Source organism: Streptomyces sp. LHD-70, from assembly GCF_031157275.1.
Classification (GTDB): domain Bacteria; phylum Actinomycetota; class Actinomycetes; order Streptomycetales; family Streptomycetaceae; genus Streptomyces.
Map to the genome: position 1 here is coordinate 280,854 of NZ_JAVIFW010000008.1, position 57,671 is coordinate 338,524.

Consider the following 57,671-nt stretch of genomic DNA (forward strand, 5'->3'; position numbering starts at 1 on the left):
TTCATCGTCAGCGGCAGCTTGGCGCCCTTCTCCAAACCGTCCGACTTGTCCGCGAGTTGAGCGAGATCGAATGTGATCTTGCGCAACTTGCCGTCCTTCAGCACGAAGTGGACCTTCACCTGCTTCTTCGGGACCGACTTGAAGTCCTCGGCCGTCGGCAGCTCCGTACCCGGGGGCAGATCGCTCGCCATCGGCTCCAGCTTCTCGGCGAGGCGCGTGAGGAGGGAGCGGGCGTTGGCCTTCGCGGTGATCCGGGACGTGCCGTCGGAGTCGCCGTTCTCCTTGAACCTGACCTCGCGCGCAAGGACCTGGCGGATACCCTTGAGGAGCTTGGCCTGCGTCTTTTCGTCGAGGGCAGGCTCATTCCGGGCCGGCCCAGGCAGCATCTTCGGGTCGACCTTGACCCACTTGCCCTGGAGGACGCTGCGCAGGGCGCCCGCCTCCTCGGGGAGGTCGGCGGCCGAGGGAATCGGCGTGTCCGCCAGCTTGCCGAAGGCGGCCAAGTCGGCGCGGTAGTACCTGTCTTCGCCCAGGGCGCGGTACTCGACCAGGGTTCCGTCGGCGCCGGTGATGCGCATCGACGTACCGGAGAGGTCCTTCTCCTCCGCATCGGCCAGGGGCTTTTCGGCCCGCAGGGACATCTGGACGCGGGCCTTGCTGAGGAAGGCGCCGAAGCCGGGCGGCGGGCCGTCGCCGCCGCCGCTCTTCGCGTCCTCGCTGTCCTGGATGAGCTTCTCGAGCGTGGCCGCGTCCGCGTCCAGGCCGAACTCGAGGGTGAGCGAACGCTGTTCACCGAGCTGCTCGACGGCGTCGTCGACCTGATGTGCCGCGGAGGCGTTCTCGATGGGGTCGCAGGCGGTGGCGCCCGTGAGGACGACGGCGGCGCAGCCGGTAGCGATCAGGGTCTTGCGTATGGCGCTGATGACGGGCTCCTCTTGAAGATGAACATTCATGAGACGCCCGAGGTGGGGCTCGGGTTGCACGGCGGCTTCGGCCGACGCGGCGTACGGTCGGAATCATGCGGATTGTCATCGCTGGTGGACATGGTCAGATCGCGTTGCGGCTGGAGCGCCTGCTCGCCGCTCGCGGATACGAGGTCGCGGGCCTGATCCGCAACCCCGAGCAAGGCGACGACCTGCGAGATGCGGGCGCCGAGCCGGTGTTGTGCGATCTGGAGTCGGCGTCGGTGGAGGAGGTCGCCGCTCACCTGCAGGGCGCCGGCGCGGCGGTGTTCGCGGCGGGCGCGGGCCCGGGCAGCGGCGTGGGCCGCAAGGACACGGTGGACCGGGGCGCGGCGGTGCTGTTCGCCGAGGCCGCGGAACGGGCCGGGGTGCGGCGGTACGTGGTGGTGTCGTCGATGGGCGCGGACCCGGAGCACAAGGGCGACGAGGTCTTCGACACGTACCTGCGCGCCAAGGGCGAGGCCGACGCGTACGTGCGCGGCCGCTCCGCCCTGGACTGGACGATCCTCAAGCCCGGCATGCTCACCAACGACGCCGGTACGGGCCAGGTCCGCCTGGAGGCCTCGACGGGCCGCGGCCCGATCCCCCGCGACGATGTGGCGGCGGTGCTCGCCGAGCTGGTGGACACCCCCGGAACGGTGGGCCTGACCCTGGAGCTGGTGAGCGGTCCGACGCCGGTCACGGTGGCGGTCAAGGACATCGCCGGCAACTGACGCCGCCGGCCACGGGTCTGGCCGCGTCAGGGTTCGCAGGGTGCCGCTTCGGGCGGACACTGCCAGCCCGACCAGCCGCTTTCGTCGGAGTGCTCGAGGTCGTGGCCGAGGCGGACCACGCCGATGACGAGCATGCCGAGGACGGCCACGGAGGCGACCCCGACCAGCCAGAGCACGAACGTCAGGATGTGGCGCCCCTCGATCGGGATCACGGTCGGGGGGCGTTCCTGGTGCTGTGGTTCGGGGGCGGGCGGGTCGTTCGTGGCGGCGGCAGGAGTGCTCGTACTGCGAGAGGTTCTGCCGGTGTGGTCGCCTGGGTAGCGGGGTCGGGGTGCCATGCCGTCGCTTCTACCGGTGTGGGGCCTGCCCTGTCCCGTGCTGTGGCGAAGCTGGGACGTTCGGGGGTCGGGGGGTCGGGGTTCGGCGCTCGGCGCTCGGCGCTCGGCCGGTGGGGCGGTGGGGCGGTGGGGCGGTTTCGGGCGCGCTCCGTGGTCCCGCCGCCTACGGTGAAACGATGACTACGGTCAACGCCAACGGAGTCGCCCTGGGCATCGAGTCCTTCGGCGACGAGAACGCGCCCCTGGTCCTGCTCGCGGGCGGGACGACGATGCTCTCCTGGCCGGACGCCCTCTGCGCACGTCTGGCCGCCGGCGGCCGCCGCGTAGTGCGCTACGACCTGCGGGACAGCGGCGAGTCGACGACAGCGGACCCGGAGGCGCCCGCGTACACCCTGCGTGATCTGGCCGCCGACGCGGCCGCTCTGGTCGAGGCGCTCGGCGGCGGGCCCGCGCACCTCGCGGGGATCGGGGTCGGCGGAATGGTCGCCCAAGTGGCGGTCCTCGACCACCCCGAGGCGTTCTCGGCGCTCACCTTGGCCGGTACGCGCGCGGTGGCGCCCGGCCCGCCCGACGACGACCTCCCGGACCACGACGAGGCCACGATGGGGCGGCTGTTCGCCCAGCCGATGCCCGACTGGTCCGACCGCGAGGCGGTGGCGGAGTTCGCGGCCTCCGGCGCGGAGATCCTCGGCGACGACCCCGGCGCAGCACGTACGGCCGCGGCGCGCGTCTGGGACCGTACGCCCGGTGTCGCGCCCTCCGTCCAGATGGCCAACCAGTTGGGCATGGTGTTCTCGCGGCTCGACTGCACGCCCAGGTGGCGCGAGCGGCTGCCCGCGATCGCGGTCCCCACGCTGGTCGTGCACGGGCGGCGCGACCGCTTCTTCCCCGTCGGCAACGGCGAGGCGATCGCCCGGGAGATCCCCGGGGCCCGGCTGCTCGTACTGGAGGAGGGGGCCGGGGCGATCCCGGAGAAGGCGGTGGACGCGGTCGCGGGGGCAATGCTCGCGCTGGTTCGGCCGGGGGCTCGGGGTGACGGGGTGAACGGCTGACAGGGGCCTGCCGGTCATCCCAACGAACCCGCGCCGCGCGGTGCGGCATCCCGACGAACCCGCGCCGCGCGGTGCGTCCTCTCAACGAACCCGCGCCGCGGCGCGTCGTCCCAACGAACCCGCGCCGCACGCCGTCAGGCCGCCACCAGTTCCTTCGCGAGGAAGCCCTCTACGAACTCACGTGCGCGGCGGTCGAAATCGGCGTACTGCGCCTCCCGCTCAGCCCCGGCGACCGCTTCGCCGACCAGCAGATTGCCCTCGGCGTCGACGCGCTGCGGGCGGTCCTCCGCGTCGAGGAGCAGGCCGACGGAGGAGTGGGAGAAGCCGCAGTAATAGGCGATGCCTTCACTGAGGTTGGCCTCGAGAACCGACTGCATGGCCTCCGCGATGGGGTCGTCGGCGGTGGCGCCGGCCAGGCCGAGCCACAGCATGCGCTTGCCCGCGAGGCGGGGCTTGCTGCGTCCGTAAGCGAAGCCGTAGTTCCATACGCGGTCGATCCACCCCTTGAGGATCGCGGGCACGCTCTGCCAATACACCGGGAAGACGGCGACGACGACATCGGCGTCGAGAATGCGCTGCATATGGGAGTGCGTCTCGTCCGAGTACGCCTTCTCCCGGTTGCCCCAGTCCGGCTGGTCCGCCACGTTCATCCGCGGGTCGAACCCCTCGGCGTGCAGATCGAGCAGGTCGATGCGGTATCCGGCGGCTTCGAGCTGTGCGGCCGTACGACGGGCGGTGTGCGCGGTGAGGGAATCGCTGCGGTGGTGTGCGACGACGACGAGCGCTGTCCTGGCGTCACTGCTGTGCTGCGGCACTGTCTCTCCTGCTGGCTCGATGTGGTCCCGATCCATTCGGTGAGACCAGTACAGCCGCGGGTCTGTAGATGATCCATGGGAGAAACCCTCCAAGACATAGGAGATCGTCTACAGCGTCTACGATGTCCCTGTGGATCCCTTGAGTTCATTACTGGGCGGCATCCGGGCCGAGGGCTCGGTCGTCAGCCACGCCGTACTGACGGCGCCCTGGACCATCCGCTTCGCCGACGAGGCTCCGCTGACCATGGTCAGCGTGCTGCGCGGGGGTGGCACTCTGCTGCTGCCCGACGGCACCGAGCGGGCGGTCGGCGTGGGAGACACGGCCATCGTGCGGGGCCCCACACCGTTCCTTCTCGCGGACGAGCCCGGCACGGTCCGCCGCCCTCATGCCGAGTACGAGATCGCCTGCTTCACGACGCCTACCGAGTGCACGGCCGAGGAGCTCGGCGGTATCCACTGGGGCACCGACCCGGACGGGGCGACCGCACTGATCGTGGGCGCCTACCGCGCCTCGGGCCATCGCCATGAGCGGCTCCTGCGCGCGCTGCCGCCCGTCCTGGTGGTCAACGAGGACGTCGAGGTCTGTGCCTGGCTGGAGACCGCCGCCGTCGACGCCGCCCAGCGCTCCGCGGGTTCACAGGCGCTGATGGACCGGCTCCTCGACTGGGGTCTGGTGTGCACGCTGCGCACCTGGTTCGACCAGGCGGGCACCGACGCGCCCACCTGGTATCGCGGACTCGCCGATCCGGTCCTCGCCCCCGCCCTGCAAGCCTTCCACGGCCGGCCCGCCGAGGCGTGGACGGTGGCGTCGCTGGCCGCTCAATCCGGCGTCTCCCGGGCGCTGTTCGCCAGGCGCTTCACCGAACTGATGGGCCGCCCGCCCCTCGCCTACCTCACCGAATGCCGCATGGCCGACGCCGAATCCCTCCTGGCCGACACGGACCTCAGCATCGCCCAGATCGCCAAGTCCGTGGGCTACGCCGACGCTTTCGGCTTCAGCGCCGCCTTCAAACGGCACAAGGGGTGGAGCCCGAGTACGTTCCGGGTTGCTGCGGCTTGATCCGTGGCGGGGCGGGGCGAGGTGTGGCGTGGCGTGGCGTGGGCGGGGTGTGGCGACGGCGCGTGTGGGCGGGCGTGCGGCCGTGCGGCTTCGGGCGTACACGAAGAAACCCCCTCCGCTCTGCGTTTCCGCAGTTCGGAGGGGGTTTTTCCCAAGTGTGGCGGCGCCAGGATTCGAACCTGGGAAGGCTGAGCCGGCAGATTTACAGTCTGCTCCCTTTGGCCGCTCGGGCACACCGCCTGGGATGCTGCGTGAAGCGGCCTTGCGGCTGCTCCGTGGCAACGACGTAAACGATACCTGATGCCCGGGGGTGCTTCGCCACCCGATAGATCGCCGCTGGGCGCGGGGGTGGTGACTAGGCTTGCGGTGCGGTCCGGCACTACCGGCCGCACCCCTACGCACCCCGATACAAGGAGCCACAGGACATGGCCGACTCCAGTTTCGACATCGTCTCGAAGGTCGAGCGGCAGGAGGTCGACAACGCCCTCAACCAGGCCGCCAAGGAGATCTCCCAGCGCTACGACTTCAAGAACGTCGGTGCCTCGATCGCCTGGTCCGGCGAGAAGATCCTGATGCAGGCGAACTCCGAGGAGCGGGTCAAGGCGATCCTCGACGTCTTCCAGTCCAAGCTGGTGAAGCGGGGCATCTCGCTGAAGTCGCTGGACGCGGGCGAGCCGCAGGTCTCCGGCAAGGAGTACAAGATCTTCGCCTCCATCGAGGAGGGCATCTCCCAGGAGAACGCCAAGAAGGTCGCGAAGATCATCCGCGACGAGGGCCCGAAGGGCGTGAAGGCCCAGGTGCAGGGCGACGAGCTGCGGGTGACCTCGAAGAACCGTGACGACCTGCAGTCCGTGATCGCGCTCCTGAAGGGCCAGGACTTCGAGTTCGCGCTGCAGTTCGTGAACTACCGGTAAGCACGCGCGCGTTGAGCGCGTTATGAGCAGTCGCGAAAGGGCGGACACCGATGGGGTGACCGCCCTTTCGCGTACCGATGACGCCGGTGGTTGCCAGTGGCGGTCTCGTCGCCGGGCCGCGCTCAGCGGGAGCGGGAGTGGCCGAAGAGCAGGCGGTACGCGATGAGCAGCACGAGGGAGCCACCGATGGCCGCGACCCACGTCGGGGCGTCGTAGAAGTCCTTCGCGATGGGGCGGTCGAAGAACTCGGCGGAACCCCAGCCTCCGATGAAGGCGCCCGCGATGCCGATGAGGGTGGTGCCGATCAGGCCGCCCGGGTCGCGGCCGGGCAGCAGGACCTTGGCGACGGCTCCGGCGATGAGCCCCAGAACGATCCAGCTGATGATGCCCATACGGCCGTGACCTGCCTTTCCTTACGTGCGTCTGTGGTGCGGTTCGGCGACGTGGCGTCGGCGTTGCGTCGTCCCGTCGTCGCAGTTCGTCGTCATGGTTCGTCGTCGTTGTGTTGTCGGTGAAGACGTCGGCCGGGGCATGTGTGGTTGCGCGGGGCGCTGTGGTGCGGTGCATGACACAGGGGCGGTGCCTGGCATACGAGCAGTGCCTGGCGTGCGAGCAGTGCCTGGCGTGCGAGCAGTGCCGGGCATACGGGCGGTGCCTGCGCCTTCAGCGACCGCGCCCGCCGAAGGGCTCAGCCCAGGACGACTACGACGCTCTTCTCCGTGAGGAAGGCCAGCAGTTCCTCGAAGGTGTGCGGGCGGCTGTCCGTACGGGGCTGAACGCCCAGGCAGCGGCGGGCGATGTGCGCGTCGTGCCAGAGGAGCGTGAAGGGCGGGCGGGCGCCGAAGCGGCCGCAGAGGCAGTCGGCGAGGGCGTCGAGGCCCCAACCGAAGTAGCCGCCGGGCCCGTTGACCGCCTCGCCCAGGGCGCAGAAGAACGCGGGCACATCGACGATGTGCCGGCCGTCGAGGTGGAACGTGACGCCCGGTGCCGCGTCCTCGGCGGTGCGGGCGCGGTTGGCCAGGGCGGTGGTGAGCCAGAAGCGGCGGCCCGGCTCGTCGCAGCGCGCCCAGAGGTTGGGCAGGCCGGGGCGGCCGTCGGCCCACAGCTCCCACACGTCGTGGGCGGCCGACGGCGGTCGCTCCGCCAAGGGCTGCAGGGTGAGGTCGACCCGGCCGGGCCCGCGGGCGGACGGGATCCAGGCGGTGACCTCGCCCTCGACGGCGTCCTGGACGGGTTCGCCGAAGCGGTCGAGGCGCCTCAGCACGGCGCTGCCGAGGTCCTCCTCGCCCGCGTCCAGGGCGCGGCGCAGGGCGTTCCGCGGGGTGCAGCCGAGGAGGCGTACGGCCGTCTCCTGCTGCGTGGGCGGCTCTTCGTACACGCAGGCGAGGTCTCTGGTCGTGCCCCAGGGCAACTCCCTTGCGGTGTCCCAGGGTTCGTCCCCGCAGAGACGGAAACCCGGGGACAGCGGCGGGCGTTGTGGATAGTCGGGCTGGTCGGGGACGGGGGTCCCCTCCACGGTCACGTCGAGCAGCGTCAGGTCACGGGCACAGCGGCGCGCGCCGAGGATACGCACGTCCTGCAGACACCACTCCCCCACTGAACGACCGGCTTTGTCGAGGAGTTCCAGGGTCAGCAGGCCGATCGGCGCCGATCCCTCGGCCCTCGCCAGGTCGATGGCCGCGCTGAACTCCCGTTCCGGGGCGCACCCGAGGAGTTCGTAGCGCTCGCGCACGGGTGGCGGCGGGTCGGCGAAGAGGCCCTCCACGTCGCTGCAGTGGGCCCAGGTGTCGCCGTACTCGACCTCCCACGGGTCGTACGCCACCAGGGCGTACCGCGGCCGGTCCACGCGCGTCAGCGGGAGGCGAAGGGCTGGTCGGTGGGGACGATCTCGCGGCCCAGGGGCATCAGGGAGACCGGGATCAGCTTGAAGTTGGCGAGGCCCAGCGGGATGCCGATGATCGTGAGGCACTGGGCGATGCCCGTGACGATGTGGGCCAGGGCGAGCCACCAGCCGGCCAGGACCAGCCACAGGACGTTGCCGACGCAGGAGGGCGCGCCCGCGTCGCGGCGCTCTACCGCCATGTACCCGAAGGGCCACAGAGCGAAGAGACCGATGCGGAACGAGGCGATCCCGAAGGGGATACCGATGATCGTGATGCAGAGGATCAGGCCCGCGGCGAGATAGCCGAGGAACAGCCAGAAGCCGCTCAGCACGAGCCAGATGATGTTGAGGATGGTTTTCACTGGTGACGTCCTGCCATCTGCTCGAGTCGGGCGATGCGCTCCGCCATCGGCGGATGTGTGGAGAACAGTTTCGCCATGCCCTGACCTGGACGGAACGGGTTCGCGATCATCATGTGGCTGGCCGCCTCGATCTTGGGCTCGGGCGGGAGCGGCAACTGCTTCGTGCCGCGCTCCAGTTTGCGCAGGGCGCTGGCCAGGGCCAGTGGGTCGCCGGTGAGTTGGGCGCCGGAGGTGTCCGCCTCGTACTCCCTGGAGCGGCTGATGGCGAGGCGGATCACCGAGGCGGCGATCGGGCCCAGGAGCATGATCAGCAACATGCCGAAGATGCCCGGCCCTTCACGGTTGCTGTTGCCGCTGGGGATCAGCCAGGCGAAGTTGACCAGGAACATGATCACCGAGGCGAGGGCGCCCGCCACCGACGAGATCAGGATGTCTCGGTTGTAGACATGGCTCAGTTCGTGGCCGATGACGCCGCGCAGTTCGCGCTCGTCCAGGATGCGCAGGATGCCCTCCGTGCAGCAGACCGCCGCGTTGCGCGGGTTGCGGCCGGTCGCGAACGCGTTGGGGGCTTCGGTGGGTGAGATGTAGAGGCGGGGCATGGGCTGGCGGGCCTGGGTGGAGAGTTCGCGGACCATTCGGTACAGCTCGGGGGCCTCGAATTCGCTCACCGGTCGGGCGCGCATCGCTCTCAGGGCGAGCTTGTCGCTGTTCCAGTACGCGTACGCATTGGTGCCGAGCGCCACGAAGAGGGCGACGATCAAGCCCGTACGTCCGAAGAAACTGCCGATGACGAGGATGAGCGCGGACAGTCCCCCGAGGAGCACGGCGGTCTTCAGACCGTTGTAGCGGCGGTGCACGGTACGCCCTCCTGGTGGTGCGGCGGGGGAACCCTTGTCGTCCTGGCTTCCACATCCAGTGGACCCTCCCTACCTGGTCAACGCCAGGCGAAGGGTGCTGGTTCCCTGGCGCGCACGCGGCCGGGTTCGGCCGTACGGGTGCGGGGCGCGGCGGCGCCTCAAGGGGCACCGCTGCGCCGGGTGTCGGGGAGAGGCGCTTCCCGAACCGAAACCGGCTCCCGAAAACCGGCTCCTTAAAAGAGAGCAGCCGCCGAGAACCGCAGGACGAGCTGCGGGGCTCCGGACAGGGCGACGCCGATGACCGTCGTGAGCACGAGCGCTGCCGCCAGCGGGAAGGGCACCGCGTGCTTCCGCTCGGCCTTCGCCGCTCCTTCGGGCGCTGCTCCTTCAGGGGCGCGGAAGAGGACCGCGGTCCACTGCAGGTAGTAGTAGAGGGCGATCACGACGTTGAGCGCCATGACGACGGCGAGCCAGCCGAGGCCCGCGTCGACGGCCGCCGCGAAGACCGTGACCTTCGCGAACAGGCCGATGATGCCCGGCGGGAGTCCGGCCAGGCAGAGCAGGAAGAAGCCGAGGACGAGCGCCGCCAGCGGACGGTTCGCGTACAGGCCGCGGTAGTCGCTGATGCGGTTCAGGGGCCGGGTGCGGGCGACGAGCGCGGCGACGGCGAACGCGCCGAGGTTCACGGCGGCGTACATCAGGGCGTACGCGACGGTGGCGCCGATCGCCTTCTCCGTCTCGGCGGGGCTCTCGGCGTACGCGGCCGAGGCGATCGGCACCAGGAGGTAGCCGGCCTGCCCGACGGAGGACCAGGCGAGGAGGCGGATCGCGCTGTACGCGCGCGTGCCGACCTGTCGCAGGGCGGCGACGTTGCCGACCGTCATGGTGAGTGCGGCCAGGACGGCGAGCACGGGGCCCCACACGTCGGCGTACGCGGGGAAGGCCACGACGGTGACCAGGATGAGGCCGGTGAAGCCGACCGCCTTGCCGACGACGGAGAGGTACGCCGCGACCGGGAGCGGCGCGCCGATGTACGTGTCGGGCACCCAGAAGTGGAAGGGCACCGCGGCCGTCTTGAAGGCGAAGCCGACGAGGGTGAGGGCCACACCGGTCTGCGCGAGGATGTGCAGCTGTCCGTCGACCTCGCCGAGCCTGGCGGCGACCTCCGTGAGGTGCAGGGTGCCGGTCGCCGCGTACACGAAGCTGATGCCCATGAGGCTGACGGCGGTGGCGGTGACGGAGGACAGGAAGAACTTCAGGGCCGCCTCGGAGGAGCGCCGGTCGCCGCGCTTGATGCCGACGAGGGCGAAGGCCGGCAGGGAGGCGACCTCCAGGGCCACGATCAGGGTGGCGAGGTCGCGCGATGCGGGCAGCAGGGCCGCGCCCGCCGCGGAGGCGAGCAGCAGAAACCAGAACTCCCCTTCGGGGAGTGCCTTGTTGTCCTTCAGCGGGCTCACGGAGAGGAGGGCTGTCAGCAGGGCACCGGCGATGACCAGGAACTGGATGACGACGGTGAAGCGGTCGGCGGTGTAGCTGCACACGTCCGCGTCGCCGACCAGGCAGAAGGTGGCGCGGTCGCCGTCGAGCAGCGGCAGCAGTGACAGGCCCGCGGCCACGAGACCGGCGAGGGAGATCCACGCCAGGAGTGTCTTGTTGTCCTCGCGCACGAACAGGTCGGCGACGAGGACGACCAGGGCGACGACGGCCGCGATGGTGGGCGGTGCGATCGCCACCCAGTCGACGTTCTGGACGAGGCTTGCGGCGGCTGCGGTCATGCCTTTCCTCCTGCGAGGAGCTGCTGCACGGCCGGGTCGGTGAGGCCGAGCAGCAGCGCGGGCCAGAGTCCGGCGAGAACGGTGAGGGCGACGAGCGGGGTCCAGGCGGCGAACTCGTAGCCCCGGACGTCGGCGATCTTCGGGGCGGTCGGTTCGGGGGTGGCGCCCATGCAGACGCGGCGTACGACGATCAGCATGTACGCGGCGGTCAGGAGCGTGCCGAAGGCGCCGATCGCCATGAACGTGAGGAAGGCCGGCCGGCTCAGGCCGTCGGCGGGGTCGAAGGCGCCGAACAGGGCGAGCATCTCGCCCCAGAATCCCGCGAGTCCGGGCAGTCCGAGCGAGGCGACGGCGCCGAAGGCGAGCAGTGCGCCGAAACGGGGCGCCTTGCCGTAGAGGGCGGCGCCGGTCTGTTCGGCGAGCGCGTCGAGGTCGGTGCTGCCGGTGCGGTCCTTGAGCGCGCCGACGAGGAAGAACAGCAGGCCCGTGATGAGGCCGTGGGCGATGTTGGCGAACAGCGCGCCGTTCACGCCGGTCGGGGTCATCGAGGCGATGCCGAGCAGCACGAAGCCCATGTGGCCGACGGACGAGTACGCGATGAGCCGCTTGAGGTCGCCCTTCGCGCCGCGCTTGGCGAGCGCGAGGCAGGCGAGCGACCCGTAGATGATCCCGACGACCGCGAAGGCGGCGAGGTACGGCGCGAACTCCCGCATTCCGTCAGGGGTGATGGGGAGGATGATCCGGACGAACCCGTACGTACCCATCTTCAGCAGGACGCCGGCGAGGAGGACTGAGCCGACGGTGGGAGCGGCCGTGTGGGCGTCCGGGAGCCAGCTGTGCAGCGGCCACATCGGGGTTTTGACGGCCAGTCCGATCCCGATCGCCAAAGCGGCGATGACCTGCACGGATGTGGTCAGCCCACGGCCGTTGTCAGTGGCGAGTGCCATCATGTCGAACGTGCCTGAGTCGAGGCCGACGAGGAGCAGTCCGAGCAGCATCACGACCGAACCGAGGAGGGTGAAGAGGATGAACTTCCAGGCGGCCGACCGCCGTTGATCACCTCCCCACCGGGCGATCAGGAAGTACATCGGGATGAGGACCATCTCGAACGCGAGGAAGAACAGCAGCAGATCGAGGACGGCGAAGGTCGCGAGGGTGCCGGACTCGAGGACCAGCAGCAGCGCGACAAATGCCTTGGGAGACGGGCCCGTAGGCATCTTGAAGTAGCTGTAGAGCGCGCAGAGGAAGGTCAGCAGCGCGGTCAGGACGAGAAGGGGGAGCGAGATGCCGTCGACGCCGAGATGGATCCGCACGTCGAGCGCGGGGATCCAGCTGATGTCGGTCGTGGCCTGCATACGCGCGGGCTCGTCGTGATCGAAGCCCGCGGCTAGGGCGAGCGCGGCGAGGAGCACGACTCCGGTGACGGTCACGCCGTGCCGCAGCACGGCCTGGTCCGGTGACTTGCCCCGCAGTCCGGGCGGGGCGGGCAGCAGGGCGGCGCCCGCGCCGAGGAGCGGGAGGACCACCACGAGAGCGAGGAGGTACTGCATGACGGTGTCGTTGATATCGATCACGGCTCAGGCTCCCGCTGCGACGAGTACGGCGGTGACGGCCAGGACGGCGGATCCGGCGAGCAGCACGCTCAGATAGGTCTGCACATTGCCGGTCTGGGCGCGGCGGGCGGCCGCGCCGAGCCAGCGGGGCAGGGTGCCCGCGCCGCGCACGTACGTGTCCACGACCTCGCGGTCGAGGAAGCGGACGACGGTGGCCAGGAACTGGGTGGGGCGGACGAACAGCGCGGAGTAGACCGCATCCGCCCGGAAGCCGACGGCCGCGTGGCGGTGCAGCGGGCCGAGCAGCAGGCGGCCCGGGTCGGCCGGGTCCGGTGCGGAGGCGATCGAGCCGTACGCGGGGGTGTGCGTGGCGATCGCCTCGGCTTCGGAGACGGCGGGCTCGGCACCCGGGTGGGCGGCGACGGCGCCCACGGGGACGCGGGCGGCCAGGGCCGTGGTGTGCCGCCAGGTGCCGTAGGTGACGAGTCCGCCGACCAGGGTGAGGCCGGTGGCGAGGACGGAGGTGGTGAGGGTCGGCGTGAGCGAGCGGCCGTCGAACCAGTCGGGGAGCACTCCGACGGTGATGCCGAAGACGAGGGAGGGAACGGCGAGCACCCATAGGACGACGTTCATCACGACCGGCTGCCTGCCGTGGTCCGGGGCCTCGACCACACCTGGGACGGGGTGGGGTCCGGTGACGGGCGGGCGGAAGGCGAGCAGCCACAGCCGCGTCGCGTAGGCGGCGGTCAGCACGGCGGCGAGGAGGCCGGAGACGAGCACGATCCAGCCCGCCGATCCGGGGGCGGACTCGGTGTGGCCGGTGGCCGCGTGCTCGGCGGCGCCGAGGACGGCCTCCTTGGAGAAGAAGCCGCTGAAGGGCGGGATCGCGGCGAGCGCGAGCAGCGCCACGGTCATCGTCCAGAACGCGTCGGGGATCCGGTCCCGCAGGCCCGTCATACGGGACATCGCGGCAAGGGAGTTGGTGCCGGCGGCGTGGATGATCACGCCGGCGGCGAGGAAGAGCAGCGCCTTGAAGGCGCCGTGCGAGAGGAGGTGGAAGACGGCCGCGCCACGGTCGCCGACGGCCAGGGCGCCGGTCATGTAGCCGAGTTGGCCGACGGTCGAGTACGCGAGGACGCGCTTGATGTCGTCCTGCGCGAGGGCCGCGAGCGCCGAGCCGACCATCGTGACGGCGGCCATCACGGCGAGGACGACCAGCGCGGCGGCGGACGCGGCGAAGACGGGGAGGAGACGGGCCACGAAGTACACACCGGCGGCGACCATCGTCGCGGCGTGGATCAGCGCGGAGACCGGGGTGGGGCCGGCCATCGCGTCGGGCAGCCAGGTGTGCAGCGGGAACTGCGCCGACTTGCCCGCCACGCCCGCGAGGAGGAGCAGGGCGATCAGCGTGGGGTGGTCGAGGCCGCCGGTCGCGACGGCGTCGAGGACCCTCGTGATGCGGAAGGACCCGGCGTCGGCGGCGAGGGCGAACAGACCGATCAGGAAGGGGACATCGCCGAGCTTGGTGACCAGGAAGGCCTTCAGGGAGGCGGCGCGCGCCTCGGGCGTCTCCCAGTAGTGGCCGACGAGGAAGTACGAGCAGATGCCCATGACTTCCCAGCCGACGAGCAGCAGCATCAGGTCGCCGGAGTAGACGACCAGGAACATCGCGGAGGTGAACAGCGAGACCAGAGCGGCGTACGAGGGGTAGCGCGGGTCGTCGCGCAGGTAGCCCGTCGAGTAGATCTGCACGCAGGAGGCGACGAGGCCGACCAGGACGGCGACGAGGACGGCGAAGCCGTCGAGGTGCAGGGCGAGTTCGATCGGCACGGAGCCGGTGGGCGTGAGCTCGGTGGCCGCGTCGACGGGGCGGATGCCGCCGCCGGCGCCGCCGCCCTGACGTACCGCGATCAGTACGGCGATGACGGCCGACAGCAGGGTGGGCAGCACCGCGAGGGGGCGGACGAAGCCGGGGGCCTTGCGGCCGAGGAGCAGTCCGGCGGCGGCGCTGAGGAACGGCAGAAGGGGGACGAGAACGGCGAGGGTCGTGGTGGTCACGCGGTGGCCTCGGCCTTCTGCGCGGCGGCGGTCGCGTCGGGGTGGGTCGCGTCGGCGGCGCCGTCGGGTGCCGCTTCGTCGAGGCCCGCGGGGCCGGGGGACTCGGCGGTGTCGCGGAGGCGGTCGACGTCGGACGTGCCGCGGTTGCGGTACACCATCAGCACGATGGCCAGGCCGATGCCGATCTCGGCGGCGGCGATGGCGATGGTGAAGAGGGTGAGGGCCTGGCCGGCGTGCAGGGTGTCGCGGAGCCAGACGTCGAAGGCGACCAGGTTCAGGTTGACGGCGTTGAGCATCAGCTCGACGGACATCAGGACCAGGATCGCGTTGCGGCGGGCGAGCACTCCGTACAGGCCGGTGCAGAAGAGCAGGACCGCGAGCACCGCGGGATAGGCGAGATGCATCAGCGCTGCTCCTTGTCTGCGGTGTCGGGGGCGGACTTCGCGCCCGCCTCGGGTCCGGTCTTGGCGCCGTCCTCGGGTCCGGTCTTGGCGCCCGCCTCGGGTCCGGTCTTGGCGCCCGCCTCGGGTCCGGTCTTGGCGCCCGCCTCGGGTCCGGTCTTCGCGGCCGCCCCGGGTCCGGTCTTCGCGGCCGCCCCGGGTCCGGTCTTCGCGGCGGCCACGTCGGCTTCGTCGTCCTTGTCGGACTTGCGGGAGAGGGCGATCGCGCCGACGAGGGCGGCGAGGAGGAGGACGGAGAGGGCTTCGAAGGGCAGCACCCAGTGCTGGAAGAGCATCGCGCCGGTGACCGAGGTGGTGCCCTGCGGTGCGTCGAGGTCGATCCACTGGGTGCGGAACGCGTCCACGACCACCCACACCAGGGTCGCCGCGGCGGCGACGGCCACGGTGAGGGCGGCCCAGCGGTTGCCCGAATCGGCGTCCGGGGAGCGGCCGATGGGCGCCTTGGTGAGCATCAGTCCGAAGAGGAGGAGTACGACGACGGAACCGACATAGATCAGGACCTGCACCCACGCGATGAACTCGGCGGTGAGCAGGAGGTATTCGACAGCGAGGCCGCCGAGCGTGACGACCAGCCACAGGGCGGCGTGCACGAGTTGCCTCGTGGTGACGGTGACGATCGCCGCCGCGAAGGTGACGAGTCCGACGAGGAGGAAGGCGATCTCGACGCCGGTCGGCGAGAGGAAACCCTGCGGGGCTGCTGCGGCGAGGGTCACTGCTTGCCCTCCCCTGGCTCGGTCTTCGGGCCTTCCGTCTTCGGGCCTTCCGTCTTCGGGGCCTCGGCCTGCGGGGCCTCCGCCTTCGGGGACTCCGCCGAGGCCTCGGTCTCGGTCTCGGGCTCGGCCTGCTGCTGGGTGGCGAGTTTCTCGGCCGCCTTGCGGGCCGCGGCGATCTCCTTGGGCTCTTCCGCGGAGGCGTCGAGGGCGGGCGGGGCGGGGACAGTCCACATCCACTCGCGGAGCTTGTCCCGCTCGTGGGTGAGTTCGTGGATGTCCGTCTCCGCGTACTCGAACTCCGGTGACCAGAACAGCGCGTCGAAAGGACAGACCTCGATGCAGATACCGCAGTACATGCAGAGCGCGAAGTCGATGGCGAAGCGGTCGAGGACGTTGCGGCTGCGTTCGCGGCCGCCCGGGGTGGCGGCGGGGACCGTCTCCTTGTGGGAGTCGATGTAGATGCACCAGTCCGGGCACTCGCGGGCGCAGAGCATGCAGACCGTGCAGTTCTCCTCGAACAGGCCGATGACACCGCGGGTGCGCGGCGGCAGTTCGGGCTGGACGTCGGGGTACTGCTCGGTGACGGTCTTCCGCGTCATCGTGCGGAGGGTGACGGCGAGGCCCTTGGCCAGGCCGGACCCGGGGATCGGAGGCATTACTGGATCGCCACCTTCACGATTCCGGTGAGCGCGATCTGCGCGAGGGCGAGCGGGACGAGCGTGGTCCAGGCGAGCTTCTGCAACTGGTCCTCGCGGAGACGGGGGTACGAGACGCGCAGCCAGATGACGAGGAAGGCGAGGACGGCCGTCTTGAGCAGGGTCCACACCCAGCCGAGCCCGTCGGCACCCCACGGCCCGTGCCAGCCGCCCAGGAAGAGGACGGTGGTCAGGCCGCACAGGACGACGATCCCGGCGTACTCGGCGAGGAGGAAGAGGGCGAAGCGGAGACCGGTGTACTCGGTGTACGCGCCGAAGATGATCTCCGAGTCGGCCACCGGCATGTCGAACGGCGGGCGTTGCAGCTCGGCGAGGCCGGCCACGAAGAAGACCAGGGCGCCGACGATCTGCCAGGGCAGCCACCACCACTCGAAGGCCTCGACGATGCCCGGCAGGGAGACGGTCCCCGCGGCCATCGCCACGGAGGCGGCGGTGAGCAGCATCGGCAGTTCGTAGGCGAGGAGTTGGGCGGCGGTACGCAGGCCGCCCAGGAGGGAGAATTTGTTGGCGGAGGCCCAGCCGGCCATGAGCGATCCGAGTACGCCCACGCCCATGACGGCGAGTACGAAGAAGAGACCCGCGTCCACGACCTCGCCGACGGCTCCCTCGCCGGGGCCGATCGGGATGGCGACGAGGACCAGGAGGTAGGGCAGGAGGGCGACGGCCGGGGCGAGCTGGAAGATACGGCGGTCGGCGCCCGTGGGTACGACGTCTTCCTTCTGGGCGAACTTGACGCCGTCGGCGACGAGTTGGGCCCAGCCGTGGAACCCGCCCGCGTGCATGGGGCCGAGGCGGCCCTGCATATGGGCCATCACCTTGTGCTCGGTCTGACCGATGACGAGGGGCAGGACCAGGAAGACGGCGAAGACGACGAGGAGTCGCAGGGCGACGTCGAGGGCGTCGTTCATGCGGGGTCGCCTCCGGCAGGGGTGTCTTCGTCGGGGGTTTCGGGCGCGGGCGGGGTTTTGGGAGCGGCTGGGGTGTCGGGCTTGGCCGGGGTCTTGGGCTCGGCCGGGGTCTTGGGCTCAGCCGGAGCCTCGGGCTCGGCCGACGACTCGGGCTCGGCCGACGACTCAGCCGGAGCCTCGGGCTCGGCCGACGACTCAGCCGGAGCCTCGGGCTCGGCCGCGGCGGCCTCGGAGCTGTCCGTGCTCTCCGGCTCGTCGAACGTGGGCCGGGGGTTGTGCCATGGGGCGTCGGAGCTACGGGGCGGCGTGGGCTTCTCGGACGGCTCCGATGCACCCGCCTCCGACGGCTGCGACGCCTTCGACGGCTCCGTCGGCGGCGTGTCCCGCTGCGAGGTCGAGCCCTGGCTCGCGCTGCGGGAACGGCGCGGAGGGGACGAGGCAGCAGGTGAGGGCGAGGGCGAAGGTGAAGGCGTACACGATTCGGTCCCGGCCGCAGCCTGACCGGCCGCGCCCTGATCGGCCTGACCGGCCGCGCCCTGACCCACCTGCCCGGCCTGCCCGGCCGCGGCCTGGCTCGCCGACCCCTGCGAAGCGCTGCGCGTACGGCGAGGGCGCGTCGTCGCGGCCTCGCCGGAAGAGGTCTCGCCGGAAGGGGTCTCGCCCGAAGGGGCCTCGCCGGGAGCGCTCGTCTGGCTGGCCGAGCCCGCGCTCGCCGAGCGGGTACGCCGAGCCGGACGCTCCCCGGCCCCGCCACCGGCACCCGCACCCGCACCCGCCGCACGCGCACCCCGAGCCGGACGCGCCGGCGCAGGCGGCAACTGGCCCTTCAGCGGGCCCCATTCGTTGGGGTCGGGCACGCCGGGCGGAAGCATCTGGCGCCGCTTGGGCGCGCCGTGCGCGGCCCCCGCCGCAGACTCCCCCGGCTCCTTGGCGCCCGGCCACGCCTTCACGACCCGCGCCGCGAGCACGAAGTCCTTGCGCAGCGGGTGGCCCTCGAAGCCGTCGGGCAGCAGCAGCGGGTCGAGCCCGGGGTGGCCGGTGAAGTCGACGCCGAACATCTCGTGGGTCTCGCGCTCGTGCCAGGCGGCGCCCGCGTAGACGTCGACGGCGGAGGCGAGCACCGGTGCCGCGTGCGGGACGGTCGTACGGACGAGGAGGCGGCGTACCGGATGGAGGGCCACCACATGAGCGGAGACGCGGAAGCCGGTGCCCGGTTCGTCGACCGCGCTGAGCCAGTCGAAATACGTGCAGCCTAGCCGGGTGCGGGCCGTGAGCAGGGCCGTCGTCCAGGTCTCGGCGGGGACGTCGACGGTGAGCAGGTCGTACGACTCCTCGGCGGTCGCGTCCGGGCCGAAGAGTTCGGTGACCTCGTCGGGAAGCCAGCCGGTCGTCATCGCTCGCCCTCCCCCGAAGCCGAACCGGAACCCGAGCCGGAACCCGAACCCGACCCAGCACCCGAACCCGAACCGGCACCCGACCCGGAATCCGAACCCGAAGCCGAACCCGAAGCAGGAGGTGCGACAAGCCCGGTCTGCAGGGCCGCGGCCGACGGACGCCCCGCGGCGGAGTAGCGCTCGCCGAGGGACTCCTGGGCGATCTTCTCCTGGAGCTTGAGGATGCCCTGGAGCAGCGCTTCGGGGCGCGGCGGACAGCCGGGGACGTACACGTCGACGGGGATGATCTGGTCGACGCCCTTGGTCACGGAGTACGAGTCCCAGTACGGGCCGCCGCAGTTGGAGCAGGCGCCGAAGGAGATCACGTACTTCGGCTCGGGCATCTGCTCGTACAGGCGCTTCACGGCGGGGGCCATCTTGTCGGTGACCGTTCCCGAGACCACCATCAGGTCGGCCTGGCGCGGGCCCGGGGCGAACGGGATGACGCCGAGGCGGATGAAGTCGTGGCGGGCCATGGACGCGGCGATGAACTCGATGGCGCAGCAGGCGAGGCCGAAGTTGAAGACCCACAGGCTGTAGCGGCGGCCCCAGTTGAGGACCACCTTCATGGGCTCTGGAGCGAGCCGGGCCAGCGGGCCGAGCTTGGAACCGCCCTCGTTCCCGCGCTCGCCCTCGCCGGGCTTCGGTCCGATGTTCACGTCCATGCCAGGACGCCCTTCTTGTATGCGTACAGCAGGCCCACGGCCAGGAAGCCGAGGAAGATGAACATCTCCACCAGCGTCGTCGCGCCGTACTGCGGATCGGCGAAGACGGTGGCCCAGGGGAAGAGGAAGATCGAGTCGACGGCGAAGATCACGTACAGGAACGCATAGACGTAGTAGCGGACCTGGGTGTGGGCCCAGCCCTCGCCGACCGGGTCGACGCCGCACTCGTAGGTGAGGAGTTTCTCCGGGGTCGGTACGACGGGCCGCAGGAGACGGCCCGCGCCGAAGGCGACGGCGACGAAGAGCACGCCGATGACGGCGAGCAGTCCTACGACGGAGTAGCTCTGGAAGTAGTCCGCGGCGAGAACGGTCGGTCCCGGCACGTCGGCCCCTCGCTCCCTGATCTCGTTGTTCTCGTTGATCTCGTTGATCTCGTTGTTCCGGCGGTTCGGAAGAGTCCCGGCCGGTCAAGGGCGCGGTGTCCCTGTTCGACGATCTGTACGCACGGGAGTCTAGGCCCTGTTAAAGAACGGGTAAGCAGCCCCTTCACATGCAGGGTGGGGTTTTCCCCCGTCGGTCCCGGCGGCACACCTCATGGCGTCCGGTCCGCCCGCCCGGCAGGCTGTCCGTCATGACCACCGGACAGCGCCCCCTGCCGCCCGCGCGGCTCGCGTTCGCGGGCCAGACGTGGAAAGAGGTCGCGCACCTCCTGCTCAATCTGCCGCTCGCGCTGTTCTCCTTCGTGTACGTGGTGGTCGTCGTGGCTGTCGGCAGCGCGCTCGCGGTCACCGTGATCGGCCTGCCGCTGCTCGGCCTCGGTCTGGCGGGCGCCCGCGGCCTCGGCTCAATGGAGCGGTCCAGGGCGCGCCGGCTGCTCGGCACGTTCGTGGACGAGCCGAGCCCGCTGCCGTTCCGGAAGGACGACGGCTTCCTCGCCCGGACCTGGGGGCGCCTGAAGGACCCGGTGGGCTGGCGGAGTCTGCTGTACGGGTTCGTACGGCTGCCGTGGGGCGTGCTGACGTTCACGCTCACCCTGGTCGCGCTGATCGTGCTGTGGCCGATGCTGCCGTTCGTCGTACGCGGGCTGAGCAACGCGGACCGGGCGATGGCGCGCGGACTCCTCTGCCCGTCCGACGAGTTGGAGCGGCGGATCGCGGAGCTGGAGTCGGACCGCGGCACGGTAGTCGACACCGCCGCCGCCGATCTGCGCCGGATCGAGCGCGATCTGCACGACGGGGCGCAGGCCCGCCTGGTCAACCTCGCGATGGGCCTCGGCCTCGCCAAGGAGAAGCTGCTCGAGGGGCAGGCCGACGCGACCGTGGCGGCGATGGTCGACGAGGCGCACGGCGAGGTGAAGCTGGCACTCCAGGAGCTGCGCGACCTGGCCCGCGGCATCCACCCGGCCGTCCTCACCGACCGCGGCCTCGACGCCGCGCTCTCCTCGCTCGCCGCGCGCTGCACGGTGCCGGTCCGGGTGACGGTCGACCTGCGGGAGCGGCCCGCGCCGGCCATCGAGGGCATCGCGTACTTCACGGTCTCCGAGCTGCTGCAGAACGTCAGCAAGCACAGCGGTGCGCGCTCGGCCTCGGTCGAGGTGTGGCGCGCGGACCGGCGGCTGCTGCTCCGCGTCGAGGACGACGGCCGCGGCGGTGCCTCGCTCGACGGCGGTACGGGCATGTCGGGGCTCGCGGACCGGCTCGGCGCGGTGGACGGCCTGTTCGTCGTGGACTCCCCGGCGGGCGGCCCGACGACGGTCTCGGCGGAACTCCCCTGGCGCGACCGGTCGGACGGCTGACGACACGGACTCGGCTGCCGTCCGGAGACGGTGCCGACTGCCGCCGGGAAACGGACCCGACTGCCGCCGGGAAACGGACTCGACTGCCGCCGGGAAACGGACCCGACCGCCATCCAGAACGGGCTCAACTCCCGTCCGGGGGTGGGGAAAACCCCCGGTCGAAGACGGCGACGGTCCTCATGGTGGGCGGGGCGGCGGCGGAGGAGGGTGGACGTACCCCATCGGAACACCGAACACGCCCGCAGCCCACGCGCGGAAGCGGCCCACGCCCACGCCCACGAGCAGAAACGGATGACCTCATGGCCATGGAGTACGGAGAGCGAACCCGGCCCGGGTATCCCGCGCGGCGCCCCCTGCTGCCGCCCGCACTGCGCGCTCCGGTCGAGGCGAGGACCTGGCGCGAGTTCGGGCATCTCCTCGTCAGCCTGCCGTTGAGCATCGTGATGTTCACGTACGCGGTGACGATGGTGGCGCTCGGCGCCGGACTGCTCGTCACGTTCCTCGGGGTGCCGGTGCTCGCCGCGGCGCTCGCGGGGTGCCGCGGTTTCGGCGTACTGGAGCGGGCGCGGGCGCGCGGGCTGCTCCGCCTCGACGTGGCGGAGCCGCGGCCGGTGCGGGCGGCCAAGCCCGGCGCGATGGCGTGGATCGGGGCGGTGCTGAAGAGCGGCACGTCCTGGCGGAGCCTGCTGTACGCGGTGCTGCACTTCCCGTGGGCGGTGTTCGCGTTCACGGTGGCGGTGACGTTCTGGTCGGTCGGCTGGTCGCTGCTCACCTATCCGCTGTGGCGGTGGGTGTTCCCGGCGTACGTGGGCGTGGACGGCATCCAGGTCTACGGCGAGGAGGGCGGGCGCAACAGCTTCTATCTCGACACCCCCTTCGAGATCGGCGCCACGGCCGCCGTCGGGCTGCTCGTCACGCTGGTCACGCCGTGGCTGATCCGGGCCCTGACGACGGTCGACCGGGTCATGGTGGCCGGACTGCTCGGCGCCTCCCGCCTTGACGCCCGGGTGGTCGAGCTGGAGTCGGACCGCGGAGTGGTCGCGGACACGGCCGCCGCCGACCTGCGCCGGATCGAGCGGGAGCTGCACGACGGGGCGCAGGCCCGGCTCACCGGTCTGGCCGCGGACCTGGGCCTGGCGAAGGACAAGCTGAGCGAGGACCCGCAGGAGGCGGCCCGGCTCGTGGACGAGGCGCACGGCGAGGTGAAGCTGGCGCTCCAGGAGCTGCGCGACCTGGCCCGCGGCATCCACCCGGCCGTCCTCACCGACCGCGGCCTCGACGCCGCCCTCTCCGCCCTGGCCGCGCGCTGCACGGTGCCGGTCCGGGTCGAGGTGGACCTGCCGCACCGGCCGGCCGCGGCCATCGAGGGCATCGCGTACTTCACGGTCTCGGAGCTCCTCGCGAACGTCAGCAGGCACAGCGGTGCGCGCTCGGCCTCGGTGGAGGTGTGGCGGGTCGAGGACCGGCTGCTCGTGCAGGTCGCGGACGACGGCCGGGGCGGCGCCGACCCCGCCGCGGGTACGGGTCTCGCGGGTCTCGCGGGGCGGCTCGGCGCGGTGGACGGGGGCCTGGACGTGGACTCCCCGGCGGGCGGACCGACCCGGGTGACGGCCGAACTGCCCTGGCGGGGTTGAGAGTTCGCGTACGACGGGTGAGTCCACGTACGACCGTGAGAGTTCACGTACGACTGCCGAGAGGCCACGTACGACTGGCGAGGGACCTCCCTCCTCCAGGCTTCCACCCGGAGTCGACCCGGCCCGCCGACACTCGAAGCAATCCCGGCACTCGGGCGCAGCGGTGACCGAATGCTGGGATGCTGGTTCCGTCGTCGGGGCGGGACCGGAGTGGGGGCGTACGGATCGTGGAGGACAGTGTGCGGGTGGTCATCGCCGAGGACTCGGTGCTGCTCAGGGAGGGCCTGACCCGCCTCCTCACCGATCGGGGACACGAGGTCGTCGCGGGAGTCGGCGACGCGGAGGCCCTGATCAAGACCGTTGGGGAGCTGGCCGCGCAGGACGCGCTGCCGGACGTGGTGGTCGCGGACGTACGGATGCCGCCGACGCACACCGACGAAGGGGTACGGGCGGCGGTCGCGCTGCGGCGCAGCCATTCGGGTCTCGGCGTACTCGTCCTTTCGCAGTACGTGGAGGAGCAGTACGCGACGGAGCTCCTTGCCGGGTCGACCCGTGGCGTGGGCTACCTGCTCAAGGACCGGGTGGCCGAGGTGCGGGAGTTCGTCGACGCGGTGGTGCGGGTCGCCGAGGGCGGGACGGCCCTCGACCCGGAGGTGGTGGCGCAGCTGCTCGGGCGCAGCCGCAAGCAGGACGTCCTGGCGGGGCTGACCCCGCGCGAGCGCGAGGTGCTCGGCCTGATGGCGGAGGGGCGGACGAACTCCGCGATCGCCCGGCAGTTGGTGGTGAGCGACGGGGCGGTCGAGAAGCACGTCAGCAATATCTTCATGAAGCTCGGCCTGTCCCAGAGTGAGGGGGATCACCGTCGCGTTCTGGCGGTGCTCACCTACCTCAACTCGTAGTTTGCTGACACCCTGTCAGATATGAAGTTCACCCCCGTCAGGTTCGCCGCCAGGGACGTCGCGGAGACCCTCGGAGAGACCCCCGGAGACGCCTCCGGGAACCCCTCGGGAGGAGTCTCAAAGTCACGTCCACGATGCGAGCGACCCCGGGAAGGGCACCCTCACAGACGTAGGGTGGCCCTGGGAGGACCGGTCGACCGGCGTCTCCCGTGCCGCAGCCTCGAGGGAGGTCCAGTTCAGTGACCAGCCAGGTCAGTAGCCATGCCGAGCAGGCCGACTCGGCCGTCGTGGGTGGACAGCGGAAGCCGTCCGGCGACAAGGAAGTGCGCCGTCTGGACCGGGTGATCATCCGTTTTGCGGGTGACTCGGGTGACGGTATGCAGTTGACGGGTGACCGGTTCACGTCGGAGACGGCGTCGTTCGGTAATGACTTGTCGACGCTGCCGAATTTCCCGGCCGAGATTCGTGCTCCTGCCGGGACGCTTCCGGGTGTGTCGAGTTTCCAGTTGCATTTCGCGGATCATGACATTCTCACGCCGGGGGATGCGCCGAATGTTCTGGTGGCGATGAATCCGGCGGCGTTGAGGGCGAACATCGCGGATGTGCCGCGGGGCGCGGAGATCATCGTGAACACGGACGAGTTCACGAAGCGGGCGATGCAGAAGGTCGGGTACGCGGATTCTCCCCTTGAGGACGGTTCGCTCGAGGGTTATCGGGTGCATCCGGTGCCGTTGACGACGTTGACGGTGGAGGCGTTGAAGGAGTTCGAGCTGTCCCGTAAGGATGCGGGGCGCAGTAAGAACATGTTCGCGCTTGGTTTGCTGTCGTGGATGTATCACCGGCCTACGGAGGGCACGGAGAGTTTCCTGAAGTCGAAGTTCGCGAAGAAGCCGGATATCGCGGCGGCGAACATCGCGGCGTTCCGTGCGGGCTGGAATTTCGGGGAGACGACGGAGGATTTCGCCGTCAGTTATGAGGTGGCGCCGGCGGCTGCGGCGTTCCCGACGGGCACGTACCGGAACATCTCCGGGAATCTGGCCTTGTCGTACGGTCTGGTGGCGGCGTCGCGACAGGCGGATCTGCCGTTGTATCTGGGGTCGTATCCGATCACTCCGGCGTCGGACATTCTGCATGAGCTGAGCAAGCACAAGAATTTCGGTGTGCGGACGTTCCAGGCCGAGGACGAGATCGCGGGGATCGGCGCGGCGCTCGGTGCCGCTTTTGGCGGGTCGCTGGCGGTGACGACGACGTCCGGTCCGGGCGTGGCCCTGAAGTCGGAGACGATCGGGTTGGCGGTGTCGTTGGAGCTGCCGCTGCTGGTGGTGGACATTCAGCGCGGCGGGCCGTCGACGGGTCTGCCGACGAAGACGGAGCAGGCGGATCTGCTGCAGGCGATGTACGGCAGGAATGGTGAGGCGCCGGTGCCGATCGTGGCGCCGAAGACGCCGGCGGACTGTTTCGACGCGGCGATCGAGGCGGCGCGGATCGCTCTCACGTACCGGACGCCGGTGTTCCTGCTCTCCGACGGCTATCTGGCGAACGGCAGCGAGCCGTGGCGGATTCCGGAGGTGGATGAACTGCCGGATCTGCGGACGCAGTTCGCGCACGGGCCGAACCACACGCTGGACGACGGCACCGAGGTGTTCTGGCCGTACAAGCGTGATCCGCAGACCCTGGCCCGGCCGTGGGCGGTGCCGGGGACGCCGGGTCTGGAGCACCGGATCGGCGGCATCGAGAAGCAGGACGGGACGGGGAACATCTCGTACGACCCGGCCAACCACGAGCTGATGGTCCGCACCCGCCAGGCCAAGGTCGACGGCATCGACGTCCCGGACGTGGAGGTCGACGACCCGAGCGGCGAGGCTGAGCTGCTCGTTCTCGGCTGGGGCTCGACCTACGGCCCGATCACCGCCGCCGTGCGCCGGCTGCGGAACGCGGGACAGCCGGTCGCGCAGGTGCATCTGCGGCACCTCAACCCGCTGCCGGGGAATCTGGGCGGGGTGTTGAAGCGTTACCCCAATGTGGTGGTTCCGGAGATGAACCTGGGCCAGCTCGCCACGCTGATCCGGGCCAAGTACTTGGTGGACGCCCGGAGTTACACGCAGGTCAACGGCATGCCGTTCAAGGCCGAGCAGCTCGCCACGGTTCTCAAGGAGGCGCTCGATGGCTGACACGACGACCACGCACAGCTCCGAGCAGACGCAGACGCAGACTGAGCAGGCTCGGACGCTGCTGTCCCTCGTCCCCAAGGCCGAAGCCAAGCAGTCCATGAAGGACTTCAAGTCCGATCAGGAAGTGCGCTGGTGCCCGGGGTGTGGTGACTACGCGGTCCTGGCCGCCGTGCAGGGATTCATGCCCGAGCTCGGTCTCGCCCGCGAGAACATCGTCTTCGTCTCCGGCATCGGCTGCAGCTCCCGTTTCCCGTACTACATGAACACGTACGGGATGCACTCCATCCACGGCCGTGCCCCCGCCATCGCGACCGGACTCGCCTCCTCCCGACGGGACTTGAGCGTCTGGGTCGTCACCGGTGACGGCGACGCCCTGTCGATCGGCGGCAACCACCTCATCCACGCGCTGCGCCGCAACGTGAACCTGAAGATCCTGCTGTTCAACAACCGGATCTACGGCCTCACCAAGGGCCAGTACTCCCCCACCTCCGAGGTCGGCAAGGTCACCAAGTCCACGCCGATGGGCTCCCTGGACGCCCCCTTCAACCCGGTCTCCCTCGCCCTCGGCGCGGAGGCGAGCTTCGTGGCCCGCACCGTCGACTCCGACCGCAAGCACCTCACCGACGTGCTGCGCCAGGCCGCCGCCCACGACGGCACCGCCCTGGTGGAGATCTACCAGAACTGCAACATCTTCAACGACGGCGCCTTCGAAGTCCTCAAAGACAAGCAGCAGGCCGAGGAAGCCGTCATCCGCCTCGAACACGGGCAGCCGATCACCTTCGGCACTGACAGCGCCAAGGGAGTCGTACGGGACACCCTGACCGGGGAGTTGAAGGTCGTGGACGTCACCGAGGACAACCGGTCGCAGATCCTCGTCCACGACGCCCACTCCGCGTCCCCGACCACCGCGTTCGCTCTGTCCCGCCTCGCCGACCCGGACACCCTGCACCAGACCCCGATCGGCGTGTTCCGCTCCGCCGAGCGGCCCGTCTACGACACCCAGATGGCCGACCAGCTCGACGCCGCCATCGAGCAGAACGGCAAGGGCGACCTCGCCGCCCTCCTCACCGGCAACGACACCTGGACCGTCGTCGGCTGACGTTCACAGAACGAGTGTGAGGCCCGGCCCTGAGCAGTGATTCAGGGCCGGGCCTCGTCGTACTTCTCCCGGTTCTTGAGCACCTGCTCCGTGCGCCGCTCCGTCCACCGGCCGAGCGCCTCGACCTGGGCGGCCGCCTCCTCGCCGAGCTCCGTCAGGGAGTAGTCGACGCGCGGCGGGATCACCGGCTGGGCGTCGCGCAGCACGAAGCCGTCGCGCTCCAGCGTCTGCAGTGTCTGGGCCAGCATCTTCTCGCTCACCCCGCCGACGTGCCGGCGCAGCTCGCTGAAGCGGTACGAGCGCTCCCGCAGGGCGATCAGGATCAGCACGCCCCAGCGGCTCGTGACGTGTTCGAGGACCCCGCGCGAGGGGCACATCGGGGCGTTGACGTCCATCTTCATGCCCGGCTGCCAGCTAACTTCCATGCCAGTACCTTACTTCAAAGTGGGTACTTCCGTTTGGTTAGTGCCCAGCTTACGTTGGGGGCATCCCCGAGAAAGGGCCTCGAACCCCACCTAGGAGCCCCTCATGATCGTCGTCACCGGAGCCACCGGACAGCTCGGCCGCCTCGTCGTGGAGCAGCTGCTCGACGCCCGGGTCCCGGCCGGCCGGATCGCCGCCGTCGTCCGCGACAAGGACAAGGCCGCCGGCCTCGCGGAGCGCGGGATCGAGCTGCGGATCGCGGACTACTCGGCGCCCGAGACCCTCGCCGGGGCGTTCGGCGCCGGTGACCGGGTGCTGCTGATCTCCGGCAGCGAGGTCGGCCGGCGGGTGGCGCAGCACCAGGCGGTGATCGACGCGGCGAAGGCGGCGGGCGTCGCGCTGCTCGCGTACACCGGGATCCTCGGCGGCCCCGAGGCCGACTTCCGGCTCGCCGACGAGCACAAGGCGACCGAGCGGGCGATCCTCGACTCCGGACTCCCGTACGCGTTCCTGCGCAACGGCTGGTACCACGAGAACCACACCGCGAACCTGGCCCCGGTCGTCGAGCACGGCGCGGTCCTGGCCAACGCGGGCGAGGGCCGGATCGCCTCGGCCGCGCGCGCCGACTACGCCGCGGCCGCCGTCGCCGTGCTGACCGGCGAGGGCCACGAGGACCGGACGTACGAGCTGAGCGGCGACGAGGCGTGGAGCTTCGCGGAGTACGCGGCCGAGGTGGGTCGGCAGACCGGCAAGGAGATCGCGTACCGGAACGTGCCCGCCGAGCAGCACCTCGCGGTCCTCACCGGCGCCGGAGTGCCCGGGCCGATGGCCGAGATCCTGGTCGACGTGGACGCCGCCGTGGAGCGCGGGCGGCTCGCCGGGCGCAGCGGTGACCTGGCCCGGCTGATCGGCCGGCCGACGACGCCGGTGGCCGAGGCGATCACGGCCGCGCTCAGGGCCGCGTGACCCTCTTGACCGCGTGACCCCTCTGGCCGCGTGACCCCCCAGGGCCGCGTGACCCCCAGGGTCGCGTGATCCTCTGAGCCTCGCGCCGGGCCGTTGCGGACGTGGGTGCGCCTGTCATGACCGTATGCGGATACGGACATGACAGGTGGGCCTTCTCGGCGCTACCTTCGTGGAGTTGTCACGAAGCAGAGTGGAGGGGCCTTGAAGCCGTCGGGTGAGGGTCGCGCGGGACTGATATGCGGCTTTGCCGCCTACGGGTTGTGGGGCCTCGTCCCCCTCTTCTGGCCGCTCCTCAAACCGGCCGGTGCCGGAGAGATCCTGGCCCACCGGATGGTGTGGTCGCTGGCGCTCGTCGCGCTCGTGCTGCTCGTGATGCGGCGCTGGGCGTGGGCGGGCGAGCTGCTGCGGGAGCCCCGCAAGCTGGGCCTGGTGACGATCGCGGCGACCGTGATCACCGTCAACTGGGGCCTCTACATCTGGTCCGTGAACACCGGCCATGTCCTCGAGGCCTCGCTCGGCTACTTCATCAATCCGCTCGTCACCATCGCGATGGGCGTGCTCCTCCTGAAGGAACGGCTGCGCCCGCTGCAGTGGACGGCCGTGGGCGTGGGCGCCGCCGCGGTGCTCGTCCTGGCCGTCGGGTACGGGCAGCCGCCGTGGATCTCGCTGACGCTGGCCTTCTCGTTCGCGACGTACGGCCTGGTCAAGAAGAAGGTCAACCTCGGCGGTCTGGAGTCGCTCGCCGCGGAGACCACCATCCAGTTCCTGCCCGCGCTCGGCTATCTGATCTGGCTGGGCACGCGGGGCGAGTCCCACTTCGGGCCGCACGGCGCCGGCCACGCCGCGCTGCTCGCCGCGACCGGCCTGGTGACCGCGATCCCCCTGATCCTGTTCGGGGCCGCCGCGATCCGCGTACCGCTGTCGACGCTCGGGCTGTTGCAGTACCTGGCGCCGGTGTTCCAGTTCGTGCTCGGCATCACGTACTTCCACGAGGCCATGCCGCCCGAGCGGTGGGCGGGCTTCGCCCTGGTGTGGCTGGCCCTTTCGCTGCTCACGTGGGACGCGCTGCGGAACGCCCGTCGGACGCGGGCGGAGGCGATTCGGCTGGCGGCCGCGCAGGCGGTGGCGCCGGACGCGACGAAGGGGACCGAGGTGTCGTCTCCGCCCTCGCCCTCGTCCTCGTCCTCGTCCTCCAAGGCGACACTCTGACGGTGGGCGTCTCGGGGGCCCGCCCTCCGGCCCCCTGCTCCTCAATCGCCAATCGCTTATCGCTTATCGCTTATCGCCAATCGCCTATCGCCGTCGGGGCTAATTCTTGGCCCGGTGGGTTCTGACCTTGTTGCGGTTGCCGCAGCGCTCCATCGAGCACCAGCGGCGGCGGCCCGCCCGTGACGTGTCGACGAAGACCAGGAGGCAGTTGTCGGCCCCGCAGACCCGGATGCGGTGTGCGTACGGGCCGGTGAACAGCTCGATCGCGTCGCGCGCGACGGTCGAGAGCAGCCCGCTCGCCGTGGCCCCTTCGCTCCACGCGCGCGTGCCGTCCGGCAACAGGCGGGCGGCCAGCGGCGGCTCGGCCGCGGCGGCGTTGACCACGGCCAGCGGCCCCGGATCGAGGGCGCCGCCGCGCGCACGGGCCTCGGCCAGCGACCACAGCGCGGCCCGCAGGGCGTGCGCGGCCGCCAACTCGCTTTCGTCGACCGTCACTTCAAGCCCCGCGCCGAGCCTGCTCTCCGCCACCCAGACCCGCAGATCGGCGGGCTCATGCAGCGACTCGAACTGCGGGTAGCGCTCGGCCCCGCCGGTCGGCAGCAGCTCCAGGCAGAGGGCACCGGGGTCGAAGTGGAAGGAACGGCCGTACATCACGTAACCAGCGTATGCGGTTACCGCGGTTACCGCGGTTACGGCGGCTTGAGCGGAGGCGCGGCACACCCCCGAGAACGGACAAGTCGTCGCATAGCCGGGCAATTACTTCAGTACCGTGAGGCGATGCCGCCGCCGCACCTCACGCCTCCGCGACGGGACCACCGCGCGCTGCTCCTCGTCTGCGCCGGGTTCGCGGTGCTGCCCGCGCTGTTCGTGCCGCTGAGCCTGCCGCTCGGCTGGGACGAGATCGTCTACGCCGGCCGCTTCCCCTCGTACGCCCAGGGCCTCAACGTCCCCTTCGAGGCGCCGCGCACCCGGGGTGTGCCCGCGCTGATGGCGCCGGTCGCCGGCTGGTCGGACCACGTGGTGCTGCTGCGGGTGTGGCTGAGTCTGCTCGCGGGGGTCGCGCTGTACGTCGGGTACGTGCCCTGGCTGCGGGTGCTGCGCGCGCGGCCGCACGTCGTGCCGCTGGCCGCGGCGGGCTACGGGAGCCTCTGGTTCACGCTGTTCTACGTCGGCTCCGCGATGCCCAACCACTACACGGCGATGGGCGCGACGGCGGCGGTCGGCTGGTTCCTGTGCCTGCGCGAGGGTCACGGGACCTTCCTGCGGGCGTCGGCCGGGCTCGCCTTCGGCCTCGGGCTCGCCACGCTGACACGGCCCAACGACGCGGCGTGGATCGTGGCGCCGCTGCTTCTCGCCGTGGTCGCGCACCGGCCGTGGCGGGCCGGTGCCGCCCGGCCGCTCGTCGCGATGGCGGTGGGCGCCCTGGCCGGGCTCGTGCCGTGGGTCGTCGAGTCCGAGCTGCGGTTCGGGGGCGTACGCGAGCGGCTCGCCCTCGCGGCGGAGCAACAGGGCGGCCTGCGGCCCCGGTTCAACCTGCCCGCTGTCATCAACGCCCTCGACGGCCCGCTGCTCTGCCGCCCCTGCACAGCGGCGGGGCCGAGCCTGCCGACGGCCCTGTGGTGGTACGCGCTGCCGGTCCTGGTGGTCGTCGGGGTGTGGCTCGTGCGGCGAGGACGGGGGCGTACGGGGATGGATGGGGGGCCGGACGACGTGCCCGTCGCGGCCGTCGTGCTGCCGGTCGTCGTCGCCGGGTCCGCCTCCGTCACGTATCTCTTCCTCCTCGACTACTCCGCCGCCCGCTTCCTGCTCCCCGCGTACGCGCTGCTCGCGCTGCCCGCCGCTGTCGCCGTGCGGGCGCTGTGGGGTGCGGCGCGCGGGCGCGGGCGGATCGCCGTCGGCATACTGACCCTCGCCGCCATCGGACATCTCGGCGTCCAACTGGCCGCGACTCACGCGCATGCCGGGATCCAGGCCGAGGCCCGCGGCGACTGGCACCGGATCACGGCCGCGCTGCGTGCGGCGGGCGTCGGCCGGGGCTGCGTCCTGGACGGCAACAGCATGGTGATCCCCGTGGCGTACACCGCGGGCTGCGCCCCCGCGATCCAGCACCCCGACTCCCCGCCGGACGCCTGGGTCCTGCGCAACGCCGAACCGCCACGCACGCCGGGCGAGTTGCGGGTGATCCCGGTGCGCGGGACGTACAACGCGGGGTGGCGGATCGCGGTGCCGCAGCCGCGGTGAGGGGCGGCGTTGCGTACGGGCGGGCTTTGCGGGCGGGGCGCACGGGCTGGGCGTACGGGCGGGGCGTACATGCTGCGGGGCGTCGCCCTTGCCGCTCCGCAACCGTAACCGCTATAACCGGTTACATGCCTCTCCAGTGGAAAATCGTCATCGACTCCACCGACCCGCACGCGCAGGCCGACTTCTGGGCCGCCGCGCTCGGCTACGCGGTCGAGGACAACAGCGTCCTGATCGAGCAACTCCTCGGCGCGGGCGCCGTACCGCCCGCGCTCGTCACCGAGCACCACGGCCGGCCCTCCTGGCGCGGGGCCGCGGCGGCGCGGCACCCCGACGACCCCTACGACGAGCTCAGCGGGGCCGGGCTCGGGCGGCGGCTGCTCTTCAACCAGGTCCCGGAGCCGAAGACCGGCAAGAACCGGGTCCACCTCGACCTGCATGTCGGCGCCGAGCAGCGCGCGGACGAAGTGGCGCGGCTCGAAGGGCTCGGCGCGCGCATGGTGCGCGCGGTGGACGAGCCGGGCGGCAGCTGGGTGCTCATGCAGGATCCCGAGGGGAATGAATTCTGCGTGGCTTGAGGTGAGTTGAGGGGATGTGAGGGGACGGGGGTTCGGGCGGACGGAATCGGCGGCGCCCGGAATACGGAACGGGCGGACCGGAATTCGCTCTTGACGTGACGTCAGCGTGCACCCACCATCAGGGCGCACGCACCACGCGTTGCGCGCGCGCCACCAGCACCATGCGCCCGCGCGCAACCGCACGTCTCGTACGCCCCCCACCCTGTTCCCGTACGGACTTCGGAGCCCCCACATGAAACTCTCCGCCCCGATACGCACCCTCACCGCCGCCGCGCTCGTCACCTCCGGGCTGCTCGCGATGCCCGCGGCGACCGCGGCACCCACGGCCGAACCGGCCGCCGCGGCACCCGACATACCCGTCGCCGACGTCAAGGCGCACCTCGGCGAACTGCAGTCCATAGCCGAGGCCAACGGCGGCAACCGCGCCCACGGCCGGCCCGGCTACAAGGCGTCCATCGACTACCTCAAGGGCAAGCTGGACGCCGCCGGATTCACCACCTCCGTCAAGGAGTTCAACTCCGGCGGCGCCACCGGGTACAACCTGGTCGCCGACTGGCCCGGCGGCGACGAGGGCCAGGTCCTGATGGCCGGCGCCCACCTCGACAGCGTCAGCTCCGGGCCCGGCATCAACGACAACGGCTCGGGTTCCGCGGCCGTACTGGAGACCGCGCTCGCCGTCTCCCGTGAGCAGCTCAAGCCCGCGAAGCATCTGCGCTTCGCCTGGTGGGGCGCCGAGGAGCAGGGCCTGGTCGGCTCCCGGAACTACGTCAACTCCCTTCCGGACGCGGACCGTTCAAAGATCAGCGGCTATCTCAACTTCGACATGATCGGCTCGCCGAACCCGGGCTACTTCGTGTACGACGACGACCCGGCCATCGAGAAGGTCTTCAAGGACTACTTCGCCGGACTCGACGTACCCACGGAGATAGAGACCGAGGGCGACGGCCGCTCCGACCACGCCTCGTTCCTGGACGCCGGGATACCGGTGGGCGGACTGTTCACCGGGGCCGGGAACACCATGTCCAGCGAGCAGGCGCAGAAGTGGGGCGGCACGGCGGGCGAGTCCTTCGACCGCTGCTACCACTCGGCCTGCGACACGACCGAGAACATCAACGACACGGCCCTCGACCGCAACAGCGACGCCATCGCGCACGCGATCTGGCAGCTGTCGTCGTAGATCCGCTCTCCCTCAGGCGCTGATGTCCTTGCCCGCGAACCGGGCCCAGGCCGCCGAGCCGAACAACAGGGCGTAGAAACCCTGCAGTCGGAGGTTGGCGTACAGGTTCTCCCAGAGGACCGGTTCGCGCATCAGGTCGGCGAAGGACAGCCAGTGGTGCGAGAAGAGGTACGGATGCACCGCGTCCAGCTGCGGGATCGTGGTCAGGATCTGCACCGTGACAAGGAGTCCCACGGTGCCGGCCATGGCCGCGATCCCGCTGTTGGTCAGGGTGGACACGAACAGTCCGAGCGCGGCGAAGCCGACCAGTGACAGCGCGACGGCGAGGGCGATCAGGAGCGCCCGCCACAGTCCCTCGGAGTAGTCGATCCGGGTGCCGGAGATCGTGGTGAGCTCCCCCACCGGGAACAGCAGCGCGCCGGTGACCAGGCCCGACACCGCCACGGTGAGCGTCGCGGCGAGGCAGAACGCCAGTGTCGACGCGTACTTGACGAGCAGCAGTCGCGTACGGCCCGCCGGCGCGACGAGCAGATAGCGCAGCGTGCCGGCGCTCGCCTCGCCCGCGATCGCGTCGCCCGCGACGACGCCGACGGTCAGCGGGAGGAAGAACGGCAGGGTCGCGGCGAGCGCGGTGAACACCAGGAACAGACCGTTGTTGCTGATCTGCGCCATGAACGCCGGACCGCCGCCGTCCGCCCCGGCACCGCCCCCGTTGGACGGGCCGCCTCCCGTCTCGATCCTCACGACGACGCCGATCAGTACGGGGATCGCCGCGAGCACACCGAGGAGCGCGAAGGTGCGCAGGCGGCGGAAGGTGAGGCCCAGTTCGGAGCGGAGGAGGCCGAGCGTCGCCGCGGCGGGCAGGGGTGCCCTTTCGGTTGTGATGTCACCCTGTGACATCGAATCCCTCCCCCGTCAGCGCCACGAACGCGTCTTCCAGAGTGCCCCGTTCGAGGCCGAACGCCCGGACCCGGACACCCGCATGGACAAGGGCCGCATTCAGCTCGGCCGGGTCCCTCTCGCCGGGCGGCGGCTCGCCCGTGACCCGGTCCTCGGTGACCGTCAGGCCCGTGACCCCGTACTCCTTGAGGATCCGCGCCGCGTCGCCCGGGTCCGGTGTGGTGACCGCGATCCGGTCCTGCGCGCGGGCCGCCAGCTCCGCGACCGAGCCCTGTACGACGAGCCGGCCGCGGGCCATCACGGCTGCGTGCGTGCAGACCTGCTCGATCTCGTCGAGCAGATGCGAGGAGAGGAAGACGGTACGCCCCTCCTGCGCCAACTCCCTGATCAGCGCCCTGATTTCACGCATGCCCTGTGGGTCGAGGCCATTGGTCGGCTCGTCGAGTACGAGCAGTCGGCGCGGTCTGAGCAGCGCCGCCGCCAGCCCGAGCCGCTGCTTCATGCCGAGCGAGTACGCCTTGGCCTTCTTCCCCGCCGCCGCGCCCAGGCCCACCCGCTCCAGGGCGGCGTCGACCCGGGCGGCACGGGTGCGCGGGTCGGCGGTCGGGTCGGCCGCGTCGTACCGCAGCAGGTTGTCCCGGCCGGAGCGGAAGGCGTACGGGGCGGGGCCCTCGATCAGTGCGCCGACCTGCGGCAGTACGGTCCGTGCGGCGTCCGGCATACGGCGGCCGAGCACCTTCGCCGTACCGGAGGTCGGCTCGATCAGGCCCATCAGCATGCGGATGGTGGTGGTCTTGCCGGAACCGTTGGGCCCGAGGAATCCGAAGACCGTACCGGCCGGCACGGTGAGGTCCAGGTGGTCCACGGCGAGCTGGCCGCCGCGGAAGCGCTTGGTCAGCCCTCGGGTCTCCACGGCCACGAACGCGTCTTCCATGGCCCGCCCCCCTTCACGTTCCGCTCGCAGCCCGTTCCGATCGCAGCGCGATCCGCCCCGCAGCGCGTTGCGCCCCGTGGGCGCGAGGCCCACGGGGCGGAACCCTGCTGCTGTCTCTGCCCTTCTGCTACTTCTGCTACTTTTGCTACTTTTGCTACTTCTGCGAGTTGGCCGCCTTCACCAGCGTGGCCTGGTCCACCGCGCCGACGTAGACCTTGCCGTCGTCCGTCATCAGCGCGTTCACCAGGCGCGTGGAGAAGACCGTGCCGGAACCGAACTCGCCGGTCACCTTGTCGCCGAAGGAGTCGAGCAACTGGTCGGCCTCGGGCGGGAGTTCACCGGAACCGGAGGACGGTACGCCGCCCTTCGTGCCGCTGTCGATGACCGCGACGGAGCTCCAGCCCTCGCCGATCACCTTCATGCCGCCGTCCTTGCCCTTGGCCGTGGGGCCGTCCCCGCCCAGGCCGCCGAGGAAGCCGTCCTTGCCGAAGCCCTCCTTGCCGAACTCCTTCTGGTGCTTCTTCTCCAGCTTCTCCAGGTCCTCCGCCTCCGTGACCTTCGTGCCCTTGCCGGGCTTGAACTCGAAGGTGGACGCGGCCGGCTTCGCGAAGTCGACCTTGGTGAACCCGGCGTCGACCACCGGCTTGCCACCGCTGCTCGGGCTGAGCGTGAACTTCAGCGGCACGCCGTTCTCCGCGTCCACCGCGATCCGGATCGAACCGACCGTGGAACCGGTGCCCTTGGGCTCGACGAGCAGCTGGTACGCGTCCCGCCCGGCGACGCTCGCCGTGCCGTCGACGGTCACGGACGTGGTCTCGTCGGCCGCCTTCAGGACCTCGTCGGCGAGCTCCTTGGGCGTGGCCGGAACACCCTCGTGCTTGCCCCGGTCCTCCTTGGGGGCCTTGCCCGCGTGCCCGTCCTCGGCGTGGAACGCCTCGTCCGACTTACTGTCGTACGCCCACACGTCGGAGCCGTTGCGGATGATGCTGTACTCCGCCGCGTCGTCCAGGATCGACAGCTTCTGCTTCTGCGGACCGTCGGCGGCCACGCGCAGCGTGTGCGTCCCGGTCACCAGCTCCATCAGCTTCTTGTCCGGCGCCGCGGCCGAACCGCCCTCCCCGTCACCGCCCTTGGGCGCGAGCGAGGCGGCCGCGTCGGCGAGCGACGGCAGGCCCAGGTCCGTGCTGATCTTCACGTTGCCGGAGATCTGCTCCTGGTCCGACGCCGCGATCTTCTCGATGAGCTGCTGCGCGGTGATCTTCGGCAGGTCCGGATCGCCGGAGTCCGCGAGCGCCGGGACGAGCCCGATGGTCGCCGCCGCGACGCCGGCCACCGCGGCCGGGACCGCGTAACGCGCCACCCTGCGACGGCCCGTGGGCCGGTCCTCGTCCCCCGCGGTGCGCTGTGCCGATTCGTACGGTGCCATGTGTGCCCTACCTCCGTGTTCGGCGGCGGTCTTCCCTCTGCACTCGTCCACCCCTCGCCGCCATTCTCACCCGAATTGGTTCAGGAGTGGTGCTGTGTCCTCAAGTTGGTTCCTCAAGTGGTGCACCTCTATACGACCAAATCGGCCGCCCGGAAGCGTCAACCCCGGGGCGCAACCTCACGTACGCCCACGGGATGACATACGACGGCGGCGCCTCCCCCGACCCGTAGGGGAAGCGCCGCCGTCGGACGTTCAGCGGGCTCGGCCCGCGCGGTGCATCACCGCGTCCATGGCCTCAGCCCGCGCGGTGCACCACCGCGTCGCACAGCTCCACGAGCGCCGCCTTCGCGCCGCACTCCGGGAGCGGGGCGAGCGTCGCGCGGGCGTCCTCCGCGTACCGGATCGTGTCCCGGCGGGCCTGCTCCAGGGCCGGGTGGGCACGCAGTCCGGCGAGCGCCTCGGCATGCCGGGCGTCGTCCGTGAGGTCGCCGTCGAGCAGTGCGCACAGCGCGACGTCCTCGGGCCTGCCGTCCTTGGCGGCCTGGGCGCGCAGGTGCAGCACCGGCAGCGTGGGGATGCCCTCGCGCAGGTCGGTGCCGGGGGTCTTGCCGGACTCGTGCGAGTCGGAGGCGATGTCGAGTACGTCGTCCGCCAGCTGGAAGGCGGTGCCGAGGCGTTCGCCGTACTGCGTCAGGACGTCCACGACCGTCTCGTCGGCGCCGGACATCATCGCGCCGAAGCGGCCCGCGACCGCGATCAGGGAGCCGGTCTTGCCGCTGATCACGTCGAGGTAGTGCTCGACCGGGTCGCGGCCGTCGCGCGGGCCCGCGGTCTCCAGGATCTGGCCGGTGACCAGGCGCTCGAAGGCCTCGGCCTGGATCCGGACGGCCTCGGGGCCGAGGTCGGCGAGGATGTGCGAGGCGCGGGCGAAGAGGAAGTCCCCGGTGAGGACGGCCACCGAGTTGCCCCAGCGGGCGTTGGCGCTGGCCACGCCGCGGCGCACGTCCGCCTCGTCCATCACGTCGTCGTGGTAGAGCGTCGCCAGGTGCGTCAGCTCCACGACCACCGCGGACGGCACCACTCCGGGGGCGTAGGGGTCGCCGAACTGGGCGGCGAGCATGCCGAGCAGCGGCCGGAACCGCTTGCCGCCCGCCCGCACCAGGTGTTGCGCGGCCTCCGTGATGAACGGGACCTCGCTCTTGGTGGCCTCGATGAGACCTTCCTCGACAGCAGCCAATCCGGCCTGGACATCGGCTTCCAGAGCCTGGTCCCGCACGCTCAGCCCGAACGGCCCGACGACGGTCACGAGGGGTTCTCCTGTCTGCTGACGATCACAAGTCGATTCACGGTCGATCACATGCCCGATGACACGGTTTGTCGATGTGTCGCTGCCATCACTCAAGTCAGCGTATCCGGTCGCGTTTCGATCACTGCGGGCCCCCGCCCGACCAGCACGGGATCCCCGCAGTTCTCCCCGGCTTCACAGGGGGACCGTCCACCCCGTGAGACCTCGGGCGCAGGCCGCGCGACCACGACCGGCCGAAGGTATGTTCGTGAGCCAGGAATTCAAGCATTTTCGGCCACCTGGCCACTTCTCGTTTATCGTCCACCGACCCACCACGGAGTTCGCGCCTTGTCCCGAAACACCCCGTCCAGGACCGCGGACACCGAACCACAGCCCGGCGACGACCGGGCCTTCTTCGGGCAGCCACGCGGGCTGCTCACGCTCTCGGGCCTCGAGGTCTGGGAGCGCTTCTCGTTCCTCGGTATGCAGGCGATCCTCGTCCTCTTCTTCGCGGACTCCGTGGCCGACGACGGCCTCGGCATGGACGCCGGAACGGCCGCCTCCGTCTCCGCCGCGTACGGCACGCTCGTCTATCTCGTGTCCGTCGCCGGCGGCTGGCTCGCCGACCGGATCCTCGGCTCGTACCGCGCGGTCCTGTGGGGCGGCATCCTCATCGCCTGCGGCCACTACTCCATGGCCGTGCCCACCGCCACGATGACCTGGGTCGGGCTCGGCCTGATCAGCGCCGGCACCGGACTGCTCAAGCCCAACGTCGCCAACATGGTCGGCAAGCTCTACGGCACCGAGGACGACCGCCGCGACGCCGGCTTCGCCCTCTACTACATGGGCATCAACATCGGCGCCTTCCTCGGCCCGCTGATCACCGGCTGGCTCGGCGAGCACCAGGGCTGGCACTGGGGCTTCTCCGCCGCCGCGATCGGCATGACGCTCGGCCTGATTCAGTACGTGGCGGGCCGCCGCCACCTCGCCGGGCGCAAGGCCGCCGCGGAGTACGCCCTTCCGCAGCAGGCCATGCGGCGGGCGGTGCTCCTCATCGTCCTCGGGGTCGTCGGCTTCGCCCTGCTCGCGGGCGTACTCGCGGCCGTCGGCTGGCTCACCATGGACCGCTTCGTCGACCTGCTCACGCTGGTCTCGGTGATCGCGCCGATCGTCTACTTCGTATGGATGTTCCGCAGCCCCCGGGTCACGGCCGAGGAACGCGGCCGGCTGCGCCCGTACATCGTGCTGTTCCTCGCCTCCGTGGCCTTCAACTTCATCCTCTTCCAGGCGTACTCGACGATGATGCTGCTCGCGTCGACCAACGCCCGCACCGAGATCCTCGGCTTCCACTTCCCGGCCGGTTGGTACGCCTCCGCACTCGGCGCCTTCGAGGTGGCCCTCGCCCCCGTCGTCGCCACGGTCTGGGCGCGGATGGGACACAAGCAGCCGCACGCCTCCAACAAGATCGCCTTCGGGGTGATCCTCGGCGGCCTCTCCTTCCTCCTGATGGTGCTGCCCACCTCCGGCCACGAGGACGACACGTACCAGATGGCGGCCTGGTGGATCGTCGGCTCCTATCTGCTGCTCGGCCTCGGCGACATCCTCCTGGAGACCTCCGGGATGTCGGCCACCACCAAACTCGCCCCCAAGGCCTTCGCCAGCCAGACCATGGCCCTCTGGTTCCTCTCCCTCGCCCTCGCCAACGGCATCCAGGCGCAGGTCGTGAAGCTCTACGGGGAGGTCTCGAACCCCGTCTACTTCGGTCTCAACGGCGCCGTCGCGGTCGTCGTCGGCCTCGCCGTCATCGCCGCCGCCCCCTGGCTGCGCCGCACCATGCACCCCGTCCACTGAGTCCTGCTTCGAGCCCCGAGTGGGGCTCACCCCCGAGGTTGATCCGCCATGCACATCCGCACCGCGTTCCCGTACGAGACCACCCGCGAGGACATCCGCATCCCGTTGCCCGACGGCAGCCGGCTGTACGCGCGCGTGTGGCGGCCGGTCACCGACGAGCCCGTGCCGGTGCTGCTCGAGTACCTGCCGTACCGCCTCAGTGACTGGACCGCGCCGCGCGACTGGCAGCGCCATCCCTGGTACGCGGGCCACGGCTACGCCTCCGTACGCGTCGACGTGCGCGGGCACGGGAACTCCGAGGGGCTGCCCGGCGACGAGTACTCGGCGACCGAGCTCGCCGACGGCGTCGCCGTGGTCGAGTGGCTCGCCGCGCAGCCCTGGTCCACAGGCAAGGTCGGCATGTTCGGCATCTCCTGGGGCGGCTTCAACTCCCTGCAGATCGCGGCCCTCGCGCCCGAGCCCCTGAAGGCGATCGTCACGGTCTGCTCGACGGACGACCGCTACGACAACGACGTGCACTACATGGGCGGTTCCGTCCTCGCCGTCGACATGCACGCCTGGGCCTCGACCATGCTCGCCTTCGTCTCGCGCCCGCCGGACCCGCAGTTCGTCGGCGACTCCTGGCGCGACATGTGGCTGCGCCGCCTGGAGTCCCTCGACCCGTTCATCCACACCTGGCTGCACCACCAGACCCGCGACTCGTACTGGCAGCACGGCAGCGTCTGCGAGGACTACTCCGCGGTCAAGGCCGCCGTCCTGGCCGTCGGCGGCTGGCACGACCCGTACCGGGACACGGTCCTGCGCCTCGTCGAGCATCTGCCGGGGCCCGCCAAGGGGTTGATCGGGCCGTGGTCCCACCAGTACCCGGACCGCGGCCTGCCGCCGGGGCCAGCGATCGGCTTCCTGCAGGAGACGCTGCGGTGGTGGGATCACTGGTTGAAGGGGGCGGAGGCGCCTTCGGTGAGCGAGGAGCCTGCGGGTGCGGGTTCGGGTGCGGATGCCGGTGTGGATGCCGGTGCCGGTGCCGGTGCCGATGTGGGTGCCGATTCGGGTGCCGATTCGGGTGCGGGGGCGGCGCGTGGCGGTGGCGGTGGCGGTGGCGTCATGGACGAGCCCACCTTGCGGGCCTGGATCAGCGAGTCCCATCCGCCGGCCACGGTCTACGAGGAGCTGCCCGGCCGTTGGGTGGGCGCAAGGGAGTGGCCGTCCCCGCAGGTCACACCCGTGACGTACCACTTCGGTGGCGATCCGCGGGCCGTTCGCTCGCCGCAGCAGACCGGCCTCGACGCGGGCCGCTTCTTCCCCTTCGGCAATGACGCCGACCTGCCGCCCGACCAGCGGGACGAGGACGCGAAGTCGGTGTGCTTCGAGTTCGAGGTGCCCGAGCGGCTCGAGGTCCTCGGGCGGGCGCGGGTCACCCTCCGGCTCGCCCTCGGCACCCCGCGCGGCCAGGCCGTCGCACGGCTCTGCGACGTGGCGCCGGACGGCTCGTCCACCCTGGTCACCCGCGGAGTGCTCAACCTCTCGGCACGGCACGGGCGGGACCGGATCGAGCCCTGGCAGCCCGGCACCACCCAGGATGTGACGTTCGAGCTGAACGGCATCGGGCACGCCTTCCCCGCCGGCCACCGCATCCGCCTCGCCGTCTCCTCCGCGTACTGGCCGTGGATCTGGCCGCAGCCAGGCTCCGAGGAGGGCTTCACCCTCGACCCGAAGGGCAGCTCCCTCGAACTCCCGGTCTGGACGGGCGAATCGGGCGAGCCGCTGTCCGTATCCGACGAGCCCGAGCAGTCCGAGCCCCTCGGCGTCATCCAGCCGGAGACCCTGGAGGAGCCGCGTCCGGAACGCCTCGTCGTACGCGATGTCGCGCGCGGCACCTGGCGCCTGGAGGTCGACCCCCGCTACGGCGGCACCCGCATCTACCCGGACGGCCTCGAGTTCAGCGAGGACGCCCTGGAGACGTACGAGATCGACGAGCGCGACCCGCTGAGCGCCCGCACCCACTCCGACTGGTCGATCCGCCTGCACCGGCCCGAACTCGGCTGGGACGCAAGGGTCGAGACCCACTCCACGATCACCTGCGACGCGGACGACTTCCTCACCTCCAACGAGGTGATCTGCCGCGAGGGCAACGAGGTCGTCTTCCACCGCACATGGGAGAAGCGGATTCCACGCACGGCTGGATGAGGACGGGGGGTTCGGTCGGGGGCGAGGTCTGGCGTGGGGGCGCGGTCGGGGGCCGGCTCTCGGGGGGCGGGCCTGACTTGGGGCTGTTCCTGGGCGGACCGCCAGGCGCGGGTCGGTCGCCGGTCGGGCGCGGCGCGGGCTGGTTCTCGGGCGAGCCTGGCATGCGGCTGTTCCCGGGCGGACCGCCAGGCACAGGTCGGTCCCCGGGCGAGCGCGGCGCGGGCTGGTTCTCGGGCGAGCCTGGCATGGGGCTATTCCGGGGCGAGCCGCCAGGCGCGGGTCGGTCGCCGGTCGGGGGGCCTGGCTTGGGCCTGATCCCGTGCGGGCCTGGCGCGGGCCTGATCCCGGGCGGACCGCCAGAAACCGACTGGTCGCCGGGCGGGCGCGGCGCGGGCCGGTTCCGGAGCGGGCCGACCGGCACAGGCCGGTCCCCGGTCAAGCCGCCGACCGGCACGGGCCGGTCCCCGGGTGGCGGGCCTCCGCTCCAGGACCGCACGAGACCCCCAACTCCCCCTAGCCGAAGCCGAAGAGCCGCTCCAGGGCGACCGCCACGCCGTCCTCCTCGTTCGACGACGTGATCTCGTCCGCCACTGCCTTCAGCTCCTCGTGGGCGTTGGCCATCGCCACTCCGTACCCGGACCAGCGGAACATCGGCACGTCGTTGGGCATGTCCCCGAACGTGACCGCGGCCGCCGCCGGGATGCCCGACATCTCGGCGGCCAGGGCCAGGCCCGTCGCCTTGGTCACGCCGAGGGGCTGCAGCTCCACCGTTCCCGGCCCCGCCATCGTCATCGTGACCAGGCCGTCCGTGACCGTGCGCGCCACCGCCACCAACTCGTCGTCCCCCAGGGAGGGATGGCGCACCAGGACCTTGTTGATCGGCCGGTCCCACAGCGCCGCCCGCAGGCCCACCCGGACCGCCGGCAGCGTCGGGTGCGACGGCTCGTACCCCGGCTCCATCAGCATCAGGCCGTCCATGCCGTCCTGGTTGACCGCCGCGAAGACCTCCCCGACCTCCGCCTCGATCTTGCCGAGGGCAGTCTCCGCGATCTCCCGGTCCAGTGTCAGCGCACTCACCAGCCGGCCCGCACCCGCGTCGAAGACCTGCGCCCCCTGCCCGCAGACGGCAAGCCCGCGGTAGTCGATCTCCATCAGCAGATGCCGGACCTGCGGCGCCGGGCGGCCGGTGACCACGATGTGCTGCGCCCCGGCCGCCGAGACCCGCGCGAGCGCGGCCCGCGAGCGAGCGGAGACGGTGTCGCCAGGGCGCAACAGAGTGCCGTCGAGGTCGGTGGCGACGAGGGAGAAGGGGGGTGCGGAGACCATGGCCACAGAATACGGAGACCCCAACAAAGCCCACAAAAGAGGACGTTGACCTTTTCCCGCCCCTCACATCACCTCCGTCACACCGCCTCCCGAACCTCCGTGACCTCTCCCCTGACCTGCGCGAGGACCTCGGCGCCGGGTCCGGAACACACCGCACCAGCAACCTCTTTCCGGGCATTAAGGACTGTTCAGGCACTGCCGCCATGGGCATCCTCCGACGTAACGTGTGATCAACCCGACGCAGGAAAGTGAGGCACGCGACCCATGCCCGAGCAGAGCCCGCTCGACCTCCCCGAGGGCGACCCCTTCGGCCCGCACAACCTTCCGTACGGCGTCTTCTCCCTCCCCGGCTCCCCGAGCGGCGACGACCACCGCAGGGTCGGGGTCCGCCTCGGCTCCCATGTGCTCGACGCCGGTGCCGCCGCGCACGCCCTGGGCTCTCCCTATGCCTCGCTGCTCGCCCAGCCGACGCTCAACCCGCTCCTCGCCTCCGGCCCGCAGACCTGGAGCGATGTGCGCCGCGCGCTCACGGCCTGGGTGACGGTGCCCTCGCACCAGGAGGAGGTGCGCCCCTTCTTCCACGCCCTCGCGGACGTCACCCTGCACCTGCCGTACGACGTCGCCGACTACGTCGACTTCTACGCCAGCGAGCACCACGCCACGAACCTCGGCCGCCTCTTCCGCCCCGACTCCGAGCCGCTGCTGCCCAACTGGAAGCACCTGCCGGTCGGTTACCACGGCCGGGCCGGCACCGTCGTCGTCTCCGGCACCGACGTGGTGCGCCCCTGCGGCCAGCGCAAGGCCCCCTCGGCCACCGAGCCCACCTTCGGCGCGTCCGCCAAGCTCGATATCGAGGCCGAGGTCGGCTTCGTCGTGGGCGCCCCCTCCGGGCTCGGCAGCGCCGTACCGCTCTCCTCCTTCCGTGACCACGTCTTCGGTCTGTCCCTGCTCAACGACTGGTCCGCCCGGGACATCCAGCCCTGGGAGTACGTCCCGCTCGGCCCGTTCGTCGCGAAGTCCTTCGCCACGTCCGTCTCCGCCTGGGTCACCCCCCTCGAAGCCCTGGACCACGCCCGCGTCACCCCGCCGGCTCGCGACGTCGCCGTACTGCCCTACCTGGACGATTCCGCGGAGGACGAGCCCGGCGGCTACGACCTGCGGATCAGCGTCTCCCTCAACGGCGAGGTCATCTCCGAGCCGCCGTTCGCCGGCATGTACTGGACGGGCGCCCAGATGCTGACCCATATGACCGTCGGCGGCGCCTCCCTGCGCACCGGCGATCTCTACGGCTCAGGGACCGTCAGCGGCACCGAGACCGACCAGCGGGGCTCCCTGATCGAGCTCACCTGGAACGGCACCGAACCGCTCGAACTCCCCACCGGCAAGCGGACGTTCCTCGAGGACGGCGACGAGATCACCCTGACCGCCTGGGCCCCCGGCCCGGACGGCGTCCGCGTGGGCCTCGGCGAGGTGAGCGGCCGCATCGCGCCCGCCCGCACCACGGACTGACCGCACGGACCGACCGCGCCTCGACTCCGGGTGGGCCGGGACCGCCCTACGGCGAACCGGCCCACCACCGCCCTCACCCCTCGAAAGGGCCAGGACTCGAGGACCCGTCACCCCTCGAAGCCACCAGGACCGAGGCCGCCCTCACCCCTCAAAGCCCTCCAGGACTCCGAGGACGCCCTCGCCCCACGTCGCCAGCTTCTTCTCGCCCACTCCGCCGATGCCGCCCAACTGCTCCACCGAGGCCGGGCGGGCCAGGGCGATCTCGCGCAGCGTCGCATCGTGGAAGATCACATACGCCGGGACGCCCTGCTCCTTGGCCTGCTCGGCCCGCCACGCACGCAGCGCCTCGAAGACCGGCAGCGCCTCCTCCGGCAGGTCGACCGGAGCCTTGCTCTTCCGCTCGCCCTTGACGCCACCGGCCGAGCCACGGGAGGCGGCCTTCTTCGGCTCCTTGCGCAGCAGCACCTCCCGCTGTCTGCCGAGGACCGCCCCGCTCCCCTCGGTCAGCACCAGCGTGCTGTACTCCCCCTCGACCGCGAGCAGCCCCTGAGCCAGCAACTGCCGCACCACGCCCCGCCATTCGGCCTCCGCCAGCTCCTCGCCGATCCCGAAGACCGACAGCTGGTCGTGGTCGAAGCGAATCACCTTGGCGGTCTTGCGGCCGAGCAGGATGTCGACGATCTGGCCCACGCCGAACTTCTGCCGACGCTCCCGGTCCAGACGCACCACCGCCGACAGCACCTTCTGGGCCGCGACTGTGCCGTCCCAGGTCTCCGGCGCCGTCAGGCACGTATCGCAGTTGCCGCAGCCCTCGCTGCCCGGCTCCTGGCCGAAGTACGCGAGGAGTTGGGCCCGCCGGCACTGCACGGTCTCGCAGAGGGCGAGCATCGAGTCCAGGTGGGCGGCAGCGCGGCGCCGGAAGGCCTCGTCACCCTCGCCGGACTGGATGAGCTTGCGCTGCTGTACGACGTCGTTCAGTCCGTACGCCATCCAGGCCGTGGACGGGAGTCCGTCGCGGCCCGCGCGGCCCGTCTCCTGGTAGTACCCCTCCACCGACTTGGGCAGGTCGAGGTGGGCGACGAAGCGTACGTCCGGCTTGTCGATGCCCATGCCGAACGCGATGGTCGCCACCACCACGAGGCCCTCCTCGCGCAGGAAGCGGGCCTGGTGCGTCGCGCGCGTCCCCGCGTCGAGCCCCGCGTGGTACGGCACCGCCTTGATGCCGTTGCGGCAGAGGAACTCGGCGGTCTTCTCCACGGAGTTGCGCGAGAGGCAGTAGACGATGCCCGCGTCCGACGGGTGCTCCTCGCGCAGGAACCGCAGGAGCTGCTTCTTCGGCTCGTCCTTGGGCACGATGCGGTACTGGATGTTGGGCCGGTCGAAGCTGGCCTCGAAGTGGCGGGCCTGCGGCATGGCAAGCCGCTCGGTGATCTCGCGGTGGGTGGCCCGCGTCGCCGTGGCCGTGAGCGCGATCCGGGGGACCTCGGGCCAGCGCTGTCCGAGCAGCGAGAGCGAGAGATAGTCGGGCCGGAAGTCGTGGCCCCACTGCGCCACGCAGTGTGCCTCGTCGATGGCGAAGACGGAGATCTTGGCGCGCTCGATCAGGTCGAGCGTGGACTCCAGGCGGAGCCGCTCGGGTGCCAGATACAGCAGGTCCAGCTCACCGGCGAGCAGCTCGGCCTCGACCAGGCGGCGCTCCTCGAAGTCCTGCGTGGAGTTCATGAAACCGGCCCGCACACCGAGAGCCCGCAGCGCGTCCACCTGGTCCTGCATCAGGGCGATCAGCGGCGAGACCACGACTCCCGTGCCGGGCCTGACCAGCGCCGGGATCTGATAGCAGAGCGACTTGCCGCCGCCCGTGGGCATGAGCACGACCGCGTCCCCACCGGCGACGACATGCTCGATGACCGCTTCCTGCTCCCCGCGGAAGCTGTCGTACCCGAAGACACGCTGGAGCGTGCTCAGGGCGTCGCTCCGCGTCACATCGGTCTCGGTCCGGTGCTGCTCCGCACCGGCCTGGCCTTGTTCCCCGGCCACGTCCATCACCACGGTCCCGTTCATCGTCTGTCCCCCCGTACGCCGTCCTTCGACCACTGCAGCCACGATAGGCCGCCCGGCCGACAGTCCCGAAAAGTTATCCACAGGCTGGGGGTGCTGGTAGGAAAAGTCGTGCCCGGTCCCCCTGAAGAGGGACCGGGCACCGGACCACAGAGCCACCGCGCACCACGCGGACGTCAGGTCAGCGGACGAAGACTCCCGCCTGACCGGCCAGGTCGAGGAAGTACTGCGGAGCCACACCGAGGACCAGCGTGACCGCCACACCCACCCCGATCGCCGTCATCGTCAGCGGCGAGGGCACCGCGACCGTCGGGCCCTCGGGCTTCGGCTCGCTGAAGAACATGAGCACGATCACGCGGATGTAGAAGAAGGCCGCGATCGCCGACGAGATCACACCGATCACGACGAGCGCGCCCGCCCCGCCCTCGGCCGCCGCCTTGAACACCGCGAACTTGCCGGAGAACCCGGAGGTCAGCGGGATGCCCGCGAAGGCCAGGAGGAACACCGCGAAGACCGCCGCGACCAGCGGTGAACGCCGCCCGAGACCGGCCCACTTGGACAGGTGCGTGGCCTCGCCGCCGGCGTCCCGCACCAGTGTGACCACGGCGAAGGCGCCGACTGTCACGAAGGAGTACGCGCCGAGATAGAACAGCACCGACGAGATGCCGTCCGGCGTCGCCGCGATCACACCGGCGAGGATGAAGCCCGCGTGTGCGATCGAGGAGTACGCGAGGAGCCGCTTGATGTCGGTCTGCGTGATGGCGACGATCGCGCCGAGCAGCATCGTGACGATCGCGACGCCCCACATCACCGGCCGCCAGTCCCAGCGCAGGCCCGGCAGCACCACGTAGAGCAGCCGGAGCAGCGCTCCGAACGCCGCGACCTTGGTGGCCGCCGCCATGAAGCCGGTGACCGGGGTCGGAGCGCCCTGGTAGACGTCGGGCGTCCACATGTGGAACGGAACGGCGCCGACCTTGAAGAGCAGGCCCATGAGGATCATGGCGCCGCCGACGAGCAGCAGCGCGTCGTTCCCCATGGTGTCGGCGAGGGCCGGGTCGATGTTCTGCACGGTGCCGTCGACCACGTCGGCGATCCCGGCGTACGAGACCGTGCCCGCGTAGCCGTAGACGAGGGCGATGCCGAAGAGCAGGAACGCCGACGAGAAGGCGCCGAGCAGGAAGTACTTGACCGCCGCCTCCTGCGACATGAGGCGCTTGCGGCGGGCCAGGGCGCACAGCAGATACAGCGGGAGGGAGAAGACCTCGAGGGCGATGAACAGCGTCAGGAGGTCGTTCGCCGCGGGGAAGACCAGCATGCCGCCGATCGCGAACAGCGCGAGCGGGAAGACTTCGGTCGTGGTGAACCCGGCCTTGATGGCTGCCTTCTCGCCGTCGCTGCCCGGCACCGACGCGGCCTGAGCCGTGAAGGAGTCGACCTGGTTTCCGTGCGCCTGCGGGTCGAGCCGCCGCTCGGCGAAGGTGAAGACCGCGACGAGCCCGGTCAGCAGGATCGTGCCCTGCAGGAACAGGGCCGGTCCGTCGACGGCGATCGCGCCCATGGCGACGATCTGCGCCTCCGTGGAGGCGTGTCCGCCCGCCGCGAGCCCGATCACGGCGGCGAACGCGGCCACCAGGGCGACCACGGTCACGAACATCTGCACGTAATAGCGGGCTTTGCGGCCGACGAAGGCTTCGACGACGATGCCCACCACGGCCGCGCCGATCACGATCAGCGTGGGCAGAAGCTGGGCGTACTCGATGGTCGGGGCGTCGATCTTCTCGATCGGCGCCGCGGTTGTCCACAGGCTGTGGACGGCTGATGCGCTCACTTGGCCGCCTCCACCTCGGGCTTGGGGTCCTTCTTCTGTACGTCGGACATGGTGTGGCCGACCGCCGGGTTCACCAGATCGGTGAGCGGCTTCGGGTAGACACCGAGGAAGATCAGCAAGGCGATCAGCGGTGCGACGACGACGAGTTCACGCACCCGCAGGTCCGGCATCTTGGCGACTTCGACCTTGACCGGGCCCGTCATCGTCCGCTGGTAGAGGACGAGGGTGTAGAGCGCGGCGAGCACGATGCCGACGGTGGCGATGATGCCGATCACCGGGTAGCGCGCGAACGTGCCGACCAGGACCAGGAATTCACTCACGAAGGGCGCGAGCCCGGGCAGCGAGAGCGTCGCGAGCGAGCCGACCAGGAAGGTGCCCGCGAGCACCGGCGCCACCTTCTGCACCCCGCCGTAGTCCGCGATGAGCCGCGAGCCGCGCCGGGAGATCAGGAAGCCGGCGACCAGCATCAGCGCGGCGGTGGAGATGCCGTGATTGATCATGTAGAGCGTCGCGCCGCTCTGGCCCTGCGAGGTCATCGCGAAGATGCCCATGATGATGAAGCCGAAGTGCGAGATCGACGCGTACGCCACCAGGCGCTTGATGTCGCGCTGGCCGACGGCGAGCAGCGCGCCGTAGACGATCGAGATCAGCGCGAGCACCAGGATCACCGGCGTCGCCCACTTCGAGGCCTCCGGGAACAGCTGGAGGCAGAAGCGGAGCATCGCGAACGTGCCGACCTTGTCGACGACGGCCGTGATCAGGACGGCGACTGGGGCGGTGGCCTCACCCATGGCGTTGGGCAGCCAGGTGTGCAGTGGCCACAGGGGCGCCTTCACCGCGAACGCGAAGAAGAAGCCGAGGAAGAGCAGCCGCTCGGTGTTGGTCGCCATCTCCAGCTCGCCGCTCGCGCGGGCGGCGGCGATCTCCTGGAGCGAGAAGTTCCCCGCGACCACATAGAGGCCGATGACCGCGGCCAGCATGATCAGGCCGCCGACCAGGTTGTAGAGCAGGAACTTCACTGCAGCGTAGCTGCGTTGGGCGGCGGCCTTCTCGTCGCTGCCCGCGTGGGCCCGGTCCCCGAAGCCTCCGATGAGGAAGTACATCGGGATGAGCATGGCTTCGAAGAGGATGTAGAAGAGGAAGACGTCGGTGGCCTCGAAGGAGAGGATCACCATCGCCTCGACCATCAGGATCAGGGCGAAGAAGCCCTGCGTGGGTCGCCAGCGCTTGCTCCCGGTCTCCTCCGGGTCGGCGTCGTGCCAGCCGGCGAGGATCACGAACGGGATCAGCAGGGCCGTCAGGCCGATCAGGGCGACGCCGATGCCGTCGACCCCCAGTTCGTACCGCACGCCGAAGTCCGCGATCCACGCGTGCGACTCGGTGAGTTGGTAGCGCTCGCCGCCGGGGGCGAAGCGCACGCCGATCACGATCGCGAGGACGAGGGTGGCGAGCGAGAAGAACAGCGCCAGCCACTTGGCGGCCGTGCGCCGGGCGGCGGGCACGGCGGCGGTGACGATCGCACCGATCGCCGGCACCGCGGCCGTCGCTGTCAGCAGAGGAAAGGACATCGTGATCAGACCGCCCTCATCAGCAGGGTCGCGGCGATGAGGATCGCCGTACCGCCGAACATCGAGACCGCGTAGGAACGGGCGAAGCCGTTCTGCATCTTGCGCATCCGGCCGGAGAGTCCGCCGAAGCCCGCCGCCGTGCCGTTGACGACGCCGTCGACCATCGTGTGGTCGACGTACACCAGGGAGCGCGTAAGGTGCTCTCCGCCACGGACCAGGACCACATGGTTGAAGTCGTCCTGCAGCAGGTCACGGCGGGCCGCCCGGGTGAGCAGCGAGCCGCGCGGCGCGGTGACCGGGACCGGCTTGCGGCCGTACATCACGTACGCCAGGGCGGCGCCGAGCAGCAGCACCACGACCGTGGAGGCCGTGATCGCCGGGACGCTGATCACCGGGTGCGGGTGCTCGAACTGCGTGACCGGCTCCAGCCACTTCACGAACGACTCGTTGAGCGAGAAGAGACCGCCCGCGAAGACCGAGCCGAAGGCGAGGACGATCATCGGGATCGTCATCGACTTGGGCGACTCGTGCGGATTCGGCTCGTTGCCGTCGGCATCCGGCTGCCAGCGCTTCTCGCCGAAGAACGTCATGATCATCACGCGCGTCATGTAGAAGGCCGTGATGCCCGCGCCGAGAAGGGCGACACCGCCGAAGATCCAGCCGCGGATCCCGTCGTCGTACGCGAACGCCGCCTCGATGATCTTGTCCTTGGACCAGAAGCCGGACAGGCCGGGGAAGCCGATGATCGCGAGGTAGCCGAGCCCGAACGTCACGAACGTGACCGGCATGTACTTGCGGAGGCCGCCGTACTTGCGCATGTCGACCTCGTCGTTCATGCCGTGCATGACCGAGCCGGCGCCGAGGAAGAGCCCGGCCTTGAAGAAGCCGTGCGTCACCAGGTGCATGATCGCGAAGGCGTACCCGATGGGGCCGAGGCCCGCCGCCAGGATCATGTAGCCGATCTGCGACATCGTCGAACCGGCGAGGGCCTTCTTGATGTCGTCCTTCGCGCAACCGACGATCGCACCGAAGAGGAGCGTGACCGCACCGACGATCACGACCGCCAACTGCGCGTCCGGAGCGGCATTGAAGATCGCGCCCGACCTGGTGATGAGGTATACGCCCGCCGTCACCATCGTGGCCGCGTGGATCAGGGCCGAGACCGGGGTCGGGCCCTCCATCGCGTCACCCAGCCAGGACTGCAGCGGGACCTGGGCCGATTTGCCGCAAGCGGCGAGCAGCAGCATCAGGCCGATCGCGGTGAGCATGCCCTCGCTCGTCTCGCCGGTCGACTCCAGGACCGGGCCGAAGGCGAACGTGCCGAACGTCGTGAACATCAGCATGATCGCGATGGACAGGCCCATGTCACCGACGCGGTTGACCAGGAAGGCCTTCTTGGCGGCCGTGGCCGCGCTGGGCTTGTGCTGCCAGAAGCCGATGAGCAGGTACGACGCCAGACCGACGCCCTCCCAACCCACGTACAGCAGCAGGTAGTTGTCGGCGATCACGAGGAGCAGCATCGCCGCGAGGAACAGGTTCAGATAGCCGAAGAAGCGGCGCCTGCGCTCGTCGTGCTCCATGTACCCGATCGAGTAGATGTGGATCAGGGAGCCCACGCCGGTGATCAGGAGCACGAACGTCATCGACAGCTGGTCCAGCTGGAAGGCGACGTCCGCCTGGAACCCCTCGACCGGGATCCAGCTGAACAGCGCCTGGTGCAGGGCGCGGTGCTCCGCGTCCTTGCCGAGCATGTCGACGAAGAGCAGCACGCCGACGACGAAGGAGGCGACCGCGAGCAGCGTGCCGATCCAGTGGCCGCTGCGGTCCAACCGCCGCCCGCCGCACAGCAGTACGGCCGCTCCGAGCAGTGGCGCCGCGACGAGCAGCGCAATCAGGTTCTCCACGATTCTTCCTGCCCCTCAGAGCTTCATCAGGCTGGCGTCGTCGACCGAGGCCGAGTGGCGGGAACGGAACAGGGACACGATGATCGCGAGCCCGACCACGACCTCGGCGGCGGCGACGACCATCGTGAAGAACGCGATGATCTGGCCGTCGAGGTTGCCGTGCATCCGGGAGAAGGTCACAAGGGCGAGGTTGCAGGCGTTGAGCATCAGCTCGATGCACATGAACACCACGATGGCGTTCCGCCTGATCAGCACGCCCGTGGAGCCGATCGCGAACAACAGGGCCGCGAGGTAAAGGTAGTTGACGGGACTCACTTCGCGGCCTCCTTCTTGTCGCCCTTGTCGCCCTTGGCCGCGTCGTCGGTCGACGACGCGGCGTCGCCGCTCCTGCCGAGGCGCTCGTCGGAGCGCTGCTCCAGGGCCTTCAGGTCGTTGAGGGCCTCGCTGGACACGTCACGGATCTGGCCGCGGTCGCGCAGCGTCTTGTTGACCGTGAGCTCCGACGGGGTGCCGTCGGGCAGCAGGCCCGCGATGTCCACGGCGTTGTGCCGGGCGTAGACGCCGGGGGCGGGCAGCGGCGGGAGGTGCTTGCCCTCGCGCACCCGCTCCTCGGCCAGCTCGCGCTGGGTCTTGGCGCGCTCGGTGCGCTCGCGGTGCGTGAGCAGCATGGCGCCGACGGCGGCCGTGATGAGCAGGGCGCCGGTGATCTCGAACGCGAAGACGTACTTCGTGAAGATCAGGGCGGCCAACCCCTCGGTGTTCCCTGCGGAGTTGGCCTGGCCCAGGCCGTTGAACTCCTTCAGGGAGGCGTTCCCGATGCCGCCGACGAGGAGGACCGCGAAGCCGAGGCCGCACAGGGCCGCCAGCCAGCGCTGGCCCTTGATGGTCTCCTTCAGGGAGTCCGCGGCCGTGACACCGACCAGCATGACGACGAAGAGGAACAGCATCATGATCGCGCCGGTATAGACGACGACCTGCACGATGCCCAGGAAATAGGCGCCGTTGGCGAGATAGAAGACCGCCAGAATGATCATGGTGCCGGCCAGGCAGAGCGCACTGTGCACGGCCTTCTTCATGAAGACGGTGCACAGGGCGCCGATCACCGCGACGGTGGCGAGGACCCAGAACTGGAAGGCCTCGCCGGAGGAGGTGGCATAGGCGGCGAGCGTGCTCATCGGCCGATCACCTTCTTCGACGCCGGCTCCTCGGGGCCGAAGGTCGACTCCGCCTCCTGCACCACCTCGCCCTTGGAGTGGGCGACTTGGGGCTCGGTGCCGGGGGCCGCCTCGGTGACCAGGCCGCGGTAGTAGTCCTGCTCGTCCATGCCCGGGTAGATCGCGTGCGGGCTGTCGACCATGCCCTCCTCCAGGCCGGCGAGCAGCTGCTCCTTGGTGAAGATGAGCTTCTCGCGGCTGGAGTCGGCCAGCTCGAACTCGTTCGTCATCGTCAACGCGCGCGTGGGGCACGCCTCGATGCACAGGCCGCACAGGATGCAGCGGGCGTAGTTGATCTGGTACACCCGCCCGTACCGCTCGCCCGGGGAGTAGCGCTCCTCGTCGGTGTTGTCCGCGCCCTCGACGTAGATCGCGTCCGCCGGGCAGGCCCAGGCGCACAACTCGCAGCCGACGCACTTCTCCAGGCCGTCCGGGTGCCGGTTGAGCTGGTGACGGCCGTGGAAGCGCGGCGCTGTGACCTTCTTCTGCTCCGGGTACTGCTCGGTCAGCCGCTTCTTGAACATGGCCTTGAAGGTCACGCCGAAGCCGGCCACGGGGTTGTGGAACCCCTGCGCCGTGTCCTTGCCCTCGTCCGACCCGGCGTGCTCGCCGGATGCGGCGGGGGACTTCTCGGAATGGTCGTTCCTGGAGATCTCAGACACCGTCAGCCTCCTTTCCGTCACTGGCAGTATCGACGCCACCACTGACAATCAACTCCCGCTCCTGGCGCGAGCGTCGACGCGGCACGGGCGGCAGGGTCTGTCCCGGAAGCGGCGGCACGGGATATCCGCCGGCCATCGGGTCGAACGCGGGCTCCCGCTCGGGCGGTTCGGCCCGCGCCTCGGCCTTCTCCCGCTTGTCGCGGAAGATGTCGACGACGAAGGAGATCAGCAGCACGGCCAGGACGCCGCCGCCGACGTACAGCACGATCCCCGTGAACGCGACGTTCTCGTTCCGCAGCGTGCGTACGGTCGCCACGAGCATCAGCCAGGCCACCGAGACCGGGATGAGCACCTTCCAGCCGAGCTTCATCAGCTGGTCGTAGCGGACGCGGGGCAGGGTGCCGCGCAGCCAGATGAAGAAGAACAACAGCAACTGGACCTTGAGGACGAACCAGAGCATCGGCCACCAGCCCTGGTTGGCGCCCTCCCAGAAGGTGCTGATCGGCCAGGGCGCGCGCCAGCCGCCGAGGAACAGCGTGGTGGCGACGGCCGAGACCGTCACCATGTTCACGTACTCGGCGAGCATGAACAGCGCGAACTTGATGGAGCTGTACTCGGTGTTGAAGCCGCCGACGAGGTCGCCCTCGGACTCCGGCATGTCGAACGGGGCGCGGTTGGTCTCGCCGACCATCGTGACCACGTACAGCAGGAACGACACCGGCAGCAGCAGGATGTACCACCGGTCGCCCTGCGCCTCCACGATCGCCGAGGTCGACATCGAGCCGGAGTAGAGGAAGACGGAGGCGAACGCGGCGCCCATCGCGATCTCGTACGAGATCATCTGCGCGCACGAGCGAAGCCCGCCGAGCAGGGGGTACGTCGAGCCGGAGGACCAGCCCGCGAGCACGATGCCGTAGATGCCGACGGAGGCGACCGCGAGGATGTAGAGCATCGCGATCGGCAGGTCCGTGAGCTGCATCGTGGTGCGCTGGCCGAAGATCGAGACCTGGTTGTCGGCCGGGCCGAAGGGGATCACCGCGATCGCCATGAACGCCGGGATGGCGGCGACGATCGGCGCGAGGACGTACACCACCTTGTCCGCGCGCTTGACGACCAGGTCCTCCTTGAGCATCAGTTTGATGCCGTCAGCGAGGGACTGGAGCATGCCCCAGGGGCCGTGCCGGTTGGGGCCGACGCGCAGCTGCATCCAGGCGACGACCTTGCGCTCCCACACGATGGAGAACAGCACGGTCACCATCAGGAACGCGAAGCAGAACACCGCCTTGATCGCGACGAGCCACCAGGGGTCGCGCCCGAACATGGACAGGTCTTCCGCGGCGAGCGGACTCATGGCGGCCGCTTCGACGAGTGCCTGATTCATGCCTGCACCTCCTTGGCCTCCGAGGCGGCGGCCATGGCCGGGCCGATGCGGACGAGTTCTCCGGGACGCGCGCCGGTGTCCGAAGTGACCCCGCCGCCAACCGAGTTGAGCGGCAGCCAGACCACCCGGTCGGGCATCTCCGTGACCTGCAGCGGGAGTTGTACGTCGCCTTCGGGGCCGGTGACCGCGAGGACGTCGCCGTCCTTGACGCCCGCCTCGGCGGCGGTGGCCGCGGAGAGCCGGGCCACGGCCGCGTGCCGGGTGCCCGCGAGGGCCTCGTCCCCCTCCTGCAGGCGGCCCCGGTCGAGCAGCAGCCGGTGCCCGGCGAGCACGGCCTCACCGGCGCCGGGACGCGGCAACTGCCCTGCGGTCTCCAGGGGTTCGGTGGCGCGCGGGCCGTCCCAGGCGCCGAGCCGGTCCAGCTCGCGGCGGACGGTGCGCTGGTCCGGCAGGGCCAGGTGGACGTCCATCGCGTCGGCCAGCATGTGCAGCACGCGCGCGTCGGTGGGCGGCAGCTGCCGGGTCATCTGGTCCGGCTTGAGGGCGGCCTCGAACATCCGGGACCGGCCCTCCCAGTTGAGGAACGTGCCGGACTTCTCGGCGACGGCGGCGACCGGAAGGACGACGTCCGCCCGCTCGGTGACCTCGCCGGGCCGCAGTTCGAGGGAGACCACGAAGGCCTCGTCGAGCGCCGCACGCGCGCGTGCCGGGTCCGGCAGGTCCACGACCTCGACACCCGCGACGACCAGGGCACGCAGCTCGCCGCCCGCGGCGGCCTCCACGATCTGCCCGGTGTCGCGGCCGTAGCGGTGCGGCAGTTCGCCCACGCCCCAGACCGCGGCGACCTCGTCACGCGCGCGTGGATCGGTCGCGGGCCGGCCGCCGGGCAGCAGCGTCGGCAGGGCGCCCACCTCCACGGCGCCGCGCTCGCCGGCCCGGCGCGGGATCCACACCAACTGGGCGCCGGTTGCGGTCGCCACGCGCACCGCCGCGGTCAGGCCACCGGCCACGGCGGCGAGCCGCTCGCCGACGACGATCACCGCACCGTCGGCCCGCAGCGCCTCGGCGACCTGTGCACCGTCCTCGCCGAGCCCGACGCCGGAGGCGAGCGCGTCCAGCCACTCGGTCTCGGTGCCGGGCGCCGCGGGAAGCAGCGTGCCGCCCGCCTTCTCCAGGCCGCGGGTGGCGTACGGGGCGAGCGCGAAGGTCCGCTGGCCGTGCTTGCGCCAGGCCTTGCGCAGGCGCAGGAAGACCCCGGGCGCCTCCTCCTCGGCCTCGATCCCGGCGAGCAGCACCGAAGGCGCCTTCTCAAGCGAGGTGTACGTGACGCCCTCGCCGTCGAGATCCCAGCCGCGTCCGGCGACCCGTGCGGCCAGGAAGTCGGCCTCCTCCGAGGAGTGCACGCGCGCGCGGAAGTCGATGTCGTTGCTGCCGAGCGCCACGCGCGCGAACTTGCTGTACGCGTACGCGTCCTCGACGGTGAGCCGCCCGCCCGCGAGCACACCCGCACGCGCGCGTGCGGCCGAAAGCCCCTCGGCCGCCGCCTCCAACGCCTCGGGCCAGCTGGCCGGTTCGAGCACGCCGTCCTCGTTGCGGACGAGCGGGGTGGCGAGCCGGTCACGCTGCTGGGCGTAGCGGAAGCCGAAGCGGCCCTTGTCGCACATCCACTCCTCGTTGACCTCGGGGTCGTCCGCCGCGAGGCGCCGCATGACCTTGCCGCGCCGGTGGTCGGTGCGGGTCGCGCAGCCGCCGGAGCAGTGCTCGCAGACGGACGGCGACGAGACCAGGTCGAAGGGCCGGGAACGGAAGCGGTACGCGGCCGAGGTGAGCGCGCCCACCGGGCAGATCTGGATGGTGTTCCCGGAGAAGTACGACTCGAAGGGGTCGCCCTCGCCGATGCCGACCTGCTGCAGCGCGCCCCGCTCGAGCAGCTCGATCATCGGGTCGCCCGCGACCTGGTTGGAGAACCGGGTGCAGCGCGCACACAGCACACAGCGCTCACGGTCGAGCAGCACCTGCGTGGAGATCGGCACGGGCTTCTCGTACGTACGCTTCTTGCCCTCGAAGCGGGAGTCGGCCTGGCCGTGCGAGACGGCCTGGTTCTGCAGCGGGCACTCGCCGCCCTTGTCGCAGACCGGGCAGTCGAGGGGGTGGTTGATGAGCAGGAGCTCCATCACGCCCTGCTGCGCCTTCTCCGCGACCTGCGACGTCA

49 protein-coding genes, 1 tRNA gene and 1 pseudogene (2 of these 51 cut by a window edge) are annotated in these 57,671 nt (G+C 70.7%); 17 read left to right on the top strand and 34 right to left on the bottom strand.

Translation table 11 applies throughout. From position 1 onward, the window contains the following. Positions 1-953, bottom strand: partial view of a hypothetical protein gene (locus tag RCO28_RS18185; protein ID WP_308942169.1) — the 5' portion only. The gene continues 100 nt to the left of window position 1, outside the view; only the first 953 of its 1,053 coding nucleotides appear in the window; its start codon is at positions 951-953; the stop codon falls past the left edge of the window. A 65-nt stretch (positions 954-1,018) separates the two neighbouring features. On the opposite strand from RCO28_RS18185, the gene RCO28_RS18190 reads away from it, so the two are divergent. Further along, positions 1,019-1,675 (top strand): SDR family oxidoreductase, encoded by a 657-nt coding sequence (locus RCO28_RS18190; RefSeq protein ID WP_308942170.1) that lies wholly within the window; start codon positions 1,019-1,021, stop codon positions 1,673-1,675. 26 nt (positions 1,676-1,701) lie between these two features. On the opposite strand, the gene RCO28_RS18195 is transcribed toward RCO28_RS18190, so the two are convergent. Next, positions 1,702-2,013, bottom strand: coding sequence for a hypothetical protein (locus RCO28_RS18195; RefSeq protein ID WP_308942171.1), 312 nt, complete (start codon positions 2,011-2,013; stop codon positions 1,702-1,704). 176 nt (positions 2,014-2,189) lie between these two features. Here RCO28_RS18195 and RCO28_RS18200 point away from each other — a divergent pair, with 176 nt between their 5' ends. After that, entirely contained in the window at positions 2,190-3,065 is an 876-nt protein-coding gene (locus tag RCO28_RS18200) for an alpha/beta hydrolase (protein ID WP_308942172.1), read from the top strand. Positions 3,066-3,199: 134 nt separating this feature from the next. On the opposite strand, the gene RCO28_RS18205 is transcribed toward RCO28_RS18200, so the two are convergent. Next, the gene (locus tag RCO28_RS18205) at positions 3,200-3,916 is read right to left on the bottom strand and encodes an NAD(P)H oxidoreductase (RefSeq protein WP_308942173.1); all 717 of its coding nucleotides are present in this window, start codon (positions 3,914-3,916) and stop codon (positions 3,200-3,202) included. Between the two features lie 94 nt (positions 3,917-4,010). Between RCO28_RS18205 and RCO28_RS18210 the strand changes: the two genes are divergently transcribed. Further along, complete coding sequence (locus RCO28_RS18210) at positions 4,011-4,940, top strand: AraC family transcriptional regulator (RefSeq protein WP_308942174.1); 930 nt, start codon at positions 4,011-4,013, stop codon at positions 4,938-4,940. Between the two features lie 158 nt (positions 4,941-5,098). Here RCO28_RS18210 and RCO28_RS18215 read toward each other — a convergent pair. After that, a tRNA-Tyr gene (locus RCO28_RS18215) sits at positions 5,099-5,180 on the bottom strand. Positions 5,181-5,365: 185 nt separating this feature from the next. Between RCO28_RS18215 and RCO28_RS18220 the strand changes: the two genes are divergently transcribed. Continuing rightward, a complete protein-coding gene (locus RCO28_RS18220; RefSeq protein WP_308942175.1) occupies positions 5,366-5,854 on the top strand; it encodes a YajQ family cyclic di-GMP-binding protein in 489 nt (162 codons plus the stop codon). Between the two features lie 122 nt (positions 5,855-5,976). Here the strand turns inward: RCO28_RS18220 and RCO28_RS18225 are convergent, their stop codons facing one another. The 14 genes from RCO28_RS18225 to RCO28_RS18290 all read right to left on the bottom strand — a co-directional run bounded on the left by RCO28_RS18225 (position 5,977) and on the right by RCO28_RS18290 (position 19,641). Further along, on the bottom strand, positions 5,977-6,246 hold the full coding sequence (locus tag RCO28_RS18225) for a GlsB/YeaQ/YmgE family stress response membrane protein (RefSeq protein WP_308942176.1): 270 nt from the start codon (positions 6,244-6,246) through the stop codon (positions 5,977-5,979). 296 nt (positions 6,247-6,542) lie between these two features. Further along, positions 6,543-7,700 carry a barstar family protein gene (locus tag RCO28_RS18230; protein WP_308942177.1) on the bottom strand — a complete coding sequence of 386 codons (1,158 nt, stop codon included), beginning with the start codon at positions 7,698-7,700 and terminating at the stop codon, positions 6,543-6,545. A gap of 5 nt (positions 7,701-7,705) precedes the next feature. Beyond that, the gene (locus RCO28_RS18235) at positions 7,706-8,098 is read right to left on the bottom strand and encodes a YccF domain-containing protein (RefSeq protein ID WP_308942178.1); all 393 of its coding nucleotides are present in this window, start codon (positions 8,096-8,098) and stop codon (positions 7,706-7,708) included. After that, positions 8,095-8,955: a zinc metalloprotease HtpX gene (htpX, locus tag RCO28_RS18240; RefSeq protein WP_308942179.1), complete on the bottom strand. Its 861-nt coding sequence runs from the start codon at positions 8,953-8,955 to the stop codon at positions 8,095-8,097. The genes RCO28_RS18235 and htpX overlap by 4 nt, the downstream gene beginning before the upstream one ends. A gap of 233 nt (positions 8,956-9,188) precedes the next feature. Continuing rightward, positions 9,189-10,730: an NADH-quinone oxidoreductase subunit N gene (locus RCO28_RS18245; protein WP_308942180.1), complete on the bottom strand. Its 1,542-nt coding sequence runs from the start codon at positions 10,728-10,730 to the stop codon at positions 9,189-9,191. Continuing rightward, on the bottom strand, positions 10,727-12,304 hold the full coding sequence (locus tag RCO28_RS18250; protein ID WP_308942181.1) for an NADH-quinone oxidoreductase subunit M: 1,578 nt from the start codon (positions 12,302-12,304) through the stop codon (positions 10,727-10,729). Before RCO28_RS18250 ends, RCO28_RS18245 begins: the two co-directional genes overlap by 4 nt. 3 nt (positions 12,305-12,307) lie before the next feature. Then, on the bottom strand, positions 12,308-14,341 hold the full coding sequence (locus tag RCO28_RS18255) for an NADH-quinone oxidoreductase subunit L (RefSeq protein ID WP_308942182.1): 2,034 nt from the start codon (positions 14,339-14,341) through the stop codon (positions 12,308-12,310). Beyond that, complete coding sequence (gene nuoK / locus RCO28_RS18260) at positions 14,338-14,745, bottom strand: NADH-quinone oxidoreductase subunit NuoK (RefSeq protein ID WP_308942183.1); 408 nt, start codon at positions 14,743-14,745, stop codon at positions 14,338-14,340. The genes RCO28_RS18255 and nuoK (RCO28_RS18260) overlap by 4 nt, the downstream gene beginning before the upstream one ends. Further along, complete coding sequence (locus RCO28_RS18265; protein WP_308942184.1) at positions 14,745-15,515, bottom strand: NADH-quinone oxidoreductase subunit J; 771 nt, start codon at positions 15,513-15,515, stop codon at positions 14,745-14,747. The genes nuoK (RCO28_RS18260) and RCO28_RS18265 overlap by 1 nt, the downstream gene beginning before the upstream one ends. Then, the gene (locus tag RCO28_RS18270; RefSeq protein ID WP_308942185.1) at positions 15,512-16,171 is read right to left on the bottom strand and encodes a 4Fe-4S binding protein; all 660 of its coding nucleotides are present in this window, start codon (positions 16,169-16,171) and stop codon (positions 15,512-15,514) included. The genes RCO28_RS18265 and RCO28_RS18270 overlap by 4 nt, the downstream gene beginning before the upstream one ends. Further along, positions 16,171-17,139, bottom strand: a complete 969-nt coding sequence (locus RCO28_RS18275) for a complex I subunit 1 family protein (protein WP_308942186.1) — start codon at positions 17,137-17,139, stop codon at positions 16,171-16,173. The genes RCO28_RS18270 and RCO28_RS18275 overlap by 1 nt, the downstream gene beginning before the upstream one ends. Continuing rightward, positions 17,136-18,533, bottom strand: a complete 1,398-nt coding sequence (locus tag RCO28_RS18280; RefSeq protein ID WP_308942187.1) for an NADH-quinone oxidoreductase subunit C — start codon at positions 18,531-18,533, stop codon at positions 17,136-17,138. The genes RCO28_RS18275 and RCO28_RS18280 overlap by 4 nt, the downstream gene beginning before the upstream one ends. Further along, positions 18,530-19,237: an NADH-quinone oxidoreductase subunit B family protein gene (locus RCO28_RS18285; protein ID WP_308942188.1), complete on the bottom strand. Its 708-nt coding sequence runs from the start codon at positions 19,235-19,237 to the stop codon at positions 18,530-18,532. The genes RCO28_RS18280 and RCO28_RS18285 overlap by 4 nt, the downstream gene beginning before the upstream one ends. Then, the gene (locus tag RCO28_RS18290) at positions 19,228-19,641 is read right to left on the bottom strand and encodes an NADH-quinone oxidoreductase subunit A (RefSeq protein WP_374991192.1); all 414 of its coding nucleotides are present in this window, start codon (positions 19,639-19,641) and stop codon (positions 19,228-19,230) included. Before RCO28_RS18290 ends, RCO28_RS18285 begins: the two co-directional genes overlap by 10 nt. A gap of 227 nt (positions 19,642-19,868) precedes the next feature. Between RCO28_RS18290 and RCO28_RS18295 the strand changes: the two genes are divergently transcribed. From RCO28_RS18295 to RCO28_RS18315, 5 genes are all read left to right on the top strand, one after another. Next, a complete protein-coding gene (locus RCO28_RS18295) occupies positions 19,869-21,032 on the top strand; it encodes a sensor domain-containing protein (RefSeq protein WP_308942190.1) in 1,164 nt (387 codons plus the stop codon). 299 nt (positions 21,033-21,331) lie between these two features. Beyond that, positions 21,332-22,666 (top strand): sensor domain-containing protein, encoded by a 1,335-nt coding sequence (locus RCO28_RS18300; RefSeq protein WP_308942191.1) that lies wholly within the window; start codon positions 21,332-21,334, stop codon positions 22,664-22,666. 239 nt (positions 22,667-22,905) lie between these two features. Beyond that, complete coding sequence (locus RCO28_RS18305) at positions 22,906-23,565, top strand: response regulator transcription factor (RefSeq protein WP_308942275.1); 660 nt, start codon at positions 22,906-22,908, stop codon at positions 23,563-23,565. A gap of 239 nt (positions 23,566-23,804) precedes the next feature. After that, a complete protein-coding gene (locus tag RCO28_RS18310) occupies positions 23,805-25,736 on the top strand; it encodes a 2-oxoacid:acceptor oxidoreductase subunit alpha (protein WP_308942192.1) in 1,932 nt (643 codons plus the stop codon). Continuing rightward, positions 25,729-26,835 carry a 2-oxoacid:ferredoxin oxidoreductase subunit beta gene (locus tag RCO28_RS18315; protein WP_308942193.1) on the top strand — a complete coding sequence of 369 codons (1,107 nt, stop codon included), beginning with the start codon at positions 25,729-25,731 and terminating at the stop codon, positions 26,833-26,835. Before RCO28_RS18310 ends, RCO28_RS18315 begins: the two co-directional genes overlap by 8 nt. Positions 26,836-26,876: 41 nt before the next feature. Here RCO28_RS18315 and RCO28_RS18320 read toward each other — a convergent pair whose 3' ends face one another. Further along, the gene (locus RCO28_RS18320; protein WP_308942194.1) at positions 26,877-27,260 is read right to left on the bottom strand and encodes a helix-turn-helix domain-containing protein; all 384 of its coding nucleotides are present in this window, start codon (positions 27,258-27,260) and stop codon (positions 26,877-26,879) included. A 103-nt stretch (positions 27,261-27,363) separates the two neighbouring features. Between RCO28_RS18320 and RCO28_RS18325 the strand changes: the two genes are divergently transcribed. Then, a complete protein-coding gene (locus tag RCO28_RS18325) occupies positions 27,364-28,224 on the top strand; it encodes an SDR family oxidoreductase (protein ID WP_308942195.1) in 861 nt (286 codons plus the stop codon). 201 nt (positions 28,225-28,425) lie between these two features. Then, complete coding sequence (gene rarD / locus RCO28_RS18330) at positions 28,426-29,433, top strand: EamA family transporter RarD (protein WP_308942196.1); 1,008 nt, start codon at positions 28,426-28,428, stop codon at positions 29,431-29,433. A 99-nt stretch (positions 29,434-29,532) separates the two neighbouring features. Here rarD and RCO28_RS18335 read toward each other — a convergent pair whose 3' ends face one another. After that, complete coding sequence (locus RCO28_RS18335; protein ID WP_308942276.1) at positions 29,533-30,084, bottom strand: CGNR zinc finger domain-containing protein; 552 nt, start codon at positions 30,082-30,084, stop codon at positions 29,533-29,535. Positions 30,085-30,210: 126 nt separating this feature from the next. Between RCO28_RS18335 and RCO28_RS18340 the strand changes: the two genes are divergently transcribed. From RCO28_RS18340 to RCO28_RS18350, 3 genes and pseudogenes are all read left to right on the top strand, one after another. Then, on the top strand, positions 30,211-31,674 hold the full coding sequence (locus RCO28_RS18340) for a hypothetical protein (protein WP_308942197.1): 1,464 nt from the start codon (positions 30,211-30,213) through the stop codon (positions 31,672-31,674). Positions 31,675-31,799: 125 nt separating this feature from the next. Then, positions 31,800-32,249 (top strand): VOC family protein, encoded by a 450-nt coding sequence (locus tag RCO28_RS18345; protein WP_308942198.1) that lies wholly within the window; start codon positions 31,800-31,802, stop codon positions 32,247-32,249. Between the two features lie 232 nt (positions 32,250-32,481). Continuing rightward, positions 32,482-33,423: pseudogene (locus RCO28_RS18350) on the top strand (M28 family metallopeptidase); the annotation flags it as partial. A 15-nt stretch (positions 33,424-33,438) separates the two neighbouring features. Here RCO28_RS18350 and RCO28_RS18355 read toward each other — a convergent pair. From RCO28_RS18355 to RCO28_RS18370, 4 genes are all read right to left on the bottom strand, one after another. Next, complete coding sequence (locus RCO28_RS18355; protein ID WP_308942199.1) at positions 33,439-34,326, bottom strand: ABC transporter permease subunit; 888 nt, start codon at positions 34,324-34,326, stop codon at positions 33,439-33,441. Then, a complete protein-coding gene (locus RCO28_RS18360) occupies positions 34,313-35,260 on the bottom strand; it encodes an ABC transporter ATP-binding protein (protein WP_308942200.1) in 948 nt (315 codons plus the stop codon). Before RCO28_RS18360 ends, RCO28_RS18355 begins: the two co-directional genes overlap by 14 nt. 154 nt (positions 35,261-35,414) lie before the next feature. Then, on the bottom strand, positions 35,415-36,686 hold the full coding sequence (locus RCO28_RS18365) for a DUF2092 domain-containing protein (RefSeq protein WP_308942201.1): 1,272 nt from the start codon (positions 36,684-36,686) through the stop codon (positions 35,415-35,417). 295 nt (positions 36,687-36,981) lie between these two features. Further along, entirely contained in the window at positions 36,982-37,992 is a 1,011-nt protein-coding gene (locus RCO28_RS18370) for a polyprenyl synthetase family protein (RefSeq protein WP_308942202.1), read from the bottom strand. Between the two features lie 327 nt (positions 37,993-38,319). Here RCO28_RS18370 and RCO28_RS18375 point away from each other — a divergent pair, with 327 nt between their 5' ends. Then, positions 38,320-39,822, top strand: a complete 1,503-nt coding sequence (locus RCO28_RS18375; protein WP_308942203.1) for a peptide MFS transporter — start codon at positions 38,320-38,322, stop codon at positions 39,820-39,822. Between the two features lie 48 nt (positions 39,823-39,870). After that, positions 39,871-42,009 carry a CocE/NonD family hydrolase gene (locus tag RCO28_RS18380; RefSeq protein ID WP_308942204.1) on the top strand — a complete coding sequence of 713 codons (2,139 nt, stop codon included), beginning with the start codon at positions 39,871-39,873 and terminating at the stop codon, positions 42,007-42,009. Positions 42,010-42,522: 513 nt separating this feature from the next. On the opposite strand, the gene RCO28_RS18385 is transcribed toward RCO28_RS18380, so the two are convergent. Then, positions 42,523-43,335: an HAD family hydrolase gene (locus tag RCO28_RS18385; protein WP_308942205.1), complete on the bottom strand. Its 813-nt coding sequence runs from the start codon at positions 43,333-43,335 to the stop codon at positions 42,523-42,525. A 264-nt stretch (positions 43,336-43,599) separates the two neighbouring features. Between RCO28_RS18385 and fahA the strand changes: the two genes are divergently transcribed. Next, positions 43,600-44,844 carry a fumarylacetoacetase gene (gene fahA, locus RCO28_RS18390; RefSeq protein WP_308942206.1) on the top strand — a complete coding sequence of 415 codons (1,245 nt, stop codon included), beginning with the start codon at positions 43,600-43,602 and terminating at the stop codon, positions 44,842-44,844. Between the two features lie 141 nt (positions 44,845-44,985). On the opposite strand, the gene recQ is transcribed toward fahA, so the two are convergent. From recQ to RCO28_RS18435, 9 genes are all read right to left on the bottom strand, one after another. Further along, positions 44,986-46,887 carry a DNA helicase RecQ gene (recQ, locus tag RCO28_RS18395; RefSeq protein WP_308942277.1) on the bottom strand — a complete coding sequence of 634 codons (1,902 nt, stop codon included), beginning with the start codon at positions 46,885-46,887 and terminating at the stop codon, positions 44,986-44,988. A 196-nt stretch (positions 46,888-47,083) separates the two neighbouring features. Then, positions 47,084-48,730 (bottom strand): NADH-quinone oxidoreductase subunit NuoN, encoded by a 1,647-nt coding sequence (gene nuoN / locus RCO28_RS18400; protein ID WP_308942207.1) that lies wholly within the window; start codon positions 48,728-48,730, stop codon positions 47,084-47,086. Further along, positions 48,727-50,298: an NADH-quinone oxidoreductase subunit M gene (locus tag RCO28_RS18405; RefSeq protein WP_308942208.1), complete on the bottom strand. Its 1,572-nt coding sequence runs from the start codon at positions 50,296-50,298 to the stop codon at positions 48,727-48,729. The genes nuoN and RCO28_RS18405 overlap by 4 nt, the downstream gene beginning before the upstream one ends. 5 nt (positions 50,299-50,303) lie before the next feature. Next, positions 50,304-52,202: an NADH-quinone oxidoreductase subunit L gene (gene nuoL / locus RCO28_RS18410; RefSeq protein WP_308942209.1), complete on the bottom strand. Its 1,899-nt coding sequence runs from the start codon at positions 52,200-52,202 to the stop codon at positions 50,304-50,306. Positions 52,203-52,217: 15 nt separating this feature from the next. Next, entirely contained in the window at positions 52,218-52,517 is a 300-nt protein-coding gene (gene nuoK / locus RCO28_RS18415; RefSeq protein ID WP_282511281.1) for an NADH-quinone oxidoreductase subunit NuoK, read from the bottom strand. Further along, a complete protein-coding gene (locus RCO28_RS18420; protein ID WP_308942210.1) occupies positions 52,514-53,377 on the bottom strand; it encodes an NADH-quinone oxidoreductase subunit J in 864 nt (287 codons plus the stop codon). The genes nuoK (RCO28_RS18415) and RCO28_RS18420 overlap by 4 nt, the downstream gene beginning before the upstream one ends. Next, positions 53,374-53,970 carry an NADH-quinone oxidoreductase subunit NuoI gene (gene nuoI / locus RCO28_RS18425; RefSeq protein WP_374991193.1) on the bottom strand — a complete coding sequence of 199 codons (597 nt, stop codon included), beginning with the start codon at positions 53,968-53,970 and terminating at the stop codon, positions 53,374-53,376. The genes RCO28_RS18420 and nuoI overlap by 4 nt, the downstream gene beginning before the upstream one ends. Before the next feature lie 100 nt (positions 53,971-54,070). Further along, positions 54,071-55,429: an NADH-quinone oxidoreductase subunit NuoH gene (gene nuoH, locus RCO28_RS18430; RefSeq protein WP_308942279.1), complete on the bottom strand. Its 1,359-nt coding sequence runs from the start codon at positions 55,427-55,429 to the stop codon at positions 54,071-54,073. 26 nt (positions 55,430-55,455) lie between these two features. Further along, positions 55,456-57,671, bottom strand: partial view of an NADH-quinone oxidoreductase subunit G gene (locus RCO28_RS18435; protein ID WP_308942211.1) — the 3' portion only. It continues 286 nt past the right edge of the window; the window shows 2,216 of its 2,502 coding nt (coding positions 287-2,502); the start codon falls outside the window, past its right edge; the stop codon is at positions 55,456-55,458.

Bases quoted from the DNA above. Each gene is read 5' to 3' on its own strand.
- RCO28_RS18190 (WP_308942170.1), top strand. From the start codon at position 1,019: ATGCGGATTGTCATCGCTGGTGGACATGGTCAGATCGCGTTGCGGCTG.
- RCO28_RS18195 (WP_308942171.1), bottom strand. From the start codon at position 2,013: ATGGCACCCCGACCCCGCTACCCAGGCGACCACACCGGCAGAACCTCT.
- RCO28_RS18200 (WP_308942172.1), top strand. From the start codon at position 2,190: ATGACTACGGTCAACGCCAACGGAGTCGCCCTGGGCATCGAGTCCTTC.
- RCO28_RS18205 (WP_308942173.1), bottom strand. From the start codon at position 3,916: ATGGATCGGGACCACATCGAGCCAGCAGGAGAGACAGTGCCGCAGCAC.
- RCO28_RS18220 (WP_308942175.1), top strand. From the start codon at position 5,366: ATGGCCGACTCCAGTTTCGACATCGTCTCGAAGGTCGAGCGGCAGGAG.
- RCO28_RS18225 (WP_308942176.1), bottom strand. From the start codon at position 6,246: ATGGGCATCATCAGCTGGATCGTTCTGGGGCTCATCGCCGGAGCCGTC.
- RCO28_RS18245 (WP_308942180.1), bottom strand. From the start codon at position 10,730: ATGACCGCAGCCGCCGCAAGCCTCGTCCAGAACGTCGACTGGGTGGCG.
- nuoK (WP_308942183.1), bottom strand. From the start codon at position 14,745: ATGCATCTCGCCTATCCCGCGGTGCTCGCGGTCCTGCTCTTCTGCACC.
- RCO28_RS18270 (WP_308942185.1), bottom strand. From the start codon at position 16,171: ATGCCTCCGATCCCCGGGTCCGGCCTGGCCAAGGGCCTCGCCGTCACC.
- RCO28_RS18275 (WP_308942186.1), bottom strand. From the start codon at position 17,139: ATGAACGACGCCCTCGACGTCGCCCTGCGACTCCTCGTCGTCTTCGCC.
- RCO28_RS18280 (WP_308942187.1), bottom strand. From the start codon at position 18,533: ATGACGACCGGCTGGCTTCCCGACGAGGTCACCGAACTCTTCGGCCCG.
- RCO28_RS18285 (WP_308942188.1), bottom strand. From the start codon at position 19,237: ATGGACGTGAACATCGGACCGAAGCCCGGCGAGGGCGAGCGCGGGAAC.
- RCO28_RS18295 (WP_308942190.1), top strand. From the start codon at position 19,869: ATGACCACCGGACAGCGCCCCCTGCCGCCCGCGCGGCTCGCGTTCGCG.
- RCO28_RS18300 (WP_308942191.1), top strand. From the start codon at position 21,332: ATGGCCATGGAGTACGGAGAGCGAACCCGGCCCGGGTATCCCGCGCGG.
- RCO28_RS18315 (WP_308942193.1), top strand. From the start codon at position 25,729: ATGGCTGACACGACGACCACGCACAGCTCCGAGCAGACGCAGACGCAG.
- RCO28_RS18320 (WP_308942194.1), bottom strand. From the start codon at position 27,260: ATGGAAGTTAGCTGGCAGCCGGGCATGAAGATGGACGTCAACGCCCCG.
- RCO28_RS18325 (WP_308942195.1), top strand. From the start codon at position 27,364: ATGATCGTCGTCACCGGAGCCACCGGACAGCTCGGCCGCCTCGTCGTG.
- RCO28_RS18335 (WP_308942276.1), bottom strand. From the start codon at position 30,084: ATGTACGGCCGTTCCTTCCACTTCGACCCCGGTGCCCTCTGCCTGGAG.
- RCO28_RS18340 (WP_308942197.1), top strand. From the start codon at position 30,211: ATGCCGCCGCCGCACCTCACGCCTCCGCGACGGGACCACCGCGCGCTG.
- RCO28_RS18345 (WP_308942198.1), top strand. From the start codon at position 31,800: ATGCCTCTCCAGTGGAAAATCGTCATCGACTCCACCGACCCGCACGCG.
- RCO28_RS18355 (WP_308942199.1), bottom strand. From the start codon at position 34,326: ATGTCACAGGGTGACATCACAACCGAAAGGGCACCCCTGCCCGCCGCG.
- RCO28_RS18360 (WP_308942200.1), bottom strand. From the start codon at position 35,260: ATGGAAGACGCGTTCGTGGCCGTGGAGACCCGAGGGCTGACCAAGCGC.
- RCO28_RS18365 (WP_308942201.1), bottom strand. From the start codon at position 36,686: ATGGCACCGTACGAATCGGCACAGCGCACCGCGGGGGACGAGGACCGG.
- RCO28_RS18380 (WP_308942204.1), top strand. From the start codon at position 39,871: ATGCACATCCGCACCGCGTTCCCGTACGAGACCACCCGCGAGGACATC.
- RCO28_RS18385 (WP_308942205.1), bottom strand. From the start codon at position 43,335: ATGGTCTCCGCACCCCCCTTCTCCCTCGTCGCCACCGACCTCGACGGC.
- fahA (WP_308942206.1), top strand. From the start codon at position 43,600: ATGCCCGAGCAGAGCCCGCTCGACCTCCCCGAGGGCGACCCCTTCGGC.
- recQ (WP_308942277.1), bottom strand. From the start codon at position 46,887: ATGGACGTGGCCGGGGAACAAGGCCAGGCCGGTGCGGAGCAGCACCGG.
- RCO28_RS18405 (WP_308942208.1), bottom strand. From the start codon at position 50,298: ATGTCCTTTCCTCTGCTGACAGCGACGGCCGCGGTGCCGGCGATCGGT.
- RCO28_RS18420 (WP_308942210.1), bottom strand. From the start codon at position 53,377: ATGAGCACGCTCGCCGCCTATGCCACCTCCTCCGGCGAGGCCTTCCAG.
- nuoH (WP_308942279.1), bottom strand. From the start codon at position 55,429: ATGAGTCCGCTCGCCGCGGAAGACCTGTCCATGTTCGGGCGCGACCCC.